This window comes from Limnohabitans sp. 15K, assembly GCF_002778285.1.
GTDB lineage: Bacteria > Pseudomonadota > Gammaproteobacteria > Burkholderiales > Burkholderiaceae_C > Limnohabitans_A.
This window is the reverse complement of sequence record NZ_NESM01000001.1, coordinates 1,127,559-1,182,847: the sequence shown is the minus strand read 5'-3', so window position 1 is coordinate 1,182,847 and position 55,289 is coordinate 1,127,559. Positions and strand designations below refer to the sequence as shown.

At 56.7% G+C, this 55,289-nt stretch carries 59 protein-coding genes and 3 pseudogenes (1 of these 62 only partly in view); 28 read left to right on the top strand and 34 right to left on the bottom strand.

The genetic code is table 11. The features are described 5' to 3' along the window. The 5 genes and pseudogenes from B9Z40_RS05625 to B9Z40_RS05610 form a co-directional block, all read right to left on the bottom strand. Positions 1–67, bottom strand: partial view of a TRAP transporter large permease gene (locus B9Z40_RS05625; RefSeq protein WP_100172267.1) — the beginning only. It extends 1,328 nt beyond the left edge of the window; 67 of the gene's 1,395 nt are visible here — the first part of the coding sequence; its start codon is at positions 65–67; its stop codon lies beyond the left edge, outside the window. 21 nt (positions 68–88) lie between these two features. Then, the gene (locus tag B9Z40_RS05620; protein WP_100172266.1) at positions 89–664 is read right to left on the bottom strand and encodes a TRAP transporter small permease; all 576 of its coding nucleotides are present in this window, start codon (positions 662–664) and stop codon (positions 89–91) included. A gap of 97 nt (positions 665–761) precedes the next feature. Beyond that, positions 762–1,751, bottom strand: a complete 990-nt coding sequence (locus tag B9Z40_RS05615; protein WP_100172265.1) for a sialic acid TRAP transporter substrate-binding protein SiaP — start codon at positions 1,749–1,751, stop codon at positions 762–764. 56 nt (positions 1,752–1,807) lie between these two features. After that, a pseudogene (locus tag B9Z40_RS17425) lies at positions 1,808–1,894 on the bottom strand (hypothetical protein); the annotation flags it as partial. Further along, positions 1,882–2,541 (bottom strand): annotated as a pseudogene (locus B9Z40_RS05610) (FadR/GntR family transcriptional regulator); the annotation flags it as partial. The pseudogenes B9Z40_RS05610 and B9Z40_RS17425, both read right to left, overlap by 13 nt. Before the next feature lie 188 nt (positions 2,542–2,729). Between B9Z40_RS05610 and B9Z40_RS05605 the strand changes: the two are divergent. The 9 genes from B9Z40_RS05605 to B9Z40_RS05565 all read left to right on the top strand — a co-directional run bounded on the left by B9Z40_RS05605 (position 2,730) and on the right by B9Z40_RS05565 (position 10,690). After that, the gene (locus B9Z40_RS05605; protein ID WP_100172263.1) at positions 2,730–3,845 is read left to right on the top strand and encodes a mandelate racemase/muconate lactonizing enzyme family protein; all 1,116 of its coding nucleotides are present in this window, start codon (positions 2,730–2,732) and stop codon (positions 3,843–3,845) included. After that, positions 3,842–4,591 (top strand): SDR family oxidoreductase, encoded by a 750-nt coding sequence (locus B9Z40_RS05600; protein ID WP_100172262.1) that lies wholly within the window; start codon positions 3,842–3,844, stop codon positions 4,589–4,591. The genes B9Z40_RS05605 and B9Z40_RS05600 overlap by 4 nt, the downstream gene beginning before the upstream one ends. Positions 4,592–4,607: 16 nt before the next feature. Next, positions 4,608–5,366, top strand: coding sequence for an SDR family NAD(P)-dependent oxidoreductase (locus B9Z40_RS05595; RefSeq protein ID WP_100172261.1), 759 nt, complete (start codon positions 4,608–4,610; stop codon positions 5,364–5,366). A gap of 26 nt (positions 5,367–5,392) precedes the next feature. Beyond that, on the top strand, positions 5,393–6,256 hold the full coding sequence (locus tag B9Z40_RS05590; protein WP_100172260.1) for a fumarylacetoacetate hydrolase family protein: 864 nt from the start codon (positions 5,393–5,395) through the stop codon (positions 6,254–6,256). Between the two features lie 142 nt (positions 6,257–6,398). Further along, positions 6,399–7,058, top strand: a complete 660-nt coding sequence (locus B9Z40_RS05585; RefSeq protein ID WP_100172259.1) for a TetR/AcrR family transcriptional regulator — start codon at positions 6,399–6,401, stop codon at positions 7,056–7,058. A gap of 46 nt (positions 7,059–7,104) precedes the next feature. Then, positions 7,105–8,916 carry an acyl-CoA dehydrogenase C-terminal domain-containing protein gene (locus B9Z40_RS05580; protein ID WP_100172258.1) on the top strand — a complete coding sequence of 604 codons (1,812 nt, stop codon included), beginning with the start codon at positions 7,105–7,107 and terminating at the stop codon, positions 8,914–8,916. A gap of 19 nt (positions 8,917–8,935) precedes the next feature. Beyond that, positions 8,936–9,379: a DUF2147 domain-containing protein gene (locus B9Z40_RS05575; RefSeq protein WP_100172946.1), complete on the top strand. Its 444-nt coding sequence runs from the start codon at positions 8,936–8,938 to the stop codon at positions 9,377–9,379. Between the two features lie 21 nt (positions 9,380–9,400). Next, positions 9,401–10,162, top strand: coding sequence for an enoyl-CoA hydratase (locus tag B9Z40_RS05570; RefSeq protein WP_100172257.1), 762 nt, complete (start codon positions 9,401–9,403; stop codon positions 10,160–10,162). Between the two features lie 45 nt (positions 10,163–10,207). Then, complete coding sequence (locus tag B9Z40_RS05565; RefSeq protein WP_100172256.1) at positions 10,208–10,690, top strand: thioesterase family protein; 483 nt, start codon at positions 10,208–10,210, stop codon at positions 10,688–10,690. A gap of 30 nt (positions 10,691–10,720) precedes the next feature. On the opposite strand, the gene B9Z40_RS05560 is transcribed toward B9Z40_RS05565, so the two are convergent. After that, complete coding sequence (locus tag B9Z40_RS05560) at positions 10,721–11,131, bottom strand: acyl-CoA thioesterase (RefSeq protein ID WP_100172255.1); 411 nt, start codon at positions 11,129–11,131, stop codon at positions 10,721–10,723. Positions 11,132–11,172: 41 nt separating this feature from the next. Here B9Z40_RS05560 and B9Z40_RS05555 point away from each other — a divergent pair, with 41 nt between their 5' ends. The 10 genes and pseudogenes from B9Z40_RS05555 (at position 11,173) to B9Z40_RS05510 (ending at position 21,802) form a co-directional block, all read left to right on the top strand. Beyond that, positions 11,173–13,005: an ABC transporter ATP-binding protein/permease gene (locus tag B9Z40_RS05555; protein WP_100172254.1), complete on the top strand. Its 1,833-nt coding sequence runs from the start codon at positions 11,173–11,175 to the stop codon at positions 13,003–13,005. 28 nt (positions 13,006–13,033) lie between these two features. Then, positions 13,034–13,297 (top strand): annotated as a pseudogene (locus tag B9Z40_RS05550) (LysR family transcriptional regulator); the annotation flags it as partial. Positions 13,298–13,576: 279 nt separating this feature from the next. Beyond that, positions 13,577–14,605 (top strand): amino acid ABC transporter substrate-binding protein, encoded by a 1,029-nt coding sequence (locus tag B9Z40_RS05545; protein WP_100172253.1) that lies wholly within the window; start codon positions 13,577–13,579, stop codon positions 14,603–14,605. 83 nt (positions 14,606–14,688) lie between these two features. Beyond that, the gene (locus B9Z40_RS05540; RefSeq protein ID WP_233204797.1) at positions 14,689–15,888 is read left to right on the top strand and encodes an amino acid ABC transporter permease; all 1,200 of its coding nucleotides are present in this window, start codon (positions 14,689–14,691) and stop codon (positions 15,886–15,888) included. Position 15,889: 1 nt separating this feature from the next. Then, a complete protein-coding gene (locus B9Z40_RS05535) occupies positions 15,890–16,993 on the top strand; it encodes an amino acid ABC transporter permease (RefSeq protein ID WP_199172496.1) in 1,104 nt (367 codons plus the stop codon). Positions 16,994–17,007: 14 nt separating this feature from the next. After that, positions 17,008–17,763 carry an amino acid ABC transporter ATP-binding protein gene (locus B9Z40_RS05530; RefSeq protein ID WP_100172251.1) on the top strand — a complete coding sequence of 252 codons (756 nt, stop codon included), beginning with the start codon at positions 17,008–17,010 and terminating at the stop codon, positions 17,761–17,763. Positions 17,764–17,920: 157 nt separating this feature from the next. Further along, on the top strand, positions 17,921–18,958 hold the full coding sequence (gene pyrC, locus B9Z40_RS05525; protein ID WP_100172250.1) for a dihydroorotase: 1,038 nt from the start codon (positions 17,921–17,923) through the stop codon (positions 18,956–18,958). A 107-nt stretch (positions 18,959–19,065) separates the two neighbouring features. After that, complete coding sequence (locus B9Z40_RS05520; RefSeq protein WP_233204796.1) at positions 19,066–19,821, top strand: DUF3025 domain-containing protein; 756 nt, start codon at positions 19,066–19,068, stop codon at positions 19,819–19,821. 69 nt (positions 19,822–19,890) lie between these two features. Further along, positions 19,891–20,769 carry a protease HtpX gene (htpX, locus tag B9Z40_RS05515; RefSeq protein WP_100172248.1) on the top strand — a complete coding sequence of 293 codons (879 nt, stop codon included), beginning with the start codon at positions 19,891–19,893 and terminating at the stop codon, positions 20,767–20,769. Between the two features lie 82 nt (positions 20,770–20,851). After that, positions 20,852–21,802: a DMT family transporter gene (locus B9Z40_RS05510; RefSeq protein ID WP_100172247.1), complete on the top strand. Its 951-nt coding sequence runs from the start codon at positions 20,852–20,854 to the stop codon at positions 21,800–21,802. Between the two features lie 13 nt (positions 21,803–21,815). Here the strand turns inward: B9Z40_RS05510 and B9Z40_RS05505 are convergent, their stop codons facing one another. Genes B9Z40_RS05505 through gspG form a run of 12 tightly spaced genes read right to left on the bottom strand, consistent with a single transcriptional unit; the run spans position 21,816 to position 33,042 of the window. Next, positions 21,816–22,715 (bottom strand): 5'-nucleotidase, encoded by a 900-nt coding sequence (locus tag B9Z40_RS05505; protein WP_100172246.1) that lies wholly within the window; start codon positions 22,713–22,715, stop codon positions 21,816–21,818. Positions 22,716–22,730: 15 nt separating this feature from the next. Beyond that, complete coding sequence (gspF, locus tag B9Z40_RS05500) at positions 22,731–23,966, bottom strand: type II secretion system inner membrane protein GspF (protein ID WP_100172245.1); 1,236 nt, start codon at positions 23,964–23,966, stop codon at positions 22,731–22,733. 5 nt (positions 23,967–23,971) lie between these two features. Continuing rightward, positions 23,972–25,378 carry a GspE/PulE family protein gene (locus B9Z40_RS05495; protein WP_100172244.1) on the bottom strand — a complete coding sequence of 469 codons (1,407 nt, stop codon included), beginning with the start codon at positions 25,376–25,378 and terminating at the stop codon, positions 23,972–23,974. An 8-nt stretch (positions 25,379–25,386) separates the two neighbouring features. Beyond that, the gene (gspD, locus tag B9Z40_RS05490) at positions 25,387–27,447 is read right to left on the bottom strand and encodes a type II secretion system secretin GspD (protein ID WP_100172243.1); all 2,061 of its coding nucleotides are present in this window, start codon (positions 27,445–27,447) and stop codon (positions 25,387–25,389) included. A 3-nt stretch (positions 27,448–27,450) separates the two neighbouring features. Continuing rightward, positions 27,451–28,266 carry a type II secretion system protein N gene (gene gspN, locus B9Z40_RS05485; protein ID WP_100172242.1) on the bottom strand — a complete coding sequence of 272 codons (816 nt, stop codon included), beginning with the start codon at positions 28,264–28,266 and terminating at the stop codon, positions 27,451–27,453. 15 nt (positions 28,267–28,281) lie between these two features. After that, complete coding sequence (gspM, locus tag B9Z40_RS05480; RefSeq protein ID WP_158238057.1) at positions 28,282–28,869, bottom strand: type II secretion system protein GspM; 588 nt, start codon at positions 28,867–28,869, stop codon at positions 28,282–28,284. Further along, on the bottom strand, positions 28,866–30,104 hold the full coding sequence (gspL, locus tag B9Z40_RS05475) for a type II secretion system protein GspL (RefSeq protein WP_100172241.1): 1,239 nt from the start codon (positions 30,102–30,104) through the stop codon (positions 28,866–28,868). Before gspL ends, gspM begins: the two co-directional genes overlap by 4 nt. A gap of 12 nt (positions 30,105–30,116) precedes the next feature. Beyond that, positions 30,117–31,073: a type II secretion system minor pseudopilin GspK gene (gspK, locus tag B9Z40_RS05470; protein ID WP_100172240.1), complete on the bottom strand. Its 957-nt coding sequence runs from the start codon at positions 31,071–31,073 to the stop codon at positions 30,117–30,119. Beyond that, positions 31,070–31,777, bottom strand: coding sequence for a type II secretion system protein J (locus tag B9Z40_RS05465; RefSeq protein WP_100172239.1), 708 nt, complete (start codon positions 31,775–31,777; stop codon positions 31,070–31,072). The genes gspK and B9Z40_RS05465 overlap by 4 nt, the downstream gene beginning before the upstream one ends. Continuing rightward, positions 31,777–32,133, bottom strand: a complete 357-nt coding sequence (gene gspI, locus B9Z40_RS05460; protein ID WP_100172238.1) for a type II secretion system minor pseudopilin GspI — start codon at positions 32,131–32,133, stop codon at positions 31,777–31,779. The genes B9Z40_RS05465 and gspI overlap by 1 nt, the downstream gene beginning before the upstream one ends. Before the next feature lie 14 nt (positions 32,134–32,147). Next, complete coding sequence (locus tag B9Z40_RS05455; protein WP_100172237.1) at positions 32,148–32,630, bottom strand: prepilin-type N-terminal cleavage/methylation domain-containing protein; 483 nt, start codon at positions 32,628–32,630, stop codon at positions 32,148–32,150. Continuing rightward, positions 32,605–33,042, bottom strand: a complete 438-nt coding sequence (gspG, locus tag B9Z40_RS05450) for a type II secretion system major pseudopilin GspG (protein ID WP_100172236.1) — start codon at positions 33,040–33,042, stop codon at positions 32,605–32,607. The genes B9Z40_RS05455 and gspG overlap by 26 nt, the downstream gene beginning before the upstream one ends. Positions 33,043–33,063: 21 nt before the next feature. Between gspG and B9Z40_RS05445 the strand changes: the two genes are divergently transcribed. Then, a complete protein-coding gene (locus B9Z40_RS05445; RefSeq protein WP_100172235.1) occupies positions 33,064–33,531 on the top strand; it encodes a general secretion pathway protein C in 468 nt (155 codons plus the stop codon). A gap of 18 nt (positions 33,532–33,549) precedes the next feature. Here the strand turns inward: B9Z40_RS05445 and ilvA are convergent, their stop codons facing one another. The 4 genes from ilvA to B9Z40_RS17070 all read right to left on the bottom strand — a co-directional run bounded on the left by ilvA (position 33,550) and on the right by B9Z40_RS17070 (position 39,485). Beyond that, positions 33,550–35,127 (bottom strand): threonine ammonia-lyase, biosynthetic, encoded by a 1,578-nt coding sequence (gene ilvA / locus B9Z40_RS05440; RefSeq protein ID WP_255408265.1) that lies wholly within the window; start codon positions 35,125–35,127, stop codon positions 33,550–33,552. A 43-nt stretch (positions 35,128–35,170) separates the two neighbouring features. Then, positions 35,171–37,765 carry a TonB-dependent receptor domain-containing protein gene (locus B9Z40_RS05435; RefSeq protein ID WP_143473933.1) on the bottom strand — a complete coding sequence of 865 codons (2,595 nt, stop codon included), beginning with the start codon at positions 37,763–37,765 and terminating at the stop codon, positions 35,171–35,173. A 329-nt stretch (positions 37,766–38,094) separates the two neighbouring features. Then, a complete protein-coding gene (locus B9Z40_RS05430) occupies positions 38,095–38,979 on the bottom strand; it encodes a DUF6279 family lipoprotein (protein ID WP_233204795.1) in 885 nt (294 codons plus the stop codon). Beyond that, positions 38,949–39,485 (bottom strand): proprotein convertase P-domain-containing protein, encoded by a 537-nt coding sequence (locus tag B9Z40_RS17070; RefSeq protein ID WP_143473932.1) that lies wholly within the window; start codon positions 39,483–39,485, stop codon positions 38,949–38,951. Before B9Z40_RS17070 ends, B9Z40_RS05430 begins: the two co-directional genes overlap by 31 nt. Positions 39,486–39,689: 204 nt before the next feature. Between B9Z40_RS17070 and glmU the strand changes: the two genes are divergently transcribed. Continuing rightward, on the top strand, positions 39,690–41,099 hold the full coding sequence (gene glmU, locus B9Z40_RS05420; RefSeq protein WP_100172230.1) for a bifunctional UDP-N-acetylglucosamine diphosphorylase/glucosamine-1-phosphate N-acetyltransferase GlmU: 1,410 nt from the start codon (positions 39,690–39,692) through the stop codon (positions 41,097–41,099). Positions 41,100–41,133: 34 nt separating this feature from the next. Here the strand turns inward: glmU and B9Z40_RS05415 are convergent, their stop codons facing one another. Both B9Z40_RS05415 and B9Z40_RS05410 read right to left on the bottom strand, forming a co-directional pair. Then, positions 41,134–41,946 carry an SDR family oxidoreductase gene (locus B9Z40_RS05415; protein ID WP_100172229.1) on the bottom strand — a complete coding sequence of 271 codons (813 nt, stop codon included), beginning with the start codon at positions 41,944–41,946 and terminating at the stop codon, positions 41,134–41,136. 48 nt (positions 41,947–41,994) lie between these two features. After that, a complete protein-coding gene (locus B9Z40_RS05410) occupies positions 41,995–42,522 on the bottom strand; it encodes an Lrp/AsnC family transcriptional regulator (protein ID WP_100172228.1) in 528 nt (175 codons plus the stop codon). A 138-nt stretch (positions 42,523–42,660) separates the two neighbouring features. Here B9Z40_RS05410 and glmS point away from each other — a divergent pair, with 138 nt between their 5' ends. From glmS to B9Z40_RS17065, 4 genes are all read left to right on the top strand, one after another. Continuing rightward, entirely contained in the window at positions 42,661–44,523 is a 1,863-nt protein-coding gene (glmS, locus tag B9Z40_RS05405; protein WP_100172227.1) for a glutamine--fructose-6-phosphate transaminase (isomerizing), read from the top strand. A gap of 41 nt (positions 44,524–44,564) precedes the next feature. Then, positions 44,565–44,837, top strand: a complete 273-nt coding sequence (locus B9Z40_RS05400; protein WP_100172226.1) for a hypothetical protein — start codon at positions 44,565–44,567, stop codon at positions 44,835–44,837. A gap of 119 nt (positions 44,838–44,956) precedes the next feature. Then, entirely contained in the window at positions 44,957–46,012 is a 1,056-nt protein-coding gene (locus tag B9Z40_RS05395) for a hypothetical protein (RefSeq protein WP_143473931.1), read from the top strand. 12 nt (positions 46,013–46,024) lie between these two features. Next, positions 46,025–46,645 (top strand): hypothetical protein, encoded by a 621-nt coding sequence (locus tag B9Z40_RS17065; RefSeq protein WP_143473930.1) that lies wholly within the window; start codon positions 46,025–46,027, stop codon positions 46,643–46,645. A 461-nt stretch (positions 46,646–47,106) separates the two neighbouring features. Here the strand turns inward: B9Z40_RS17065 and B9Z40_RS05385 are convergent, their stop codons facing one another. Beyond that, a complete protein-coding gene (locus tag B9Z40_RS05385; RefSeq protein ID WP_100172223.1) occupies positions 47,107–47,502 on the bottom strand; it encodes a hypothetical protein in 396 nt (131 codons plus the stop codon). A gap of 60 nt (positions 47,503–47,562) precedes the next feature. On the opposite strand from B9Z40_RS05385, the gene B9Z40_RS17060 reads away from it, so the two are divergent. Continuing rightward, positions 47,563–47,973: a hypothetical protein gene (locus tag B9Z40_RS17060; RefSeq protein WP_143473929.1), complete on the top strand. Its 411-nt coding sequence runs from the start codon at positions 47,563–47,565 to the stop codon at positions 47,971–47,973. An 11-nt stretch (positions 47,974–47,984) separates the two neighbouring features. On the opposite strand, the gene B9Z40_RS05375 is transcribed toward B9Z40_RS17060, so the two are convergent. From B9Z40_RS05375 to B9Z40_RS05360, 5 genes are all read right to left on the bottom strand, one after another. Next, complete coding sequence (locus B9Z40_RS05375; RefSeq protein WP_100172221.1) at positions 47,985–48,335, bottom strand: hypothetical protein; 351 nt, start codon at positions 48,333–48,335, stop codon at positions 47,985–47,987. A 112-nt stretch (positions 48,336–48,447) separates the two neighbouring features. Next, complete coding sequence (locus B9Z40_RS05370; RefSeq protein WP_100172220.1) at positions 48,448–48,894, bottom strand: DUF6641 family protein; 447 nt, start codon at positions 48,892–48,894, stop codon at positions 48,448–48,450. Between the two features lie 281 nt (positions 48,895–49,175). After that, positions 49,176–49,475, bottom strand: a complete 300-nt coding sequence (locus tag B9Z40_RS17055; RefSeq protein WP_233204794.1) for a hypothetical protein — start codon at positions 49,473–49,475, stop codon at positions 49,176–49,178. Positions 49,476–49,674: 199 nt separating this feature from the next. Next, entirely contained in the window at positions 49,675–50,034 is a 360-nt protein-coding gene (locus B9Z40_RS05365; protein WP_100172219.1) for a DUF6876 family protein, read from the bottom strand. Between the two features lie 74 nt (positions 50,035–50,108). Continuing rightward, positions 50,109–50,951: a S9 family peptidase gene (locus B9Z40_RS05360; protein ID WP_143473927.1), complete on the bottom strand. Its 843-nt coding sequence runs from the start codon at positions 50,949–50,951 to the stop codon at positions 50,109–50,111. Positions 50,952–51,364: 413 nt separating this feature from the next. On the opposite strand from B9Z40_RS05360, the gene B9Z40_RS05355 reads away from it, so the two are divergent. Beyond that, positions 51,365–51,967, top strand: a complete 603-nt coding sequence (locus B9Z40_RS05355) for a site-specific integrase (RefSeq protein ID WP_100172217.1) — start codon at positions 51,365–51,367, stop codon at positions 51,965–51,967. A 50-nt stretch (positions 51,968–52,017) separates the two neighbouring features. Here B9Z40_RS05355 and B9Z40_RS05350 read toward each other — a convergent pair whose 3' ends face one another. The 4 genes from B9Z40_RS05350 to B9Z40_RS05335 form a co-directional block, all read right to left on the bottom strand. Further along, complete coding sequence (locus B9Z40_RS05350) at positions 52,018–52,212, bottom strand: hypothetical protein (RefSeq protein WP_100172216.1); 195 nt, start codon at positions 52,210–52,212, stop codon at positions 52,018–52,020. 80 nt (positions 52,213–52,292) lie between these two features. Next, entirely contained in the window at positions 52,293–52,652 is a 360-nt protein-coding gene (locus tag B9Z40_RS05345; protein WP_100172215.1) for a hypothetical protein, read from the bottom strand. Further along, positions 52,642–53,313 carry an AAA family ATPase gene (locus tag B9Z40_RS05340; RefSeq protein ID WP_158238055.1) on the bottom strand — a complete coding sequence of 224 codons (672 nt, stop codon included), beginning with the start codon at positions 53,311–53,313 and terminating at the stop codon, positions 52,642–52,644. The genes B9Z40_RS05345 and B9Z40_RS05340 overlap by 11 nt, the downstream gene beginning before the upstream one ends. Before the next feature lie 57 nt (positions 53,314–53,370). Further along, positions 53,371–54,186 (bottom strand): hypothetical protein, encoded by an 816-nt coding sequence (locus B9Z40_RS05335; RefSeq protein WP_143473926.1) that lies wholly within the window; start codon positions 54,184–54,186, stop codon positions 53,371–53,373. A gap of 123 nt (positions 54,187–54,309) precedes the next feature. Here B9Z40_RS05335 and B9Z40_RS05330 point away from each other — a divergent pair, with 123 nt between their 5' ends. Continuing rightward, positions 54,310–55,212 (top strand): hypothetical protein, encoded by a 903-nt coding sequence (locus tag B9Z40_RS05330; protein WP_143473925.1) that lies wholly within the window; start codon positions 54,310–54,312, stop codon positions 55,210–55,212. Positions 55,213–55,289: the final 77 nt, after the last annotated feature.

The window sequence follows — 55,289 nt, the reverse complement described above, 5'->3', positions numbered from 1 at the left end:
CGCCGGCCATGGCAATGGCCACCGGGATGCCGCCACTCATGAGGATGAGAAAAAGGATCTTCAGCATGGAGAACTTTCTAAAGGCGTTTCAGCGGTCGGTCATTTCAGATTCGGGGCGTTGCAAAACGGTGTAGCCGCGTTGCCAATGGATGCGTGCGACCCACATCGCCCGCAGGCACATGGCTGCAAAACCCGCCATCACCACGCCATAAACCAGGTTCATGGGCAAGTCGATGATGGTCATCTTGTAGCTGCCCAGTTTTTCCATCATCTGGCCCGTGAGGAATGTGGCTGCGGCAAAAAAGGCGATGCGCATCACATCGACCACCACGCCCATGGCCCGGCCCATCCAGTCAGGCATGAAGCGGTAGAAAAAATCGACTTGGATGTGGTTGTTTTTGGCGACACCAATGGTGGCGCCTGTGAAAACCGCAGCGATCAACAAATAGCGGGCAATTTCTTCGGTCCACGAGGCCGAGTTGTTCATCACATAGCGCGTGAAAAATTGGTAAAAAACCGTGAGACCCAAGGCCCAGAAAAAGCCCACTGCAACCCAAGCCTCGATGGGGGTGCCCGACAGGTCCACTTCGTCATCGGTGGCGTGAAACTGCCCATCGTCGCCTATCACTTTGGGCATGGCGTCCAGATCGGGGGTGTTGCTCATGGCTTGTCCTTGAATTCATTCATACAGGGGATAAGCAGCGGGCCTGCTTGAGGGCAGACCCGCCACATCTGGACTGTGCAAAGGCACAGTCAGCCACTCACTTGGCCGCTTGGATCTTGTCGAAGTCAGATTGCGTGAAACCCATGCCTGTCAGGGGTTTGTTTTTCAGGACCGCATCCTGGAAGGACTTGCGGTCGACCTGCACGATCTGCAGACCTTTCTTCTTGAACTCGTCGACCAGTTCTGCTTCACGCGCTTTGATCTTGCCTGTGGCGCGCACAGCAGCTTCTTGTGTCACATCGCTGAAGATTTTCTTTTCGGCGTCGCTCAGCTTGTTCCACAAGTGAGGTGCAATCTGGGTGGTCAGACCATCCACAATGTGGCCCGTCATCATGATCGCCTTTTGCACTTCATAGAACTTCTTCGCTTCGATGGTGGTCAGGGGGTTTTCCTGCGCTTCCACGGTGCCGTTTTGCAGGGCCAGATACACCTCGGCAAAAGCAATCGGGGTGGGGTTGGCACCGCAGGCTTCAGGGGTGGCGCGGTAAGCCGGCACATCGGGCACGCGGATCTTGATGCCTTTCATGCCCGCGCAGTTGGTGAAGGCTTTTTGGGCCGTGGTGTGGCGTGCGCCGTAGTAGGTGTAGGCCGTGACTTGAATGCCGGTTTTGCTGCGGAACTCGTTGACCATTTCCTGGAACACGGGGCTCTTGGAATAAGCGATCAAGTGGTCGCCATCGCGGAAGATGAAGGGGTAGTAGGCGATGCCAAAGCGTGGGTAGGTGCGTGCGGCAAAGGAGGGGCCACTGATGATCATGTCCACGGTGCCCAAGGTCAAGCCTTGGTTGATGTCGGTCTCTTTGCCCAAGGTGGAGGCGGGGAAGACCTGGATGTCAAACTTGCCGTTGCTGCGCTTTTTGATCTCTTCGGCGGCCCACACCGACTCGGTGTGGTACGGCTCAGAGGTCTCGTAGACGTGCGCCCATTTGATTTTTTGCTGGGCCATGGCGCCGGTGCTGACCAGCAGCGTGCCCATGGCCATTGCGCCGACGGCGGCCAGAGTTTTCAGGGTGAATCGTTTGCTCATCGTTGTCTCCTCAGTGGTTTTGAAAAATGCTGACGCGAAAAAAACTGCATACCCCCTTAGCAGCCAGCTAACGGGCGGGAGCGCGGCGCCAGCTCGCGCTGTATCTTTTGTAGGCTTGTTTGATGTGTTTTTGCATGGCGCGACGAGCGCCAGCGCTGTCTCGTGCTTCGATGGCATCCAGTACAGTTTGGTGTTCGGTGATGGCGGCTTGCCAAGAAGCGGGGTGTTCAAAATAGTCGCCCAGGCGTTCAAACAAGGGGCTGTTTCGCGCTTGCCAATAGCGTTGCACCGTGTCCAGCAAAACACTGTTGCCACACGCCTGCGCGATGCCTTCGTGGAAGGCTTCATCGCCCCAGCGGGGCACTTCGTCGCGGGCGGCTTCGAGCTTCATTTTTTGCAAGGCCTTTCGGATGGCTTGCAGGTCTTTCTTTTGGGCATTCTGAGCGGCGAGCGCCGCCACTTCGGACTCCACGATGATGCGTGCACTCATGACCTCGAGTGGGCCCCATTCGGTGGGGGCGTCGCTGGCGGGCGCGCTGTGTTGACGGTTCTGCGATTTTGTACTTTGGACGTAGATGCCTGAACCCGTGCGCACCTCGATCATGCCCTCGACTTCGAGTGCGATGAGCGCTTCCCGTACCGAGGGGCGACTCACGCCCAACTGCAGTGCCAAGTCCCGCTCTGCCGGCAAGCGTGAGCCCACGGCAAATTCGCCTGACGCCATCAGTTGCCGCAGTTGCTCGGCAATTTGGCGGTAAAGGCGCTGCGGTTCCAAGGTTTGGAGAGGCATGGGTGAGATCAGGGATAACGTGAATTGGACAAGTGGTCAGACCAGTTGCACAATCATCACATCAACCTTTGTCAAAGCAACTCCGCACAAACCCGAAGATGGGTGGCCAGGGCGGATATCCCTGGCGACATGCCTGCTTCCAACCTGTGTACAAACGTTTGCCCCTCCTGTGAAGGCCCCAATTGCCTATGTCTTCCGTCTCCATTGACCGCGTGAGCCTTCGGCAAGTCAACTTGCCGCCCAAGGTCTTGCGCACCGACGCCATCCAGTCCTTTGTGACACAAGAAACGCTCTTGCTCACGCTGCACTGCAGCGATGGCATCGAGGCCACGGGCTACGCTTACACGATTGGCACGGGCGGCTCGTCGGTCATCGCTTTGCTCAAAGACCACCTGGTCCCTCGCTTGATCGGTCGTGACCCGGTCATGGTGGAGGCGATCTGGAAAGACCTGTTTTTCCACACCCACGCCACCGCAGTGGGGGCCATGACGAGCTTGGCGCTGGCTTGCGTGGACACGGCTTTGTGGGACTGGCGTGCCCAAAGCCAAGGCTTGCCGCTGTGGCGCTTGCTGGGCGGCGCGCAGGCGCGTGTGCCGCTGTACACCACCGAAGGGGGCTGGTTGCATTTGTCGCCCGAGGCGCTGGTGGACCAAACGCTGGAGGCACAAGCCCAAGGCTTCAAAGGCGCGAAGATCAAGATTGGCCGCCCGCATGTGAGCGAAGACGTGGCGCGCCTCTCTGCGGTGCGCGATGCGGTGGGGCCGGGCTTTGAGTTGATGACCGATGCCAATCAGGGCTTCAATCGCGCCGAGGTGGTGCGCCGCGCGCGGGCTTTCGATGGCTTGGGTTTGGCCTGGATTGAAGAGCCCCTGCCCGCTGAAGACGTGTCGGGGCACCGCCATTTGCGCGAGCACACCACCATTCCTGTTGCGGTCGGTGAGTCGATGTACCACCCGATGCAGTTTCGCGAATATTTGGAGCAGGGCGCTTGCTCGATCGTGCAGCCCGATGTGGCGCGCATTGGTGGCATCACACCTTGGATTAAGACCGCACACTTGGCAGAAACCTTTGACGTGGCGGTGTGCCCGCACTTTTTGATGGAGCTGCACGTCAGTCTTTGTGCGGCCGTGCCCAATGCCACATGGGTGGAGTACATCCCGCAGCTCGACGACATCACCACATCACGCATGCAAGTGAAGGACGGCTTTGCCCATCCACCCGAAACCCCTGGCCTGGGCATTGCCTGGGACTGGGCGGCGATTCAACAACGACAGATGACCCACATGGAGATCAAGGCATCATGAGACTCAAAGGAAAAACCGCGCTGGTGACCGCTGCCGGGCAAGGCATTGGCCAAGCGGCGGCATTGGCCATGGCCGCAGAAGGGGCCACCGTGTATGCGACCGATGTGAACGCCGAACTGCTCAAGAGCTACCAGGGCGTGGCCAATGTGCACACGGCCGTGCTCAATGTGCTCGACAAAAAAGCGATTGAAGCGCAAGTGGCCAGCTTGGACCGCATCGACATCCTCTTCAACTGCGCGGGCTTTGTGCACAACGGCAACATCGAATTGGCGAAAGATGAAGAGTGGGAATTCGCCTTCAACCTGAACGTGCGCTCGCAGTTCTGGATGATCCAGGCGGCCATCCCCAAAATGGTGGCGCAGTTTGAAAAAGACGGGCGCGGCGGCAGCATCATCAACATGGCCAGCGTCTGCTCCAGTGTCAAGGGCTTGCCCAACCGTTTCATTTACGGCACCAGCAAGGCGGCGGTGATTGGCCTGACCAAAAGCGTGGCAGCCGACTACGTGCGCCAGGGCGTGCGCTGCAATGCGATTTGCCCCGGCACGGTGGACACGCCCTCGCTGCAGGACCGCATCAACAGCTATGCCGACCCGGTACAGGCGCGCAAAGACTTCATCAACCGCCAGCCGATGGGGCGCTTGGCTCAAGCGGCAGAAATTGCGCCCATCGTGACCTTTTTGGCCTCCGACGAATCCATCTTCGCCACGGGTAATGCGTACATGGTGGACGGTGGCATGACCATCTGATGACTGAAAGCAACACATGAATTTGCTCGACATGAAAGGCCGCCACGCGGTCATCACCGGTGCAGCGACCGGTTTGGGTTTTGCGATTGCGCAGCGCATGCTGGCATCTGGTGCACGCGTCACCATCTGGGACCGCGATCTGGCAGGCATGGCCCAAGCGGCCGAGCAGCTGCGCAAGGGCCAGTTGGGTGCGGTGGTCAACACCGTGCAGGTCGATGTGATCGATCACGCTTCGGTGGTTCAGGCCACCGCGCAAACGACAGCCTTGGCCGTGGTCGATGTGTTGGTCAACAGTGCCGGCATCACTGGCCCCAACGTCAAAGTCTGGGACTACCCGGTGGACGCTTGGAAGCAGGTGTTCGATGTCAACGTGCATGGCTTGTTCCATTGCTGCCGCGAACTCAGCGCCCACATGAAGGCGAACAACTACGGCCGCATCATCAATATTTCGTCTGTGGCAGGCAAGGATGGCAACCCCAACGCCAGCGCTTACAGCGCGAGCAAGGCCGCAGTGATAGGTCTCACCAAATCGCTGGGCAAAGAGCTGGCCGACACGGGGGTGCGGGTGAACTGTGTCACCCCCGCGGCTGTGAAGACGGCGATTTTTGATCAAATGACGCCCGAGCACATCCAGTTCATGCTCTCTAAAATCCCGATGGCCCGCTTTGGTGAGCCCGAAGAAGTCGCCGCCATGGTGACTTGGTTGAGCACCGAAGAATGTTCCTTCTCCACCGGGGCGGTTTTTGACTTGTCCGGTGGCCGTTCCACTTATTGATTCTGTTCCAGCACTGAAAGGTATTTATGAAACTCGTTCGTTATGGCCAACCCGGCAAAGAAAAACCAGGCCTGATCGATGCCGATGGCCGTTTGCGCGACCTGAGTGGTGTCGTCAAAGACATCTCGCCCGACCAACTCAATGACAAGGCCTTGGCCAAATTGGCCAAGGTCAAGACCGACAAGCTGCCTTTGGTGCGCGGTAAAAAACGGTTTGGCACCCCCATCTCTTACACCAGCAAGTTCATCGCCATTGGCTTGAACTACGCTGACCACGCGGCCGAAGCAGGCATGCCCATCCCCGCCGAGCCGATCGTGTTCACCAAAGCGATCTCTTGCATTCAAGGCGCTGACGACGACGTCATGCTGCCCAAAGGCTCCAAGAAAACCGACTGGGAAGTCGAGCTCGGCATCGTGATCGGCACCCGCACGCGTTATGTCACGCAAAAAGACGCGTTGAACCATGTGGCTGGCTACTGCGTGGTCAACGACGTGAGCGAGCGCGAATACCAGCTCGAGCGCGGTGCCACTTGGGACAAGGGCAAGGGTTGCGACACCTTCGGCCCCGTGGGCCCTTGGCTGGTCACGCGTGACGAAGTGCCCAACCCACAAGCCCTGGGCATGTGGTTGGATGTGAACGGCGTGCGCTTTCAAACCGGCAGCACCAAGACCATGATTTTTGGTGTGGCCAAGTTGGTGAGCTACGTGAGCCAGTTCATGACCCTCGAGCCAGGCGACATCATCACCACCGGCACCCCACCGGGCGTGGGCATGGGCGTCAAGGTCGATGGCAAACCTGCGCCGGTCTACCTCAAGCGAGGCGACGTGATGCGTTTGGGCATCGACGGTTTGGGTGAACAAACCCAAAAGGTTGTTGCTTTCAAGGCTTGAAGTCGGGTGAATGGATGTGGACACCTGGCTGCTGCCCCTAGGGCAGCGACAGGTGCTCCCGATTTACCCTTGGTGGTTCCGGTGTTTTGAATCTCGGACGGTTTTTGGTGCAAAATAGAACGATCGTTCTTTTTTGAAGACCATGACCGTCCATTCTCATTCCGCCAAAGCTGAAAGCTCGCCCGTCCCAGACGCGGGCAAACGTGTGCTGATCAAAGGTCAGCAAACCAAAGCGGTGATCATTGACGCGGCTTTGGGTTTGGCCTCGCAAATCGGCTTGGAAGGCCTGTCCATTGGTGCCGTGGCCGAGGTCACGGGCATGAGCAAGTCAGGCGTTTTTGCGCACTTTGGCTCGCGTGAAGAATTGCAAATTTCGGTGATCCGCGAATACCACGACCGCTTTGAGGCCGAGGTGTTTTACGCGGCCATGCAAAAGCCCCGTGGCGTTCAGCGGCTGCAGGCTATGTTCGACAACTGGATGGTCCAGACCTCGGCAGAGATCGATTCTGGTTGCATCTACATCAGTGGTGCCGTGGAATTCGATGATCGGACGGGTCCGGTGCGCGATGCGCTTGCCCGATCGGTGAGCACTTGGCAAACCGCTTTGCGCCGAGCCGTCGAGTTGACCCAAGCCGAAGGCCAACTCATGCGTGAAGCCGATGCACACCAAATCGCGTTTGAGATCCATGGCCTGATTTTGGCCCTGCACTACGAAGCCAGGTTCTTGCGCAACCCCAATGCCACCGAGCACGCACGGCGCGGTTTTTCACACATTTTGGACCGCTATGCGTCCAAGACTTGAGCTTTCATTGCTTCGATCACGTTAACCCCCCCAATCAGGAGTTCCCATGCCCGTCTACAACCCGCCTCTTCGTGACATGCAGTTTGTCTTGCACGAGTTGCTCAACGTCAGCGCCGAGCTCAAGGCGCTGCCCAAGCACGCCGAGACCGATTCAGACACCATCAACGCGGTGCTGGAAGAAGGTGGCAAGTTCGCCTCTGAGGTGATTTTTCCCATCAACGTGTCTGGCGACACGCAAGGCTGCGAGCTCAACCGCGAGACCCACGCCGTCAAAGCCCCAGATGGCTTCAAAGCCGCGTACGAGCAATACGTCGCCGGTGGTTGGGCCGCCCTGAGCTGCGACCCCGAATATGGCGGGCAGGGCTTGCCGTTTGTGGTGAACCAGTGTTTCTACGAAATGCTCAACTCGGCCAACCAAGCCTGGACCATGTACCCCGGTTTGTCACACGGCGCTTACGAAGCCTTGCATGCGCACGGCACGCCCGAGCAAAAAGCCTTGTACCTGCCCAAGCTCACCAGCGGCGAGTGGACAGGCACCATGTGCCTGACCGAGCCGCATTGTGGCACCGACCTGGGACTCTTGCGTTCCAAGGCCGAGCCCCAAGCCGATGGCACCTACCGCATCACCGGACAAAAGATTTTCATCAGCGCAGGCGAGCACGACTTGGCTCCCAATATCGTTCACCTGGTGTTGGCCCGTTTGCCCGATGCCCCTCCCGGGAACAAAGGCATCAGCTTGTTTTTGGTGCCCAAGTTCAATGTGTCGGCCGATGGCGTCATGGGTGAGCGCAATGGCATTTACTGCGGCGGCCTGGAGCACAAAATGGGCATCCACGGCAACGCCACTTGCCAAATGGTGTTGGACGAAGCCGTGGGCACGATGGTGGGTCAGCCCAACAAGGGCTTGGCTGCGATGTTCGTGATGATGAATGCCGCCCGTTTGGGCGTGGGCAACCAGTCTCTGGGCCTGACCGAAGTGGCTTACCAAAACGCACTCGCTTACGCCAAAGACCGCGTGCAGATGCGCTCGCTCACCGGTGTGAAGGCCCCTGGCAAGCCAGCCGATCCGATCATCGTGCACCCCGATGTGCGCCGCATGCTGATGACGGCCAAGGCCTATGCCGAAGGCGGCCGGGCTCTGGCTTGCTACTGCGCTTTATTGCTCGACAAAGAATTCAACCACCCTGACGAGGCCGTGCGTGCGGAGGCTGCAGAAGTCGTGGCCCTGCTCACGCCCATCGTCAAAGCCTTCACCACCGACAACGCTTGGGAGGCTACGTCGGCCTGTATGCAAGTGTTTGGTGGCCACGGTTACATCAAGGAGTGGGGCATGGAGCAGTATGTGCGCGATGCCCGCATCAACATGATTTACGAAGGCACCAACACCATCCAATCACTGGACTTGTTGGGGCGCAAAGTGTTGGGCAACCAAGGCGCCACACTCAAAAAGTTCGGCAAACTGGTCGAGCAACTCGTCAAGGCCGAAATGGCCAACGAGGCCATGGGCGAATTCATCAAGCCGCTGGCCGATCTGGGCCAAAAGCTCACGCAGCTCACAGGCGAAGTGGGCATGAAAGCCATGAGCAATGCCGACGAAGTGGGTGCTGCCGCTGTGGATTACCTGCGCGTGGTGGGCCATTTGGTGCTGGGCTACTTCTGGGCCCGCTCGGCGCAAATCGCGTTGGCCAAACTGGCCGAGGCAGAAGAAGAGGCACAGCGCCCCGATCCGTTCTACCAAGCCAAGTTGCAGACCGCGCGTTTTTACTTCACCCGCCTGATGCCCGAAACATCGAGCCTGATGCGCCGCATCCGTGCCGGCAGCGATGTGCTGATGGACACCGACGCCGCATTGGCTTGATCAACGTCAAGGCATGAGCATGATCAAACAAACAACCGCACTGACCTTAGGCCTGTTCACCTTGCTGGCGCAGGCTCAAATGAGCCCTGTGGGCCTGTGGCGCAGCATCGACGACGAGACCAAGCAGCCCAAAGCGGAAATCCGCATCACCCAAACGGCCAGTTCGGGCCTCTCGGGTGTGGTGGAGCGGTCGCTGCAAAACAACCCCAACACCGACCCGAATTGCAACCTGTGCACCGACGACCGCAAGGGCCAGCCCAAAATTGGCATGGAAATCATCCGGGGCGGTCAACAAGGTGACGGCAAAGCGGTGTGGGAGGGTGGGAAAATCCTCGATCCCGAGAATGGCAAGAACTACAGCTTGCGTTTGACCCCGATCGACGGCGGTAAGAAGCTGGAAGTGCGCGGCTACATCGGTGCCCCAATGCTTGGGCGTACGCAAACCTGGATTCGGGTTCAGTGAACCCACACCACAAGGAACACCATGTCTGACATCCTGACCCACATCGACGCAGGGGTGATGACCATCACCTTCAACCGTCTGGACAAGAAAAACTCCATCACTTCGGCCATGTACGCGGTCATGGCCGATGCATTGGCCCAAGCGGCCGCTGACGCCAGCGTGCGCGTGGTGCTGTTTCAGGGCCACGAAAGTATCTTCAGTGCGGGCAATGACATTGGCGACTTTCTGAACCAGCCGCCCAGCACGCAAGAGTCGCCGGTGTTCCGCTTTTTGCGCGGCATCGCCACGTTTGAAAAACCTCTGTTGGCCGCTGTGGCCGGACCCGCAGTGGGCATCGGCACCACCATGTTGTTCCATTGTGACTTGGTTTATGCCGGCGACAACGCGGCGTTCTCCATGCCGTTTGTCAATCTGGGCCTGTGCCCGGAGGCGGCTTCGAGCTTGTTGGCGCCCAAAATGTTCGGCTACCACCGCGCCGCTGAGGCCTTGCTCATGGGCGAGGCCTTTTTTGCCGAAGCCGCGCAAGAGGTGGGTTTGGTCAACCGCGTGGTGCCGCCCACCGAAGTCAATGGTTACGCGCAAGCGCAAGCCCGCAAGTTGGCGGGCAAACCGTTGTCGTCTTTGATCGAGACCAAGCGCTTGATGAAAGGCGATACACAAGCTGTGTTGCAAAAGATGGACGAAGAAGGCAAGAGCTTCGGTCGCATGCTGCGTGAGCCTGCTGCCAAAGAGGCCTTTGGGGCTTTCATGGAAAAGCGCAAACCCGATTTTTCCAAGCTGTGAGGGCTAAGGGGCTGCAGTTGTTTGTTCTTCCCTAGAATCAGCAGCATGCCCCATCACCCTGAAATCCCTGTGGTTCTGGAACCCGAGTACATCGAAGGTTTTCGCCAGATCTACGAAGAAAAAATCGTTTTCAACAAAACCTTGGGCCTGAAGCTGGTCAAGGTGACACCCGAAGGTGTGACGGCCCGCATCGACATGCGGCCCGAGTTGGTCGGCCACTTTGCTTACAACCGCATCCACGGCGGCGTCATCAGCGCAGTGCTGGACGCCATCGGCAGCGCAGCCGTGATGGCAGCGTTGGCTGCTAAACACATGGACGAACCGCCCGCCAAGCGCTTGGAGCGCTTTGCCAAGCTGGGCACCATCGATTTGCGGGTGGACTATTTGCGCCCCGGCATTGGCGAGCACTTCACCATCACGGCCAACGCCTTGCGGGTCGGCTCGCGTGTGGGTTCTTCACGCATGGAATTTTGTGGGCCCGACGGGACCTTGATGTCGACGGGTGCAGCCGCTTACATCGTCTCTTGATCTTCTGAGCCTTCGCTCAGACCCTCGGCATTACTCGGCAGGCACCAACCTCGGTTTTCCCTGGTCGTCCACCGCCACATAAGTCAGGTTGGCTTCGGTGACCTTGATGTACTGGCCTTGCAGCTGAAAACGCTCGGCAAAAACCTCCACCTTGACTGTGACCGAGGTGCGGCCCACGCGCACGATGCGTGAGAAAAAAGACAAGATGTCGCCCACTTTGACGGCCTGTTTGAAGATGAATTCGTTCACCGCCACGGTCACCATGCGGCCGCGCACACGCCGGGCGGGCAAGACAGCGCCCGCCAAGTCGACTTGTGCCATGACCCAGCCCCCAAAAATATCGCCGCTGGCATTGCAGTCCGCAGGCATGGGGATGGCCTTGAGCACCAGTTCTTGGTCGGTGGGCAATGCCACGGCGTGGGGGTGTGGGGCGTCAGACATGGGCACAATCGGTGGTTATCAATAAAACCGGATTGTCCCTTATGCGCCACCACGGCGAAACCGCTCCTTCTGCTTCTCCGCCCGGAAAACCTTCAGGTCAGGCCGCACAGCCCGCTGTGGGCGGTGACTGGCAAACCTTGTCACGCCTCTTGCCCTATCTTTGGCAATACAAGTGGCGCGTGGTCATCGCCTTGAGTCTGATGGTGGGCGCCAAGCTCGCCAACGTCAGCGTGCCCTTGCTGCTCAAGGAGTTGGTGGACGCCATGAGCCTCAAGCCTGGCGATCCGCAAGTGGTGCTGGTGGTGCCGGTCGCGCTGTTGGTGGGTTATGGCGCTTTGCGTTTGATGACCTCGGCCTTCACCGAGTTGCGCGAGCTGGTGTTTGCCAAGGCCACACAAGGTGCTTCACGCAGCATCGCCTTGCAAACCTTTGAGCACCTGCACGCCCTGAGTCTGCGTTTTCACCTGGCCCGCCAGACGGGCGGCATGACACGCGACATTGAACGCGGCGTGCGCGGCATCGAGTCGCTGATTTCGTATTCGCTCTACAGCATCATCCCCACGTTGATCGAGGTCGCTTTGGTGCTGACGATTTTGGCTGTGAAGTTTGACGCTTGGTTTGCGGGCATCACTTTGCTGGCCTTGACGCTGTACATCTTTTTCACGGTGCGCATCACCGAGTGGCGTACCCAGTTTCGCAAGCAGGCCAACGAGTTCGACTCGGCCGCGCACACACGGGCCATCGACTCGCTGCTCAACTACGAAACCGTCAAGTACTTTGGCAACGAGGTGTTTGAAGCCGGGCGTTACGACGAAAGCCTGGAGCGCCTGCGGGTCGCGAGGCTCAAGGCGCAAACCACCTTGTCGGTGCTCAACACAGGGCAGCAGCTCATCATCGCGGCGGCGCTGGTGACCATGCTCTGGCGAGCCACCGAAGGGGTGGTGGCCGGTCGCATGACTTTGGGCGACTTGGTCATGATCAACGCCTTCATGATCCAGCTGTACATCCCGCTCAACTTTTTGGGTGTGCTTTACCGCGAGATCAAGCAAAGCCTGACCGATCTGGACAAGATGTTTGTGCTGATGGACCGCGAGCGCGAAGTGGCCGATGCGCCAGGTGCCCAGGCGCTCAGCCTGCAAGGCGCACCCGATGTGGTGTTTGATCGTGTGTCTTTCGCCTACGAGAGCGACCGCCCGATCCTGAAGGACATCAGTTTCACCATTCCGGCGGGCAAAACCGTGGCGGTGGTCGGGCCTTCGGGTTCGGGCAAGTCCACGCTGGCGCGCTTGATGTTCCGCTTTTATGACGTGCAGCAGGGCTTCATCCGCATCGCGGGGCAAGACATTCGGCAGGTCACGCAAACCAGCGTGCGCCAAGCTTTGGGCATCGTGCCGCAAGACACGGTGCTGTTCAACGACAGCGTGGCCTACAACATCGCTTATGGCCGCCCCGGTGCCAGCCAAGCCGAGATTGAAGGCGCAGCGCGTTCGGCCCGCATCCACGACTTCATCGCCTCCACCCCCAAGGGTTACCAAACGTCGGTGGGCGAGCGGGGCCTGAAATTGTCAGGCGGTGAAAAGCAGCGCGTGGCCATTGCCCGTACTTTGCTCAAAGACCCGCCGATTTTGGTTTTTGACGAAGCCACCTCGGCGCTCGACTCGGCCAACGAACGCGCCATCCAGTCCGAGTTGGCCAGTGTGGCGCAAAACAAAACAACCTTGGTGATTGCGCACCGTCTGTCCACTGTGGTCGATGCCCACGAGATTTTGGTGATGGACGCCGGGCAGATCATCGAGCGCGGCAACCACGCGGCCTTGCTGGCCCAAAACGGGCGTTACGCGAGCATGTGGGCTTTGCAACAATCCACCGATTGAACCGCCAAGCGACAGGAGCGAACCGCCGATGGAAACCAAGTGGCTGGAAGATTTTGTGAGCTTGGCTGAAACCCGCAGTTTCAGCCGTTCGGCTCAGCTGCGTCATGTCACTCAGCCTGCGTTTTCTAGGCGCATCCAGTCGCTCGAAGCTTGGGCCGGAACAGATTTGGTGGACCGAAGTTCGTACCCGACCCAACTCACGCCCGCAGGGCAGATCTTGTATGTGCAGGCGTTGGACTTTTTGCAGTCCTTGCAAAACACACGGGCACTGTTGCGAGAACACGCATCGTCTTCCTAAAAGGGTGCGTTTTTTGCGTTGCCATGCTTGAATCATGTCCCTGGGGCAAAGGGTGCAAGGGTTTTGCCGCACAATCGAAGTTCAAAGCGATTCAGGCGCACTTTGTGCTTTGAAGTACAGCAGGTTTGGCCAACGCATCAAGATGGTGCGGCCAATCGGTGTTTTGAGCCCAAGACACCACCTAGGGAAGCTCCTAGGCAGTCCGGGCGCATATTTGGCATTTAATCATCGGGTGGCGTTTTGCCGCTCAAAATTGAAAAGAGGACACAAACCATGAAAAAACATGCACAAACCGTGATCACTGCCGTATTGGCAGCCACCGGCCTGATGGCCGGCACTTCGGCCATGGCTGGCAAAACACTGGACCAGATCAAGCAGCGTGGACAAATCGTTTGCGGCGTCAACACCGGTTTGGCAGGTTTTTCTGCAGCCGACTCCAGTGGCAACTGGTCGGGTCTGGATGTGGACCATTGCCGTGCGCTGGCCGCAGCAGTGCTGAGCGACGCGACCAAAGTCAAATACGTGCCTTTGACGGCACAGCAGCGCTTCACGGCCTTGCAGTCTGGCGAAGTGGATGTGTTGGCCCGCAACACCACCAACACCTTGAACCGCGATGGTTCTTTGGGTCTGCACTTCATCGGTGCCAACTACTATGACGGCCAAGGCTTCATGGTGCCAAAAGGCAAGATCACCAGCGCCAAGCAACTCAAAGGTGCCACTGTCTGCGTGCAATCGGGCACCACCACCGAGAAAAACCTGACCGATTTCTCGCGTGCCAACAAGTTGAACCTCAAGCCCGTGGTGTTTGAGAAAGTGGAAGCTGCCACCGGCGCTTACTTCTCTGGCCGTTGCCAGGCTTACACCACCGACGCATCGGGCCTCGCCTCGGTTCGCGCCAAAGAAGCCAAAGACCCAGCAGCACACGTTGTGTTGGCCGACTTGATTTCCAAAGAGCCTCTGGGCCCAATGGTTCGCCGTGGCGATGACGAGTGGTTCGCCATCAACAAATGGGTGTTGAGCGGTTTGGTCGAAGCCGAAGAGTACGGCATCACCCAAGCCAACGTGGACCAGATGAAGACCAGCGACAACCCACAAGTGGGTCGTTTGTTGGGTTCCACAGAAGATTTGGGCAAGCACCTGGGTCTGGACAAAGAGTGGTTGGCCCGCGCCATCAAGACCACCGGCAACTACGGTGAAATGTTTGAGCGCAACGTCGGCCCCAAGACCGCCATCAACTTGCCACGCGGCCTGAACAACCAGTGGAGCAAAGGCGGCTTGATGTACGCAGCCCCATTGCGTTAATTTTCGGTCTTTCTTAAAGACTCTGGATACGCCCCTTCTTGGGGCGTATCTTTTGTAACCGTGGTTTTCTTCAGGCCCTGTACATGTCCCATTTTTCCATGATCGAGGCCAGGCCATTGCCTGGCAAGAAAAACCGATCCATCTCGTGGCGCAGCCGCGAAGGGCGCTCGGTCATCTACCAGATCGTCGCGATTTTGTCCGCCTTGGCCTTGGTGGGCTTGTTGGTGCGCAACACGCTGACCAATATGCGTCTGCGTGGCATCCAAAGTGGCTATGACTTTTTGCTGCAACCGTTTGGCTTTGACATCAGCGAAACGATGATCGAGTACGCGTCCAACAGCACGTATCTGGTGGCCTTTTTCATTGGCATGCTCAACACGCTCAAAGTGGCCGTGATTGGCATTGTGCTGGCCACCTTGCTGGGTGTGTTGGTGGGTGTGGGGCGCTTTTCGGCCAACTTTCTGGTGCGCAAGGTTTGTTATGGCTACGTTGAGTTCTTTCGCAACGTGCCGGTGTACCTGCAGCTGCTGATTTGGTATTTGGTGTTCACCGAAGCCTTGCCCGATTTCGACAAGGCCTGGAAGCTGGGTGATTTTTACCTGAGCAAAAACGGCGTTTCATTCCCCTGGCCCGAATGGCAGTTGGGACAAACGCTGGCCCTCGTTGGTGCTGCCTTAGGGGGCTTGTTTGCCATTTATTACCGCCGCAAGGCCAAAGCGCATTTTGACCAAACAGGCCATACCCGTCCGGTGTGGGCGGTGTCGTTGGCGGTCACCTGCGCTCTGATGCTCTTGGGCTGGTTGGCGGGAGGTGCACCTGCCGAATGGAATGTCCCCAAAGTAGGCGACTTCCAAATCGAAGATGGGGGTGTCTTCAGCCCCGAGTTCATGGCGCTGCTGTGCGGCTTGGTTTTTTACACCGCTTCTTTCATTGCCGAAGTGGTCCGTTCCGGTATCGCCTCGGTGTCTTTGGGGCAACACGAAGCTTCTGCTTCTTTGGGTCTGAGCAAAAGCCAATCCATGCGCTTGGTGGTGTTGCCGCAAGCCCTGCGGGTGATCATTCCGCCGCTCACCAGCCAATACCTGAACCTGACGAAAAATTCTTCCTTGGCGGTGGCCATCGGCTACCCCGAGCTGGTGTCGATTGCCAACACCACACTGAACCAGACGGGCCGTGCGATTGAGGCCTTGTCCATTGTGATGTTGGTGTATTTGACGCTGTCCCTCATCACGTCGGCTCTTATGAACTGGTTCAACGCCAGTGCCGCCATTCAGGAGCGCTGACATGAGTATTGTTTTTAAATCCTTGGAGGCCAGGCCCATGCCCGGCCGCAGTTCAGGCCCTGTGGCTTGGTTGCGCACCAATCTGTTCTCCAGCTTGGGCAATACCGTCTTGTCGCTGGTGTTGTTGGCCGGTGGCATTCTGGCCTTGTTTTCAACGCTGGATTGGGCGCTGTTCAATGCGGTCTTTGGCAGCCAGTTGCAAGCCTGCAACGACATGCGCGGCGTGGGTGCTTGCTGGGGCGTGATCTCCGAAAAAGGCCGTCTCATCGTGATGGGGCGTTACCCCGAAGTCGAACACTGGCGTCCAGTGATTGCCACCGCCTTGATGTTGGGAGTGGTGGTCATCAGCTGCATGCCCCGCTTTTGGAACAAGGCTTTGCCCTTGGTCTGGATCGTCATGCTGGCCGTGTACTTTGTGCTGATGAAGGGTGGTTTTTTGGGCCTGACTTCGGTGGACACCGACCAGTGGGGTGGCTTACCGCTCACGGTGATGCTCACGGTGATTTCCATGACCTTGGCTTTTCCTTTGGCCATCTTCGTGGCCTTGGGCCGTCGCTCCAACATGCCGGCCATCAAGACTTTGTGCACTTTGTATGTGGAGTTGGTGCGTGGCGTGCCGCTGATCACCGTGTTGTTCATGGCCTCGTTCATGCTGCCTTTGTTCATGCCTGAGGGCGTGAAGATCGACGTGCTGGTGCGCGTGGTGGTGGGCATCACCTTGTTTTCTGGGGCTTACATGGCCGAGGTGATCCGCGGCGGTCTGCAGGCTTTGCCCAAAGGTCAAACCGAAGCGGCAGCCACCTTGGGCCTGACTTACTGGCAGACCCAACGCATGATCGTCTTGCCCCAGGCCCTGGCCACCGTGGTGCCTTCCATCATGAACACCTTCATCGGCTTGTTCAAAGACACCTCCTTGGTGACCATCGTGTCCTTGTATGAGTTGACCGGTGCCTTGGGCCTGGCGCTCAACTCGGATGCCGACTGGCGTCCTTTCAAGATCGAAGCCTACCTCTTCATCACCTTCATTTATTTTGCGTTCTGCTTTGCCATGTCACGTTACAGCCTGTGGATTGAAGACCGCACCGCTGTGAGCAAAGTTCGCTGACCGAAAGACCCCTGATGACCACCAACGCTACCCCCCTGATCGAGTTCAAAGGCGTGAACAAATGGTATGCCAGCAATGGCTACCATGTGCTGCGCGACGTGAACCTGCAATTTGCCAAAGGCGAAAAAGTCGTCATTTGCGGCCCCTCGGGCTCAGGCAAATCCACCCTGATCCGCTGCATCAATGCCCTCGAGGAATACCAAGAAGGCACCCTCACCGTCGATGGCACCTTGCTGGGCGATGACCTCAAAGGCATTGACAAAGTGCGCCGCGAAGTCGGCATGGTGTTCCAGCAGTTCAACCTGTTCCCGCACCTGACCGTCTTGGAAAACCTGATTTTGTCGCCCACTTGGGTGGCCAAGATGCCGCGCAAGGAAGCCGTGGACAAAGCCATGGTGCAGCTCGAGCGTGTGCGCATTTCAGAGCACGCTCACAAGTACCCGCTGCAACTGTCCGGTGGCCAGCAGCAGCGTGTGGCGATTGCCCGAGCACTGTGTTTGACCCCCAAAATCATGCTTTTTGATGAGCCCACCTCAGCGCTCGACCCCGAGATGATCAAGGAAGTGCTGGACGTGATGATCGAGCTGACCGGTCAGGGCATGACCATGCTTTGCGTGACGCACGAGATGGGCTTTGCCAAAGCCGTAGCCGACCGCGTCATCTTCATGGACCAAGGCCAGGTGGTGGAGCAAGCTCCACCCCAGCAGTTCTTTGACTCGCCACAAACCGACCGAGCGCAAGACTTTTTGTCCAAGATCCTGGGGCACTGAGGCAGTTCATTTCTAACCTTCGCACAAGAGGCGGGGCAGTGGGTTGGGGCGACTTGGCGAGCGAAGCGAGTAGGAGCCCCGGCCCACTGCCTCGCCTCTTGTCCCATGAGTTGCCCACCCATCCTGCCAATGCCGCAGGTTTGAGACAATACGGCCCATGACGCAAGAACTTACCCTCATCCGCCCAGACGACTGGCACCTGCATGTGCGCGACGGCGCTGCCCTGAACGTGGTGGTGCCCCACACGGCCGCCCAATTCGGCCGTGCCATTATCATGCCCAACCTCAAGCCCCCGGTGACCACCGCCGAGCAGGCGCTGGCCTACAAGGCGCGCATCCAGGCCGCCGTGCCGAAAGGCATGAGCTTTGAGCCGCTCATGACGCTGTACCTGACCGACAACCTGGCCCCGGCAGAAATTGCCCGCGCCAAGGCCGCAGGTGTGGTGGCGTGCAAGCTTTACCCCGCCGGCGCCACCACCAACAGCGACGCGGGCGTGACCGATCTGCGCAAGATTTACCCCGTGCTCGAAGCCATGCAGCGCGAAGGCGTGCTGCTGCTGGTGCACGGCGAGGTCACCTCGTCTGACATCGACCTGTTTGACCGTGAAGCCGTGTTCATTGAGCAGCAACTCATTCCGCTGCGGCGCGATTTTCCGGGCCTGAAAATTGTGATGGAGCACATCACCACCAAAGAGGCCGCACAGTACGTGGCTGCAGGTGACGCCAACCTGGGTGCGACCATCACGGCGCACCACCTGCTGTACAACCGCAATGCCTTGTTCTTGGGCGGCATGCGCCCACACTACTACTGCCTGCCCGTGCTCAAACGTGAGACGCACCGCTTGGCGTTGGTGCAAGCGGCCACCAGTGGCAACAACCGTTTCTTTCTGGGCACCGACAGCGCACCGCATCCGGCACACCTCAAAGAACACGCCAGCGGTTGCGCAGGTTGCTACACGGCACATGCGGCCATCGAGATGTATGCCGAAGCTTTTGACCAAGCCGGTGCACTCGACAAACTCGAAGGGTTTGCCAGCTTCTTCGGGGCCGACTTTTACGGCCTGCCGCGCAACACCGACCGCATCACCTTGCGCCGCGAGAACTGGACACCGCCCGAGAGCTACGCTTTTGGCGAGGCCCAGCTCAAGCCCTTGCGCTCGGGCGAAAGTCTGCCCTGGCGGATGGTGAGCCTCTGAGCCAAGCGCTGAACCCGAACCGGGCGGGACGCAGGTGTGTCCCAACATCCGCCCTGAGCGTTCCAGACATCGATTGGCAAGCCCCTTGGTTAGCCGACTGGCGTGCTGTGGGCGAACCCATCGCCCAGCAGGTGGCGGCGGGTTGCCCTCAGCCTGAAGCCCTGAATCAAACCCTCATGCAAGCCCCGAGCCTAGCGCACGCGCCAGTGCCCGTGCGTTTTGTGCCGCAAGCCGATTTGCCCGAAGGCCAAGCCTACGAAGACTTCATCTTTGCCCGTGGCCAGGTGCCTACCCGCGAAGGCCTGCACGACTTCTTTAACGCTCTGTGCTGGATGCACTTTCCCTTGGCCAAAAAGCGGTTGAACCAATTACAAGCCAGTGAAATCGCCCGTGCGGGTGTGGGCCAAGTGCGTGGTCCGGTGCGCGATGCAGCCACGGTGTTCGACGAAAACGCTTGGCTCATCCAGCCATCAGACCGGCTTTGGTCCGCGTTGACCGAACACCGCTGGACGGAGGCTTTGGTCGATTTGCGTGCCGAATGGGCGCACACCCGCCTGTGGGCCTTTGGCCATGCCGCGCTTGAAAAAGCGGTTCAGCCCTACAAATCGATCACCGTGCACCTGTGGCGCGTGCCGCAAGGGGTGGCTGCACCAGACCTCGATGCTTGGCTGGCGCAAGACCTGACGCCTGAAAAGCTGGCCGGTAAACCCTTCAGCCCCTTGCCCCTTTTGGGCGTGCCTGGCTGGTGGCCCGATAACGAGAACCCCGCGTTTTATGACGATGCCAGCGTGTTTCGCCCGCGCCGCAGGCCTGCCGCCACTGAAAAACCGTACGCCAATTCGGAAATCTTGCCGCCGGCTTGATTTTGGGGTCCAACCCCCTAATATCCGTTCCAACGTGCCCGCGTCTTTCGGGTGAAAGTGAAACTCCACATGAAACGCATTTTTCTATTCATCGTGACCAACCTGGCCGTGGTGCTGGTGTTGGGCATCGTCGCCAACTTGTTGGGCGTGAACCGCTTTTTGACGTCCAACGGCTTGAACCTGGGTGCTTTGCTCGGCTTTGCGCTGATCATGGGCTTTGGCGGTGCCATCATTTCTTTGCTCATGAGCAAATGGATCGCCAAGATGTCTTCGGGCGTGAAAGTCATTGAGCAACCGGCCAATGCCGACGAAGCCTGGATCGTGGACACCGTGCGCAAGTTGGCCGATAAAGCCGGCATCGGTATGCCCGAGGTGGGCATTTTTGAAGGTGACCCCAACGCCTTTGCCACCGGCGCTTTCCGTGACTCGGCCTTGGTGGCCGTGTCCACAGGCCTGTTGCAAAACATGACGCACCAAGAAATTGAGGCCGTGCTCGCGCACGAAGTGGCGCACATTGCCAACGGTGACATGGTCACCATGACCCTGATCCAGGGCGTGATGAACACCTTTGTGGTCTTCATCTCGCGCGTGGTGGGCTATGCCGTGGACAGCTTCCTGCGCAAAAACGACGAAGAAAACACGGGCCCCGGCATGGGCTACTACATCACCACCATCGTGATGGACATCCTGCTGGGCTTTGTCGCAGCGATCATCGTGGCCTGGTTCAGCCGCCAGCGCGAGTTCCGCGCCGATGCCAGCGCTGCCCAGTTGATGGGCCGCAAACAACCCATGATCAACGCTCTGGCCCGCTTGGGCGGTGTGCACACCGCCGAGTTGCCCAAGAGCATGGCGGCCATGGGCATTGCAGGTGGCATTGGCCAGCTGTTCAGCACCCACCCGCCGATCGAAGAGCGCATTGCGGCCTTGCAAAACAGCGCCGAACGCTAAACGGCGTAACCCAAGCGACCCACCGGGTCGCTGACTGGGCCTAAGATGGCCGGGTGATTGATTCCAAGCTTCCAGGCTGCGCATGAAACCGCGCAAGGCCTTTTTCTCCCTCCCTCGCCCTTGGCGGTTGGCGCAGCACCGCAGCCGCCGGGCCTTCTCTTCTTGGCCCGTTGCTGTTCAAGGCATGGTTTGGATGGTGTTGGGCGGGCTGTTGTTCTCTCTGCTCAACACCATTGCCCGTGAACTGACTTTGCAGCTGGACGTCTACCAGTCGCAGTTCTTGCGCTACGTGTTTGGCCTGTTGGTGATCTTGCCTTGGGTGTTTCGAGATGGCTGGCGTTCTTACATGCCAGTGAACATGGCGGGGCAGTTTTGGCGCGGCGGAGTCCACACGCTGGGCCTGATTTTGTGGTTCACCGCTTTGCCCAAAATCCCTTTGGCCGACATGACCGCCATTGGCTTTACCGGGCCGATTTTCATCATGATCGGCGCAGCTTGGTTTTTGGGCGAACCCATGCGCAAAGACCGTTGGATCGCCGCCATCATCGGTTTTGCCGGGGTTTTGGTCGTGGTCTTGCCCAAGATGTCGGGTGAGGGTGGTTGGTTCAATTTGGTCATGCTGGCATCGTCGCCCGTCTTTGCAGCGTCTTTCCTCATCACCAAAGCGCTGACCCGCTATGAAAAACCGGGTGTCATCGTGCTGTGGCAGGCCATCACGGTCTCCGTGCTCAGCTTGCCCATGGCCTTGCCCCATTGGCAAATGCCCACGCTCTTGCAGTGGCTGGGTTTCGCTGCCACGGGGGTGTTGGGTACGCTGGCTCACTACAGCTTGACGCGGGCGTTCGCACTGTCCGACATTTCGGCCACCCAGTCGCTGCGCTTTCTGGATTTGGTTTGGGCTTCGGTGTTGGGTTGGTTGGTGTTCGGCGATGTGCCCAGCCAATGGACTTGGGCTGGGGCCTTGGTCATCTTGGGCTCCACGGTGTGGATAGCCCGCCGGGAAAGCCGAAGAAAGGTGACGTTGATCGAGTGATCGACAGCCCAGTTCAGTCTGGGTTCGAAACGCCGGACGCCACATGCCCCGAAGGCACATGCCGCGCGGCCGATTCGATGTGCCCGGTCTGATCGTCAAAGAAAAAGTCGGGTTCGAACTCGCGCAAAAACTCACCTTTGGGCAAGCCGCCCAAAAACATGGCTTCGTCCACCTCGATGTTCCAATCCATCAGCGTTCGGATGGCGCGCTCATGCGCCGGGGCGCTGCGTGCGGTGACCAGTGCCGTGCGGATGCGCATGGCAGGTGTCCCCTCTTGCTGAAGACGCTGCAGGGCTGCGAGCAAAGGTTTGAAAGGCCCGGCCAGCAGGGGCTGCCCTGCCTTGTCGCGCTCATGCGCTTGAAACGCCGTCAGGCCCTCGGCCTGAAACACCCGCTCGGCCTCGTCTGAGAACAGCACCGCATCGCCGTCAAAAGCGATGCGCACTTCGTGAGGGTGGGCTTCGGAAGCCAAGGCCGAATGGGGATACACCTGCGCAGCCGGTACGCCAGCGCCCAAAGCCGCACGCACATCCGACAAATGGGTGGACAAAAACAAGTTGGCGTTCAGCGGCTTGAGGTAGCGCCAAGGGGGCTGGCCTCGGGTGAAACTGCCGCGCTGGATGGACAAGCCGTAATGCTGTGCCGAGCGAAACACCCGCATGCCCGAGACCGGGTCGTTGCGCGACAAGATGACCACCTCGACCCGCTGCGCATCGGCGTCGTTGAAAGCCAGCAGCTTGCGCACCAAAGAAAAGGCCACGCCCGGTTTGGCAGGTGCTTCCAGGCGATCGAGCTGCAGCTTCATGTAAGCCCGGTCGTCGCCTTGCTCGAAAACTTGGTTCTCTTCTTCAAAGTCGAACAAAGCGCGAGAAGAGATCGCGACGACGAGTTGGCCTTCAAGGGAAGCGGGCATGTGGGCTCCTCGGGCTTACTTCACCCATTGGTTGAGTTCCATGATCGGCATCAAAACGGCGAGCACGATCAACATGACCATACCGCCCATGCCCACGATCAACAAGGGCTCGAGCACGGTGGCCAAAGCCATGGCGCGGCGCTGCACTTCAGATGACAGCTGTGTCGCGGCCCGTTGCAGCATCACAGGCAGTTGGCCGGTTTGTTCGCCCAAGCGTGCAAACATGGACAGCAAACCCGGAAAACGGGCGTTTTGGGCCAGCGCGGTGCCCAAGGGGGCACCTTCGCGCACACGCACCAAAGCTTCGAGGGCGTCAGCACGCAGTGCTTGGTTGGACAAGGTGTCGGCAGCGGCCTGCAAAGCTTTGAGGATGGGCACGCCCGCGGCAGTCAGCATGGCCAATGTGGAGGCAAAGCGGGCGCTGTTGTAGCCACGGGCCAGCCGGCCGATCAAGGGCAAGCGCAACCACGCGGCGTCAAACCTCAAACGAAAAGCGGTTTGTTTCAAGGCCAAACGCAAGCCGAACGCGCCGGCTGCCATGGCCAGCAAGACCAACCAACCCCAAGCGCGCACAAAGTCGCTGAGGGCCAACATGGCCACCGTGAGAAAAGGCAGTTGCCGCTTGGTGCCTGCAAAAACACCGGCCACCTGTGGCACCACCGAGGTGACCAAAAAAATCACAATGGCCAAAGCCACCAGACTGACAATGGCCGGGTACAGCGATGCCGATAACAATTTGGAGCGCAAGAGTTGCTGGTCTTCCAGGTCGTTGGCCAGTTGGTTCAGCACATCGCCCAGATGCCCACTTTCTTCGCCTGCGGCGATCACGGCCCGATCAATCGCCGGAAACTCACCGGGGTGCAGGCCCAGTGCGCGACCCAAGCTGCTGCCCGAATTGACTTCGGCGCGGATGGCGGCCATGAGTTGGCCCTGTTTGTCATGCTCGGACTCTTCGGCCAAGGCCGAGAGCGCACGTTCGATCGGCAAGCCGCTGCTGACCAAGCCGGCCAGTTGGCGTGTCCAGACCGCGCGTTGGCTGGTGTTGAAGGCGCGGCTTGTGCCCACCGGGCGCTGCCACCAAGGCAAATTGGCTTGAGCGTCCGCCGTGCCCGCTGCGATGACTTCGACCACCAAGGGCACCAGCGACTGCGAACGCAGTTGGGTGCGGGCCGACTTCAGGCTGTCGGCCTCCACCACGCCTTTGCGCAGGGCACCGTCGGCTTGCAGGGCTTCAAAACGGTAAGCAGGCATGGGTGTCAGTCGCGCGTCACGCGCAGCAGTTCTTCAGCGCTGGTGACGCCAGCGTCCACCAGGCGTTGCCCGTCGTCACGCATCAGCACCATGCCTTGTGCCAAGCCCGTGGCCCGCAATTCGGATTCGGCAGCCCGGTTGTGGATCTGGGCGCGGATTTCGTCGCTGGCCACCAGCAGTTCAAAAATACCCGTGCGCCCCGCGTAGCCAGTGTGGCCGCATTGTTCGCACCCTGCGCCACCGCAGTGGGTGCAGCGCTTGCGCACCAAGCGCTGCGCCAAAACACCCAAGAGCGACGAACTCAGCAAAAACGGCTCCACGCCCATGTCGGTCAAGCGGGTCACGGCGCTGGCCGCGTCGTTGGTGTGCAGCGTGGCCAGCACCAAGTGGCCCGTGAGCGAGGCCTGAATGGCAATTTGCGCGGTCTCGAAGTCGCGGATCTCACCGATCATGATCACGTCCGGGTCTTGCCGCAAGATGGCGCGCAACGCTTTGGCAAAGGTGAGATCGATCTTGGCGTTCACCTGGGTTTGGCCCACGCCTGAGAGCTCGTATTCGATCGGGTCTTCCACCGTCATGATGTTGTTGCGCGTCGCATCCAGCCGCTGCAGCGCCGCATACAGGCTGGTGGTTTTGCCTGAACCCGTGGGGCCGGTCACCAACAAAATGCCGTGGGGTTGACTGATCAATTGATCAACTTGCTGCAACACGCGGCCTTGCATGCCCACGGCCTCCAAGGTCAAGCGCGCTTCACTTTTGTCCAGCAGACGCAACACGGCGCGTTCGCCATGCGCGCTGGGCAGGGTGGACACCCGCACATCGACCGCACGCGTGCCCAAGCGCAAGCTGATGCGCCCGTCTTGCGGCAGGCGTTTTTCAGCGATGTCGAGTTCGGCCATGATCTTCAGGCGCGAAATCAGCGCGGCGTGCAGGGCGCGGTTGGGTTGAACCACCTCACGCAGCGTTCCGTCCACCCGAAAGCGCACGCTGCTGTGGCGCTCGTAGGGCTCGATATGGATGTCGCTGGCCCCGTCGCGCGCCGCTTGCGTGAGCAAGGCGTTGAGCATGCGGATGATGGGCGCGTCGTCGCTGGCTTCCAGCAAGTCTTCCACCGCAGGCAGCTCTTGCATCATGCGCGACAGGTCGGCTTCGGACTCGACCTCGCTGACCACGGCAGCAGCGCTCGATGTGCTGTTGGCCTGCCCGCCCGAATAGGCTTGGTTGATCCGTTGCGCCAAGTCGCCCGAGGCGCTGTGCTGCAGTTGAAGCCCTTGGGCCGCAAACTTGCGCGTGACTTCGGATTGGGCCGAGCGGTCGCTCTCGTCGCACCAGCACAAAGTCAGGCGTTCACCATCGTCTTCCAGCAGCAGGCGGCTGGCGCGGGCAAAGGCGTAGGGCAGGGGATGGCGCATGGTCAGGATCAGGGCTTGCTGTTGGTGGGTGCAGCCAAGTCGGGAAGAACGGCTGAGCCATTCAAGGGCAAGGCACCCGTGGCCGTGGGCTGGAAGCCCTGTTGGTTCAGGCGCATTTGCTCATACCGACCCATGGACAAAGCCTCGGTGGCTGCACCGTCGCGCACGACCACCGGGCGCAAGAACACCATGAGGTTGGTTTTCTTGCGGCTGCGCGCTTCTGATTTGAACAAGTTGCCAAAAATGGGCAAGTCACCCAAGCCCGGCACCTTTTCTTGGCTGTTGGTGGTGTCATCTTGCAACAGTCCACCCAGCACCACGATGGAGCCGTCGTCGACCAACACACTCGACTCGATGGAGCGTTTGTTGGTGATCAGGCCCGCAGTGCTGGAGCTTTTGCTGTCGATGCTGCTGACCTCTTGGAAGATTTGCAGTTTGACGGTGCCGCTTTCGCTGATCTGTGGTTTGACTTTCAGGGTCAGGCCCACGTCTTTGCGCTCAATGGTCTGGAAGGGGTTGACTGCGCCATTGTTGCTGTTGTTGGCGGTGTATTGCCCCGTTACAAAAGGCACGTTTTGGCCGATCACGATTTTGGCTTCTTCGTTGTCCAGGGTCAGCAAATTGGGCGTAGAGAGCACGTTGGCATCGCCATTGGACTGTAAAAACCGGGCCAGTGCACCCAAGGCCAAGACGCCGTTGCGCTGTTGTCCGATGGCGAAGTTCAGTCCGGTCGATGGGGTGATTTTTCCAGAAGTCGCGCCTGCAGCCAAGCTGAACAAGTTGGTGCCGCCCACCGAGAAGTTGGTGCCCAACAAACCCACCGTGTTGCTGCCTGTGCCTGTTCCGCTCATCCACTGCACGCCAAATTCAGCCACTTTGTCAGCGCTGACTTCGGCGATCAGGCTCTCTACAAAAACTTGGGCACGGCGTTGGTCCAGCATGTCGATCACGCTGCGCAGCTGGCGGTACTGAGGCTCGGGTGCGGTGATGATGAGCGCGTTGGTGGCCGGGTCGGCCTGAACTTGACCGCCAGTGGCGGGAGCCGACGTGTTCGCAACGGTGCTGTTGCCGGCAGTCGCCATGGGTGTGGGTGATGTGCTGTTCGCCAGGTTGGTGGCACCGCCTTGGCCGGTCATGGCGGCACGCAAAGTCACGGCCAGTTTGGTGGCGTCTGCGTTTTTCAAATAGACCACATGGATGTTGCCACTGGCCGCACCCGCGCCCGTGGCGTTGGGCTGGTCGAGTTGCTCTGCCAGTGCGCGCGTCAGGGCCAAACGGGCCGGATTGGCCGCACGCACGATCAGCGAATTGGTGCGCACTTCGGCCAGCACCGTGGTTTTGAACCCGTTGTCGGTTTGACCCTGGGCCGCGGGTGCCCCGGCAGCGGCACCCGAGTCGATCAGGCGTTGCAGCATGGGTGCCAAATCGCCCGCGATGCCGTGCTTCAGGCGAATGATCTCCACGCCAGTGGCATTGGCCACATCGAGCGCCGCGATGATGCGGCCCAGCCTTTGCAGGTTGTCGCCGTAATCGGTGATGACCAGCGCGTTCGTGCCAGGGTTCACGTTGATGGTGTTGTTGGGGCTGATCAGGGGGCGCAGCACGGGCACCAGGTTGTTCGCGTTTTCGTGGTTGAGCTTGAAAATTTGCGTCACGATTTGGCCGCTGCTGGCAGGCACGGCGCCAGCAGACACCGCACTGCTTTGCAGCTTGGCTTCGGCTTCTGGCAATACGGTGTACAGACCGGCCGACTCGACCAGTGCAAAACCTTGGGTTCTCAGTTGTGAGGCAAACAAGCGCAGTGCTTGCGCGGGGGGCACCGCCACGGTGCTGGACAAACTCATGGTGCCTTTGACACGAGGATCGACCACCACGTTGTGGCCCGACAGGGTGGCCAAGGTGCGTGCCACGGCGTCAATTTCTGCGTTGACGAAATTCAGCGTGATGGGTTCTTTGGACGTGCTGGTTTTGGCACCACCAGTTTGGGCCAAGGCTGCGGGGCCGCAGCAGGCCAAGACCAAGGCCAAGGCTGATAGGCGAGAAGCGGTCAAAAAGTGAGGCGTGTGCATGGCTTATCCCAAAGAAAGCAGGCTTTTGCCGCCTTGACGGCGGCCGATGATGTTGAGCAAATTGGTCAAGGCGCTTTCGCTGCCCTCGTCGGCGCTGGCTTCGCCCGTGAAACGCAAGCGGGCCCCAACCCATTGGCCTTGGCCAGTGAGCTGCAAGGGCCCTTGGGTGGTGCTGAGCAGCAACTCTGGCGTGGGGCTGCCCTCGGACGTGCCACGCAAAACGATGCGGTAACTGCCCATGGGTTTGAGCGTGCTCAGCCGTGAGGCCATTTGTGCCGCTTGAAGTTCGATTTGACCTTGCAACAACAGGCGGCCAGCACTCCATTGAAGGGCCAGCGCTTCGGTTTTTAAAGTCAGTTGGCCGGTCGCTTGCAGGCTGTTCCACGGTGCACCCAAGCCACTGAGCAAAACGGCGGGCCATTGTGAGCGGTGGTCGGCCGTGCTCAAGCGCAGGGAGTTGCCATCGGCGCTGACCGCCCAATGGGTGGGCTCGGTCATGCAGCAATCGGCATTCAAGCTCAGCTTGGCCTTCAGCCAGCCGGGCTGGATTTTCCAATGCACACGTCCGGGCAGCGCTTGGGCATCGCGACTGCCCTCACCACCACTGAGCAACAGTTGGGCCGAGCCGTTCCAGACGCTGCCTCTGACCGATTGCAGCACCACTTGCTGTTGGCTGGCCTGTGTCACGCCCCAGGCCAACCAGGTCGCAGGTGCCCAAACCAGCAAAGCCAAAAGCAAACCCACACACGCACCCAGACCCGCCCAGCCCCAAGGTGCTGGGTGGTGTGGTCGTGCGGGGTTCGCGGGTGTGCGGGGCATGGTCGGGTGTGATGCTCAGGGCAGGCTCAACAGCAAACTGCCGTTCCAGCGGACAGCTTGGCCGGAGGCGTCTGGCTTGCTGGCAGGGCTGGACATTTTTGTCGAAGAAGTTGCGCCAGAAGATTCAGTGCTCGCTTGTTGCAGTTGGGCTTGCACGGGCAGCGCTTGGGCGCGTTCACGCGCTTGTCTCAGCCAGGAGGCGAGTTGTTCTGGCGAGGTGCCTGACAACTGGACACTCAAGCGCTCGCCTTGCAATTGCCAACGGGTTTCAGTGCCCAGCTGGGTGGGGATGTTGTCTTCCAACCAGCGCAGCGCCTCTGCCCGGGTCACGGCCTGGGGTTTTTTGAAGGCCTGGGCTTGCGCTTGCAGTTGCTGCATTTGGTTCGATGTGGCGTCCAGTGCGGCTTGGCGTGTGGGGGCTTCATGCCAGGTGCGCACAGCGGGTGCGATGGCCCAACTCCAAAGCGCAGAGATGACCAAAACCCAGGCGGCAACTTGCATCAGCTGACGTTCACGCGGTGTGCGTTGTTGCCAAGCTTGGCTCAAGGCGGCGCGAAGGGCTGTGAGCGAGCTGACGCGTGGCTCCGTCGTTTGCGTACTCATGGGGTTCCCTCTTGGGGTCGCATGACCCAAGCTGTGCCATCGGCGCGCCATTGGTAACCCAGCTTGTTCAGGGCCTGGGTGATGGCGTTTTGCTGGCTGGCGCTGGCCTTGAAGTCTTGGATGAACAGTTGTCCTGTTTGATAACGCCAGGCCGTTGGGGCGGGCATGTCGGGGGGCAAGACTTGGCCCCATGCCGCCAACATGGCTTCGAGGTCTTGTGGCGCCAATTGGCCAGAGCCTTGCCGCAAGCGTGCCACTTCTTTGGCCATTTGCACGGGGGCATCCACCACCACGAGGGTTTGTGGGAAATTGTCTTTTAGCAGTTGGCTCCAACTTTGTTGTTGGTTTTGCCAATTGGCCCGCGTTTTCCAGGCCCACGCATTCAGGCCCACGATTTGGGTGGCCAGCAGCAGCCACAGTCCCCAACGCACAGGTCGCCATGTGGGGTGGTTCAAAAAATGGCTGGCAACCCGTTGCACTTGCTTGAAGCGGCGATTTTGCGCATCGGTTTGAAAGTCAAATTGCGCCAAATCCCAGCCATTGGCCAGGGCGCTCAGCCAATGTTGGCTGGGGGCCATGAGGCGGGCTTGCAGCCCTAAGCGTTGCGACACCAAAGCAACCACGGCAGGTTCGGCTTGCACATCGGCTGCCAAGCGTTCGTCGTCTTGGGCCCACAAGCCTTGTCCATCAAGGCCCAGGGTGCTCAAGGGCAGGCCCCAGACGCCCCGCTCGCCGTGGCTGCACCACAGCCAGCCTTGTTCGGCATCACCCAAGGCATGCAGCTGAAGGTTCTCGGACGTGGGGGCGAATTCGGGCACGATGCGGTGCACGGTGAGCCCCACCGATTCCAGGGCTTGCAAATGGGCGCTCAGCCATTCACGGTCGCACACGGCCACCCACGGCTGTGCGCTGCGTTGCCAATCGGGCGCCAAGGCCATGTGCAAGGTGGTGGGGTCGTCCAACAGGCGGTCTTCCAGCAAACCTTGTAAGGCGGCTTGGCGTCGTGCGGTTGGCTTGTTCAGCCCGGCGGGCAGGGTCACGCGGTGCCAAGACAGGGCCTGGGCAGGCACCAGGGCCACCACATCGGTTTGCTGATCGGCTGTGGGCAGCAAAGCGGCTGCAGCCCACTTCAAGGCCAAGGCCTGCGCAGGCGTGTCTGTTTGCACCTCGGCATACGGATAAACCGTGCTGGGTGAGGGGGTGCCCAAGGGCAGCTGAACAATCAAAGTACGCATGGAAGATTCATTTTAGGGCTCGCGCGTGACAAGTACCGGCCTGCGCACGCGCCACACCATGTTGACCTGGTTGCCTTCCCGTTTGACCAGCAGTTGCTCGACTTGCACCACGTCGTCGATGCGCATGCGACCGGTCACTTCAAAATACCGGCTTTGCACATCGTGTTGCCCGGCTTGTAAATTTTGGCCTGCCGCTCCCAGCGCTTGCCGGGCGGCATCCAGTGAAGCCCAATGCCCTCGCTCACGCAAGGCCACCGATTGACGGGCTTGCGCCAAGTCAAGCCCCGGTAGACTGGCCATCAGCACCTCGGCCGGGGCGGTGTTCAAGTTCACGGGTGTGGCCTCGGGCAACACGGTGATGAAGTTCTCCAGCGCCGCCAAGGTGCTAGGGCTCAGTCCCAACCAGGCCAGCTGACTTGTTTGCTGCGGCATCAAGGGGGCCGATGATGGCGACCCCCCGGCTGACTTGGCGGCGGCTGCCGCTGCCTGAAGCTGGCGAGACAAGGTTTGCAATTCTTGCAAAGGCAAGTTCAGCCGCTCAAACAAACGCCCAAAGCGCTGAAGGGCTGGCACAGAGATTTGGCCGTTGTCCAGCAGGTTCATCACGTTCAGTCGCGACTGGGCGTCGGTGATTTGACCCGACAAAAAGACTTCCGCATCGCCTTCGCGCCATTGTTGGTCTTGCGACAAGAAAGTGGACAGCTTGGACTCTTGGACCGGCAAGGCCCAGGGTTCACCCAAATGGTCGACCCCAGCGCCTTGGGCGGAGATCGCGTCTTCGCGCAGGATCAAACGGGTCCAATCCAGCGCGCCCGTCATCATCCAGGTGGTTTGGCTGCGGCCCCGTTCGGCGGTTTCGATCTCGACTTGCCGCCATTGTTGCCAAAGTGCGGCTGAGGCGATGGTGGCCACCAGGGTCACCGTCAGCATGGCCGTCAGCAGTGCTGCGCCTCGTTCTGAACGCCTCATGATTTGGGCCCCGAAAACGTGGGCCTGACCCAGTCGAGCGTGATGGGGCCACCCGCACTTGCACCCGTACCAGAGACCAAAGGCGAAGAGGCGGGCAAGTCCAAGACCAAACGCACCCCGTCTGGAATGCCCCCAGGCGCGAAATTGCCGGGTTTCTGTGCCGCATTGGGCGTGACGACGTCGCTGGACAAGGGGTTGGTCCAGCTGCCGCCCCGGTGGACAAAAATTTGCCAACCCTTCAAAGGGTGGATCTGGGCTTGCCCAGCCTGCGTGCTGTCGTCGGGTGTTTGCCCCCATTGGGCGGCCAATTGCCAAGCGGTTTGCCAGTCGTTGACTTTGTTCAGAGGCAAGGATTGCCAGCGTTGCCACTGACCACCGTCAACACTGCCGGGGTTGTTGCGCCAAGTCCAAGCGACCACTTGCACATCCTTGCCCGTGGCGCTGCGCCGGGTCAGGCGCAGCACTTGCCCATTCCAGTCCCAGCTGGGGGTGCCGGTCAGTTCGGTCAACTGGTCCAGGTCGACTTGCCATTGGGCCAAACCCGACTGCAAGGTGCGAATTTGGTCGCTGCGTTGTTGCAAGCCGGTTTGGGTGCGCAGCATGCCATCGATGCCGCGCCAGGCCATGAGGGTCATCAAGGCCATCACACCGATGGCCACCAGCACTTCGATCAAAGTGAAGCCGCGGCTTCGCGAGCTTGGCATCAGTTGCGCCCCATCACGGTCGACAGTTGCAACACATAGTCGCCTTGGCTCAATACCCGCGCATCGACGCGCCTGAAATTCGGGTTGGGCGTGGGGCGCACCGACAGGTCGACTTGCAGGGTTTGGCCCGCCTGAACACACGTCACCAAGGTGTTGCCGCTGTCGGGCAATTGCCGCAACAGGCGCAAGCGGATCAGTTCGTTCTCGGCGCAAATTTGTCCCAAGAGGCTGGTGCTTTGCCTTTCGGCATTGCGGCTCAGAGACCCGGTGGCTTTGAGGCCTGCGAGCAAAGCCACTGCCGTGATGCTCAAGGCCACCAGCACCTCGATCAAGGTGAAGCCACGCGAGCCGACCATGGCGCTGTGCCGTCTCAAGGTTGCAAACCCACTGCGGTGGCTTGGTTTTGTACGGTGAAGGGTCGCAGACCATCGGTCGCTACCCATAAACGTGCGGTGGGGCTTGGGGCATGGTTGGGCGCCAGGCTCAAGGCCACGGTTTGAGGGCCGATCATGGGCTCTGGCCCCAAAACAATCGGTGCATTGACCGATGCACGCGTGCCGTTGCTCAACCATTGCGAGGGCAGTGTCTGACGGGGCAAGCCGCTGAATTCAAAGCCTGAAGGCGTGGGCTGCCATTGGGCGGCTACGCCACTGGCTCTGGCTTGGGCTCTGGCGGTTTCCAGCAGGCTGGCCAGACGTTGGGCATCGCGTGCCAGAGCGCTTTCGGCACTGTCACGCAATGACAAACTCACGCCTGCTGTGGCTACCGCGATCAAGGCCACCACGACCAGCAGCTCCAGCAACGTGAAACCAGAGTCCAGCAGTCGTTTACTGCCAGCTGCCAACGTCCGCATTGTTGCCCTCGCCGCCGGCTTGTCCGTCAGCACCAAAGGACAACACATCCACTTCGCCTTTGATGCCGGGGTTCATGTATTGGTAAGGACGGCCCCAAGGATCATTGGGCAGTTTGTCCAAATAAGGCTTCCAGTTGCCGGGCACGGGTTCGGTCGTTGGCTTGAGGATGAGGGCATTCAGTCCTTGCGCACCGCTGGGAAAGCGCTGGTTGTCTAATTTGTAGAGCTTGAGCGCTTGCATGAGGTTGCCCACATCGGTGCGTGCCGCAGTGGTGCGCGCATCGTCCGCGCGGCCCAGCACGTTGGGCACGATCATGGCGGCCAATACGCCAATGATGGCCAACACCACCATGAGCTCGATCAGGGTGAAACCGCGTTGGCGGCGAGGGGGATGGAATTCATTTTGATGCATGCCTTACATCATAATCTGCGCATGTTGCACATTCCATCTTCTTCTGGCCCTTCGCATTGGGCAGTCAAATGGCTCACGGGACTGGTGTGGTTTTTGGCCGCGGGTGGTGCCGTGGTTTGGGCCCTGAAGTTCCCAGTTTTGACCGCTGGGACGAGCGTGCCGGTGGTGCAGGAACCTGCTGCCCAGTCTGACGCCCAGTTTTCCGTCGGCGTCGCTCGGTCATTGGGCCATCGGGCTGCCAGCCCCAGTGCCGCGGTGGCTGCCGATCTGCGGTTTCAGCTGCTGGGTGTGATCGCGGGTGGTTCTGGCTCAGGCAGCGCGCTGATCTCGGTCGGTGGCCTGCCCCCTAAGGCCTTCAGGGTAGGCCAGACCGTGACCGATGGCGTGGTGCTGCAGCGGCTGCAGGCAAGGCGGGCCGAATTGGGTGCCAGCTCAAGCGGGCCAGCGCAGTGGACCCTGGAGTTGCCAGCGGCCGCAGAGGGCGGCTAGTCTCTCAGGGGCCAAGCCTCAGGCCCTTAAAAATAAACGGTAAACCGGGTTGTCTGTCTCTTCCGCGTACGGATAACCCAGGGTTTGCAAGAACTTGTCAAAAGCCTTGTCGTCTTTGGGCGGCACCTGGATGCCCACCAAAATACGACCGTAGTCAGCCCCCTGGTTGCGGTAATGGAACAAGCTGATGTTCCAGCCTGGGCGCATCAGGCTCAAAAACTTGAGCAAAGCACCCGGACGTTCGGGAAACTCAAAACGCAGGAGGCGTTCGTCTTGTGACAAGGCCGAGTGCCCGCCCACCATGTGGCGGATGTGCTCTTTGGCCAGTTCGTCGTGCGAAAGGTCCAGCGCCTTGAATTTTTGCTTGTTGAAGTTGGCTGTGATCTTGGTGCTTTCGCCTTTGCCATGGGTGCTCAAGCCCAAAAAGACATGGGCTTTGTCCGAATCGCTCATGCGGTAGTTGAACTCGGTGACGTTGCGCGGGCCGCCTGGCAAGCTGCCGATCAGCTCTAAAAAACGCTTGAAGCTGCCGCGCTCTTCGGGAATGGTGACCGCAAACAGCGCTTCTTTTTCTTCGCCCACGTCGGCGCGTTCGGCCACAAAACGCAGGCGGTCGAAATTCATGTTCGCGCCACACAAAATGGCAGCGTAGGTCTGGCCTTTGGTTTTGTGCGTGGCCACGTACTGTTTGATGGCGGCCACCGCCAAGGCCCCTGCGGGCTCCACGATCGAGCGGGTGTCCACAAACACATCCTTGATGGCCGCACAGACCGCGTCGGTGTCCACCGTCATGTAGTCGTCGACCAAGTTGCGCGCCACGCGAAATGTTTCTTCGCCCACCAACTTGACGGCAGTGCCATCCGAGAACAAACCCACATCGGGCAAGGTCAGGCGTTTTTTGGCGGCCACCGACTGCATCATGGCATTCGAGTCGTTCATCTGCACGCCAATCACCTTCACATCGGGGCGCACCGCTTTGATGTAATTGGCCACGCCTGAAATCAGACCGCCGCCGCCAATGGCGACAAACACCGCATCCAGCGGGCCTTGGTGCTGGCGCAGCATTTCCATGGCAATCGTGCCTTGGCCTGCGATCACATCGGGGTCGTCAAACGGGTGCACAAAAGTCAGGCCCTGCTTTTTTTGCAGGGTGAGTGCGTGGTTGTAGGCGTCGGAATAGCTGTCGCCAAACAGCACCACCTCACCCCCAAAGCCCTTGACCGCGTCGATCTTGACCTGTGGCGTGGTGGTGGGCATCACGATCACGGCGCGGGTGCCCAGCTTGCTGGCGCTCAGCGCCACGCCTTGTGCGTGGTTGCCCGCCGAGGCGCAGATCACACCTTTTTTGAGCTGCTCGGGCGTCAGGTGCGACATCTTGTTGTAAGCGCCGCGCAGCTTGAAGCTGTGCACGGGTTGCTGGTCTTCGCGCTTCAACAACACCTGGTTGCCCAGGCGGCGAGACAGGTTTTGGGCTGGCTCCAAGGCCGACTCGGTGGCCACGTCATAAACGCGGGCATTGAGGATCTTGATCAGGTAGTCGGCGGGGCGGAGTTTGGAGGTGGTCATGTCGGCGTTCTGGCGGGCCTGCGAGGGCAGCGGAATATGTTTTGATCATATCGCGCAGACCACGCGCCTTTTTTCAGAACTTCACGTCCATGGCGATCCGCACAGTGCGGCCGTAATAATCGTCGTAACGGGTGTCTGCCAAGGTGGAGCCAAGATAGGGGCTGTTGTAGCGCACTGGCGGTATCCGATTGGTCAAATTGGCAATGTGAGCCCGCAAGCTGATACCCGGTTTTAACTTGTAGGTCCCCGAAAGATCCAGTGTCCAGTGGCCAGGAACTCGGTGCTGAAATCGCGGCGCAGCGTCAAGTCCTTGGCTGTCGATCAACGCTTGCATGACCTCGTTGTTGCCAGAGTGGTAATTGACAAGCGCGGTGATGCCGAAATGATTGGATTCGAGAGACGATGTGATGCGGATCAGGTTGCGGGCTGTGACCGTCCCGGTGGCGGTGTCGTAGTTGGCCAAATTGGAGACAGGGGCCTGACCCGGAAATGTGCTGCGCCTGGATTCGAGGTTGTAAGTGCCTTCAAGCCCAAGCCACACCCGCCCCCAGTTGACTGGCCAGCGCTGACGCAACTGGTAATCGATGCCTGATTTGGCCATGGTGCCCTGATTCAAGGGCGTGATGATGTTGCGATTCTTTCCAGCCCCGTTGTAATTGGTCGTGTAATAAAGGGCTTTGAGGGCAGGGTCGTTGAATATCTGGGTGGTTGTCCAAGTGCCAAAGACGTCGCGGACATCCAGTGCCCAGTAATCCAGGCTCACGCTGAACTGCGGCGTGGGTTGCGACAGCAAACCCAAGCTCCATTGGCGGGATTTCTCGGGTTCTAAGTTCGCGTTGCCAACGGAATAGTTATCGGTCGTTGAGGTGCTGCTGAACAAGGCGTAGTTGCTGGGGCTGGTCTGCGCCAGTGTGGGGGCGCGAAAGCCTGTGCCTTGGCTGATGCGCAAATGGGTGTTGCTTGCAACTTCCCATTTGGCGCCCAGTTTGCCTGTCAAGACGTTGCCAAAGTCACTGTAGCGTTCTGTTCGCAAACTCGACACCAGTTCTAATCGGTCCAACAATGGCAACTGCAGTTCCAGTGCCGCACCATGGTTGCTGCGCTTGAACGGATAGTCTTCCAGGTTGACAGCCCGCGCATTGACCAACTGAGATTGGGTGCTGAACAGTACGGTGCCCAGCTTGATCTCTCCCCAATCGGTTTCGCCGATGGTCCGCGAGGCCTGCAATTGTGTTTCTTGCAAGCGTGTCCGGAATTCTTGAGATGTTGCGGGTTCGGCAAACCGCGCTCTGATTTTTGCCCAAGTGGCGTCGGAATATGTGGCCGGGTCTAGTTGACGCTCGGCTGCGGTCAGGAGGGTTCCCCAATCGCTGCCATTGGTGAAGCCCCCTGTGTTGATGGTTTGGAAATGATTTTCTGCACGGGTATGACTCAAGGTGTACTGCCAGTTGCGCCAATCACCGCGCAAGCCAATCACTGCGCGGTGGTTGTTTTGTCTTTCTTCGGCAAATCCGGGGTTGAATGATTCTGCATCGTAGAGAATGCTGGCGTTGCTTGGTCTTCCGTTGACGATGCGGCGGTAAGCGCTCAGTTGCTGCTGGTAGCCCACTTCAGAAAATACGGCCAGCGAGGCGTCGATTTGCTTTTCAAAGGCCATCCACAAGTTGGTGTTGTCGTAAGCAGGGTAGAGGTAGGTCTCACGCAACTGGCTTTTTTGACACTGGTAGGGTGTTGGCCATGTCGCAGCCCTGCGTGTGATGCTGTAGTCGAATCCCTCAGGGCATAGCGCAGAGTTGGTGCTGTTGCTCAGCAGTTGTGCAGGCGCGTTGTGAGGAAACATGTTTTGGGGCACGAAATACACCGGATTGCCCTGAGAGTCTTGTCCGTAAAGCTGCGTTCGCAGATCGGTGTAAGCGCGGTCACGCATGCGCACGGGGTCGGTGTGTGACTTTTCCAAATGCATGGACACGGCATAGCCGTCTAAATCCAACTTGCCTTGGCCCCAGCTGATGCCTGCACTGTGGCCATCCCCCGCACCTGGCGTGCTGAGCTTTTCAGCGCTCAGACTCAGTCCAGGGGCTTGTTTCAGGGTGATCAGGTTGACAACACCTGCTATCGCATCGCTGCCGTAAATGGAAGAGGCACCATCGGTCAAGATTTCGACCCGCTCAATGGCGCGCAGGGGCACCATCGATAAATCCACCGCTGTGCGGTCCACTTGAGGACGTTGTTTGGCAAATGAAGGCGCTCTGCGGCCATTGATCAAAACCAGTGTGCCCGCTTCATAGCCGTGGATGGCGGCCGAGCGGTAGCCTCCTTGGCCAGAAATATTGGTGCCGCCCGCTTCGGTGAACGAATGCATGGAGGACAGCCCCTGGATCAACTCGGGCACCGACTGCACGCCCATGCGCTCGATTTCCTTGCGGTCAATGACACGCACCGGCAAGGCTTCTCGGCTGCGTGGATTGATCACACTGGAGCCTGTGATCTCGACCCGATCGAATTGTCGGTATTCCGGTGCTTTGTCTGAAATGGTGATCTGGTATTGAGCCCAAAGTGGACCGCCGAAAAGCAAACCCACCCCCGCTGTAAAAAACGACACCCACGGCCGTCTTTCAACTTGGTGAGGGGAAAAGCTGACGTCACAGGTGTTGGTCGGAGGGGACACAAATTTCTCCTTGGCTGACTTTGGGCGTGCGCAGATAAAGTAACTACAAAGGATTAAAACACCATTGCTTGAAAGCCTTCAAGAAAATTCAGGCCAAAAAAAATGCCCCCAGCCTTGCGGCTGGGGGCAAATCCACCTTTTCAGAGGGTGGAGGAGACAAACGGTGCATGCAAAAAAGCACGCCTGTTCGGAATTCTACGTGAATTTTGCTGCGATGCAACAAGAAACGCAGATCTGAATTGCAAAAATCAACAATACCGATTTATTTGCAAAACTGATGACATGGCTGCTTGTGCAGCGCATGGTTGCGTGCTTGGCATGGCGCCTGATCAGGGCTTGGCTTTCACCAAGTCTTTGACGTCTTTCTCATACGCCCGCAGTCGGCGCGTGGCCTGCTGCCGCTGCTCAGGTGTGGCGGTGTTGTGCAACTGGGCCAAGTTCTCGCAGGCCCGTTGCGACAAGCTTTGCATCACAGCGCGTTGCCCTGCTTCTGGCGGTTTCATCCAGCGTTGCCAGACCCCCCAAAGTTGCGCTTCTGCTTCGGTTGGCGACAGTTTTTTTTGGCTGATGCCTTGCAAGGTGGACAGCAAATCTTGTTGTCTGCGCTGGCGGTCTTGCCTGCCCCACTCAGCGGTCCAAGGCGACTGGGCCAATTGCGTCTTGACCAAGGTAACTTGGGCAGGCGTCAACTCGCCATAAAAGGATCGGTAACGCTCCAAGGTTTTGTCCAGTCGCCGCTCAAGGCGCTCGCTGGCGCTGCCCAACAACCATTCTTTTTCCCAATCTTCGTTTTGACTTTCCCAGCGCCGTGCCATGTGGCTCAGTTGCCTTGGCCCCAGCGCCATGGCCACGGGTGCGGCCTGCACCACCGCCTCGCGCATCACGGTGTCCAATCGGGTTTGAACATCTGCCCAGACACGGCAGACTTGTTCGGTTTGTATGGGGCCTGCAGACAAAACTTGAGCGCGCTGAAGCAGTTCGGCATAAGCCGGCAACTCCTCGCTTCGGTGCCATTGGTACAGGTTTTCTAGGGCCTGTTTGGCGCTCGGTGTTTGAGCGCTGCTGAACGACACGGTGCTGTCCAACCACCAATAAGACAAGGTGGGCAGTTGCTGGTAACCCAGCTTGATGGCGCTGCAGCCTTGCAGAAGAAGCAGCGCGAGGACCGTGAGCCATGCCCGCGTCATGTGTTGCCCACGATGAGGATGCGCCATTGAATCAAGGTGCCCGTGTCGCCCAATCTCCGATCCTTGACATTGAGCGTCCAATTGCCACGGGTGGCAGTCGGTGTCAACAAGGTCAAAAGATCAATGCGCTGAAGCTTGCCTTGGCCTGAATCGCAGGATGAACCACTGGTGTTCCAGTCGGCTGGAGGCGTGAGTGTCAGAGGAGCGCTGTAAGCCGGTGGGCTGATGGTCCAGCTCAAATCCGAAGTTTTGGGGTGGCTCAAGCAGACTTCCAGCGTAGTTGACGTGACGGTGCGCAAAGTGCAGTTCTGGTTGTCCCAGCTCACCGATATACCCGTGCTGTCGTTGTCCGGTATAGCCCTGCCGGATGTAGCAGGGTGTGCGGCCCACAAGGTGGTGGAGTCGCAGCTGGTAGGGCTGGGTTGAGTCGCGGTTGTCGTTAGGGATGTGTTGCCACCGCCACCGCCGCCGCCACAGCTGGCCAACAATGCGGTCATGTTGAGCAATATGCCGGTCCAGAGGGTTGATCGCATGCAAGGGTTCTCAGAGTGGGGTTGCCAATGCCCGGTCATGGGTTGAGGTGCGGGTCGGGCAAGCCCGATGGTGTGCCATTGTGTACCGTTTGCCAAAACCGTCCGATCATCCCGCCCATCGGTGACGGGCTTCAGTGCAGAGTCTGGTGATAATTCAGCCTTGTGTGCTCACCCCGAACATGGGGCGGCCTGAGAAAGAGACCCATGAGTTTGAACGCCCTGTTTCCCGTCGATGTTGTGGTGATGGCCGCTGGCAAAGGCACCCGCATGAAAAGCCGTTTGCCCAAAGTGTTGCAGCGTCTGGCGGGGGTGCCGCTGGTGCAACATGTGCTGAACACCGCTGCACAACTGAACGCCCGCTCGGCCGTGGTCATCACCGGGCACGGTGCCGACCAGGTGGAGCCCCTGTTGCTGGCCCCCGGGCAAGCGCTGGCGGTGCAATGTGTGCGCCAAGAGCCGCAGCTGGGCACCGGTCACGCTGTGCAGCAGGCCGTGCCCGCGCTGGCCGACGATGGGGTCGTGGTGATTTTGTCGGGCGATGTGCCCCTGACCCAGGCGGGCACTTTGCAAGCCCTGATCGTGCAGTGCGGTGGTGACAAGTTGGCACTGCTGACCCTCGACATGGCCGACCCCACGGGCTACGGCCGCATCGTGCGCGAGGGAGATGCCGTCAAGGCCATCGTCGAGCACAAAGACGCGACCGACGCGCAGCGCCAGATCCAAGAGGTGTACAGCGGCATCATGGCCGTGCCCGCCAAACAGCTCAAAGGCTGGCTGAGCCGCATTGACAACCAAAACGCCCAGGGGGAGTACTACCTGACCGATGTGGTCAAGCTGGCCGTGGCCGACGGTTTGCCTGTGGTGGCGCACAAAATCATAGATGCGCTGCAAGTGGCGGGTGTGAACAGTCCGGTGCAATTGGTCGAGTTGGAACGTGCCCACCAGCTGCGCCAAGCCAACCGACTCATGGAACAAGGCGTGCGCCTGAAAGACCCCGCCCGCTTTGACCTGCGTGGCCAACTCGACTGCGCACAAGACGTTGAGATCGATGTGAACTGCGTTTTTGAAGGTCAAGTCTCATTGGGCGAAGGCGTGAAGATCGGCGCCAACTGCGTGATCGCTAACTGCACCATCGCGGCGGGGGCGGTGATCCATCCCTTCACCCACATCGACGGCGAAAAACTCGGCGTGTCGGTGGGCGAGGGCGCCTTGATCGGTCCCTTTGCCCGTCTGCGCCCCGGTGCGCAGCTAGGGGCCGAGGTGCACATTGGCAACTTTGTCGAAGTGAAGAACTCAACGATGGCCAAAGGCGCCAAGGCCAATCATCTGGCTTATTTGGGGGACGCCACCGTGGGCGAGCGGGTCAACTACGGCGCGGGCAGCATCACCGCCAATTACGACGGGGCCAACAAGCACCGCACCGTGATCGAGGCGGATGTGCACATTGGCAGCAACTGCGTGTTGGTGGCTCCGATCACCATTGGTGCGGGTGGCACGGTGGGCGGCGGCTCGACATTGACCAAGAGCACCGAACCGGGCTCGCTCAGCGTGGCCCGCGGCAAGCAGGTCAGCATCGCCAACTGGGCACGCCCCCAGAAAAAACCCAAAACCTGAACTGGCCCGCTCAGCGTTCTGCTCAGAGTTCAGCTCAGCGGCTTGTGTCGGATTTTTTCAGGGCAGCCGAGGCCAAGCGATCGACCAGCGACGGCGCGATCAGCTTGAGCCAGCGGCCCACATGTCCCAGTGGGCTCATGATCACATCCCGCTGGCGGCGTTCGACGCCCTGCAAGATTTTGCGGGCGCACACGTCCACGGGCATGGCTTTGTCTTCGCTCAGGCCGCTGGTGCCTGCAGGCTGGCCTTGGGCGTTGTAGCCCCGGCGGCGGATGTCGGTGGCCACCACGCCCGGGTAGGCGAGGGTGACCGACACCCCATCGGCCAACAGCTCGGTGCGCAGCGCTTCCAGAAAACCGTTCATCGCAAATTTGGTGGCGCAGTAGGCCGTGCGGCCCGGCACCCCAGCCAGGCCTGCGAGCGACGAGACGCCCACCAGCCGTCCGCGTGAGGCCTTGAGGTGAGGCAGCGCCGCGTGTGTGCACCAAACGGTGCCCCACAGGTTCACGCGCATCAGGTCTTCGTACCAGCCCAGGTGTTCGGCCTTCACGTCCTGCAGCAGGGCATGGGCCGACACGCCCGCGTTGTTGATCAGGGTGTCGATGCGGCCGAACTGTTGCACAGCGCGGTCGATCAAAGCCTGGCAATCGGCTTGCACGCCCACGTCGGTGGGCACGCACAGCACCTGCGCGCCGTGCTGTCGGCAAGCTTCGGCCACCGATTCCAGCTTGCTGGCTTGGCGGGCCGCCAGCACCAGCGCCACGGCAGAGCCCTGGTTGTGGGCGAGCTGTGTGGCCATTTCGGCCCCAATGCCTTCGGATGCGCCTGTGATGACGATCACTTCCATGTCAGTTCTCCTGGTGTTGGTTTTGCCGAAAATGCACACACTCGGCTGTCACGGTGATTCTTTCATGCCTGGGTTGTTCATTCCGAACGCTTGCGGCAGCACTGGCCACGTCGTTGTGAACTTGGCCCGCTTGGTCGAAAAGAAGGCTTTCACATTGCGCACATTGGCGTCTTGCGTGAACAGCACCTGGCTGATGGCCAGGTAGTGCGGCATATCGCGGGCCTGCACCACCAGCATGAAGTCGGGCCCGGGCGACACGCGCCAGCACTGCTGCACCGCATCGAGCGCCACGGCGCGGGCTTCAAAGGCGTCCAGGTGTTCGCTGCCCTGTTTGTCCAGCGACACCTCGACCAGCGCTGTGAGGCCATGGCCCAGCGTGGCGGCGAGCCGGTCGGTGCTGAGCACGGCCACCTGCCGCTCGACCCAGCCGCCCTCCACCAAGCGCTTGACGCGGCGCAGGCAAGTAGGGGGCGAGACATTGACCTTCTCGGCCAACGCCACATTGCTCAAGCTGGCGTCGCGCTGCAGGCTGTCGAGCAGCTGCAGGTCGATGGCATCAAGTTCATTGGATTCCATAAATGCCATTTTAATGAAATTAAATTCCATGATCAATGATTGATGAAATAAAAAACCAAAATAAACTGAAAATTGATCTGATATTTTTATTGAGCGTGCCTACCATCGAACCCATCCCCTCTCTTTTGGAGTCCCTCCATGTGTGGCATCGTCGGCGCAGTTTCTTCCCGCAACATCGTTCCCATCCTCGTTCAGGGCCTCCAACGGCTTGAGTACCGGGGCTATGACTCCTGCGGTGTGGCCGTGCACGCGGCCAGCCTGAGCGGCGGCACGGGGGGCTTGCAACGCGCCCGCAGCACCTCGCGCGTGGCCGAGCTGATGGACCAGGTGAGCGCCGACCACATCGAAGGCGGCACGGGCATTGCCCACACCCGCTGGGCCACGCACGGCGCGCCTTCGGTGCACAACGCACACCCGCACTTCAGCCACGGCACAGGCGCGTCAGACGCCAAGCCGGGCAAGGTGGCCTTGGTGCACAACGGCATCATCGAAAACCACGAAGAACTGCGCGCCACCTTGCAAGCCAAGGGCTATGTGTTTTTGAGCCAAACCGACACCGAAGTCATCGCCCACTTGGTGGACAGCGTGTACGACGGCGATATTTTTGAAGCCGTCAAAACCGCCATCCGCCAGCTGCATGGCGCGTATGCCATTGCCGTGTTCCACAAAGATGAACCGCAGCGCGTGATCGGTGCGCGTGCGGGCTCGCCGCTTATCTTGGGCGTGGGCCAAGGCGAAACCTTCTTGGCCAGCGACGCGATGGCGCTGGCGGGCGTGACCGACCAGATCGTCTATCTGGAAGAGGGCGATGTGGTCGACATTCAACTGGGCAAATACTGGGTGGTGGACCGCGACCACAAGGCCGTGACCCGCGCCGTGAAAACCGTGCACGCCCACAGCGGCGCGGCCGAACTGGGCCCTTATCGCCACTACATGCAAAAGGAAATTTTCGAGCAGCCGCGTGCGATTGCCGACACGCTCGAAGGCGTGGAGGGCATCACGCCCGAGCTGTTTGGTGACGGCGCATATTCCACCTTCAAAGCGATTGACAACGTGCTGATCCTGGCCTGTGGCACCAGCTACTACAGCGGCTGCGTGGCCAAGTACTGGATCGAGGCGATCGCCAAAGTGCCCTGCCAGGTCGAGATCGCCAGCGAATACCGCTACCGCGAATCGGTGCCCAACCCCAACACACTGATCGTCACCATCACCCAAAGCGGCGAGACCGCCGACACCCTGGCCGCACTGCGCCACGCGCAGAGCCTCGGCATGACGCACACGCTCACCATCTGCAACGTGTCCACCAGCGCCATGGTGCGCGAATGCAAACACGCCTACGTGACCCGCGCCGGGGCCGAGATCGGCGTGGCCTCCACCAAGGCCTTCACCACCCAACTGGCCGGGCTGTTTTTGTTGACGCTGGCGCTGGCGCAGACCAAAGGGCGCCTCAGCGACGAAGAGGAAGCCGCGCACATCAAAGCCATGCGCCACCTGCCCGCCGCGCTGCAAGCCGTGCTGGCGCTGGAGCCGCAAATCATCAGCTGGGCCGAAGAATTCGCCAGCAAAGAAAATGCCTTGTTCTTGGGCAGGGGCACGCACTACCCCATCGCCCTCGAAGGCGCACTCAAGCTCAAAGAGATCACTTACATCCATGCCGAGGCCTACGCCGCAGGTGAGCTGAAACACGGCCCACTGGCGCTTGTGACCAGCGCCATGCCTGTTGTCACCGTGGCACCCAACGACCAGCTGCTCGAAAAGCTCAAGAGCAATATGCAGGAAGTCCGCGCCCGAGGCGGTGTGCTCTATGTGCTGGCCGATGGCGACACAAAAATTGAAAGCAGTGAAGGCGTCAACGTGATTCGCATGCCTGAACACTACGGCGTGCTCTCGCCCATCTTGCATGTCGTGCCCTTGCAATTGCTGAGTTATCACACGGCGTGTGCAAGGGGCACGGATGTGGATAAGCCTAGGAATTTGGCCAAGTCAGTCACCGTGGAATAGTTCAGCTAGTGAGTAATTTTGACGATCAGACAAGAGTGGTCATGGTCGTCAAACTGAAAAGCAAGGAAATCTACAAGAAACACTACTCAAACTGTCAGCAACGGCTGTTTGACAGAGTCTTTTTGTTACGTGAGCGTGAAGAACTGACGTTTGAGGCAATTGCAAGGCTTTTGACGAAGTCAGGTACACGCTCAGTCAACGGCTGCTTGCTGGGTGCTGAGCATGTGTTTTCTATCTACAAGAAAGGCAAGCTCAGGCAAGAAAGACTCACATTGAAGGTGGCACCAGAGTTGGTGGACTTGTGGTTTGAATGATGCCCAATTACAGTGACATCAGCGACCTGTTACGAGACGATCAGTTTGTCTTTCGCAAAGACAACTCAAAGAGTGATGTAGTTTCACGGCTAAGACTTATAAAGTCCAGAAAACGAGAAATGCACATATGGGACTTGGCAACCTATGCAGTAAATGATGTAATTCCAATAAGGGTTTGGAATGGTCTAAGCTCCATAGGTCAAAAAGGGAATATCGTGAAAATCAATAATAGAACTGTCAATTTCTTCGAGCTTCAAGTTAGTACAAATTCTCTTGATGAAAGAATACCAATTCCACCTCAAGTTAGTCTGTGGAAAATTGTTGAAAAAATAATTCCATATATAAAGTCTGGAATTGAAATACAGTGCGGAAAAACTCCGATCGAAGTAACTCAGGTGACGTCAGATAAAACTGCGCGGGAGCTTGTGCTATTACTTAATAAACCTGATCCTGATCGTTCAGATGTCGCTTATAGGAGAAGAGGCTCAAAGACAAGACGTCTTGGAAATAAAGCAGTTGATGAAGATATTGAAGTCTCAGCGCACGTGCTGATTAAATTCAATGAATCATCAATTTCTGGGAAAATGTTGATGACAACAGGGGCTGGCATTTATCCTCAAAAAATTGTATCTTTGTTAAATAATGTTTATAAACAGGTGAAAAAGTCGGGTGGTCTTGTTGGGTTTGATGAAATTCCTCTGCCAACAAATATTTTAGATGATGATGGTAAAAAGAAAAAATATAAAGTTAAACATGCTTTTTCATTCTCAGCATTGCCTAATGGGGCTCTAACTGAAATAATTAACAAAGGCAGAATTGTTGGTGTCGATTTAATTGATAAAGGGCATCAATCGTTTGATTCAACTGTGCCGGTGGAGATAGATAGAATGGAAATGCATGTTAATTTGAAAAGTGTTAAGCCTGATATACCCTACCTTAAAAAATTGCTAAAGACTGCATTTGATAATAGGAAGTTTGATGCGGATACTATACGGATTGAATATAAAGAACGAGATGTGGATGATGTGCAAATTAAGAAAAAATTATTTAATGCACATCGACTTGAAGATGCTTTTACGCGATCAGAAATTATTGAGTTAGACAATCCACATTTTGACCATCAAACTAAAATTTCCGAAGAAATTATTTTGAAGATGAAAGATTTAATAGATTGAATTGGAGTTGCTGTGTTTAAAGTGTTGCTTAGACCCTTTTCTTATTTGACTATAAGTCATCCAGATAGAGTGCATTTTTGGGTGAACTGGGGTTTTCCAATTGCAGTGGCTGTCGTGACAGGGGGCGCATGGCTTTTGCCTAGTTTGTTAGACTATCTTGGATATATTAAGCCCAATCCTACTGATATCTGGAGTGGTAGTGGGTTTATAAGCAAAATACAAAGTTTCGTTCAAAATCTTCCTGGATTTTATACGGCGGCTCTAGCGGCTGTCGCAACATTTGGTGGCAAAGAGATGCTTAGACCAATGTCAGGCAATCCTCCGAAAATGAGATTTCTTATTGAAGGGGCTTTAACTGATAAGTTGGAATTAAATCGTAGATTATTTTTGGCGGTAATGTTTGCCTATCTGACAATGCTTAGTTTTTTGTTGACAATTGGTGCGGCATTAGCGCTTACATTAGCGCCAGCCATCAAAGCTGCACTTATACCTGCTTTGATTCCCTGGTTTAGTGCTTTGGCAACATCTATTTATATTCTATTTTTTGTTCAACTTCTTACCGTTACTGCGTGGGGCTTATATTATCTTGGCGAGAAAATGCATTTGAGTGATGGAGCTGACGCTACAGGGTGAATTTTATTTCATAATTAATTTTTAGCAGCAGCGGAATTCCGTCTCTCTTTCGCGCTTTTAACTCCATCAGCCCTTTGTTAATACACGATTACTGATTGAGTCGTTTGGCTTTGTCAACGAGAGACTTTACTTACCGGTCGTAGGACTGAGCATCTTCTTGCCTAAGGTCCAAAAGACGAACGAAAGCCGGTCAGTATTTATTGTTTGCAAGAGACATGTTTGTCTAGCTTGAAAAACTTTTTGTCTTTTAATCTGAAAGCCATGAAGAGGCTTTTTGAAAGCATCGTTGCATGCTTGAGTCAGTACAAACAGTTGATTTATGCTCTATGACGATCAAGCGTGCAGTGATAGGACGCTGAACCAGTCAATCTGTCTCGGAACTACGAAAGCCAGTTTTGAGCGACTCTTTTGTGGGGTTGATGTCAGATGTAAGTGGAGTGGATTGATAGCTCTGTGCTGGATCAGACGCTGGAGCCAGCGCTAACTGATAGTGTTAGATGTGATGACCGGTAATTGCTGAGCACAACCTGCTCATATTCTGCCAGCTTATCTGTCAGTCGTTGAGATGCAACAACGAGACGAAAACGCTTATCTTTCTCGCTTCCAACAATTTCGCACCAGCCTCCGTCAACGAACTGATCCAACACGTAACGAACGCCACGTTCACTGTACTTGAGTGAGTTGAACAATTCCTTTAGCGTCATAGGCTGTTCAATTTGGCTGCTCTGAGCAATGAGCATGAACAGATCAAAAGCAATGCGACTCTGACTCAGAGGCAGATGCGCATCTTCCCACGTGCGAATGTGACGCACGCACTGGGAAAAGATGAAACGGCTCTGACAGACTTCTTGACTCATTGACTGTGATTGACAGCAATGAGCCTATTCCCACGATTGAAAAATTCCTACAGTTATTGCATGCAATTTTTGCAGACGATATTTTTGATAATTTCTTGTTGGACTGCAACAATTCACAAAAAACTCACCGTTGTAAAAATGAAAAGAAAATTACTGATTGCTATCGGGTTGGCAATATCAATGCCATCGATTGCATCATCTGTGTCGATATCAATCAACCAAAAATGGTCAAGTACATGGCGAGAATATGTGCAGTATGCTGATGTTCAATCAACAACAGATGAAATCGAAATTCACAATTTAGAACTTAATAGAGGTAATTGCGAATATTACAAACAAATAGCGTTGCCTAAAAAATTAAAATATGGTCAAACACTATCGTTCATGATTGGTACAAAAGGTCGGATTTGCAATGTTCTGGAGGCTAGTGTTACGACTAACAAAGGTGTGGAGAAATTTCGATTTAAATAAGCATGAAATTTTTACAAGACATTGGCTGATATATCTTGCGCCCGTTTGCGAGCCTTCTCTAGTGACTGCCGTGCCTTCGTCTCTTTCGCTTGTTGATTGAGTTGCTTGGCACGGTCAGTCAGTGACTTGACCTGCAACTCAGATGCCGTGAGCGTCTTCGTGCCCTCTGTCACTTCCTCATCCATAAGAGCTTGAACTGAAAAGACATTGCCCTCGCCATACAAGTGCATGAGCAACATTCGAGCTTGATTGGTGCCATCAGCGATGACGTGCGTTTTCGCCATGGTCGTGCCATTGCGCAAGACGACACGCACAGTGGCAACGTAGGTATTGAGATTGGTGGTGAATTCGTTGATCTTCATGCATGTATTTATGACTGCATGAAGTCTGGTGCCAGCGCTAGCTGGAAGATGTCCTTTCAAAGGACATGTGAGCGTCCCGTCACTGGACGCTCACGATCTGCCAGTGCCATGCTTACTTCGCAAAGCGCGCCTTCACCGAATCCGCTGCCTGTTCGATTTGAGCATCTAGCGATCCATCAAGCACAGCCTCTTGCAACTTCGACAGCACAGCGATCAGTTCATCGCAGTTCGCAACTTCCACGGCATTCTTACCCTTCGCTAGATCGATGACCTTGTTGCCATAGAAGATTTGAACGGCAACCTTCTTGGTGTCATTGTTCGTGAACCACCAAGCCTTGAGTCGCTTGCTGACCTCAACCACTGCAGTCAAACCAGTCACATCGTCACGCACATTCCGCATGCGCTTGACAGTGAATTTCTCGCCTTTGTTCATTGCCTGTGCCATAGCGATCTGAACCTTCAATTTTTCATTCAGTTTGTTCCGACGAAAGACAACAGGGTCAATCGAATTCACCCGCTTTGCGTTGACCAATTTCAGACTCGAAAGAATCGTACTCATTGAAATCTCCTTGTGTTGATGAGTGAGATTGAGCCTATTGCCGTGTCCGTTTCTTTCCTAGTCCGTGCCGTTTGGTTTCGTCAAGAAAATATTTGGTTATGGCTGGATTGGCATAAATAAAGATGACAAAACTGAATGACAAGCAAGCACCGCTTCAAAGTGTGCCGACAATCCGTTCTTATTGATGGTGTGACGGTAGATCGTGTGATGTTCAGCACACGCTTTGTGAGACTATCCCCGCAAGGACGCCTTAAATGACTGATGAATCATCGGAACATTTCTCACATCGAAACGGTAATCGGCTTGGTGACAAGCTGAACAAGAAGAGCAACTTGATCAAAGTCCGCCATAGCATCAAAAACACCTGAGAGATGCTTTAAAAATCGCTGTTGGTAACGGTAAGGAGCAGAGCCAAGAGCGGACGAAAAATGCCCATAAACATATTCACATTGAAACGCACGAATTGCCGTGTAGAGACAATGCTCATTGAGCATCCCTTGTGAATCCAACTGGTTGTCACGTGGCGACGGACAAAACGAAAGTAACCGCCCCTTCGCTTTAGAAGGGTGGTTATGGCTCAAGTACAGAGATGAATTCAGAAGTCCAAAAGACCACTTCATGTGATCTGAATATTTCCCATCAAATCAATCCGAACTGAAGTGCTGAGCGATACGAATGAGCGAAGCGAAATGAGTGGCGAAAGCACTTAGTGAACCGAAGGTTCGCTGTCAGTGACAGGACATGTGAATCATGTCAATAGAAATGACATGGTCTGGGATTTCAGTATTCACGTGGAAGCATGATCATCCAGTGATCCCCATCAAAGCAGCAATACAGCTTCACTTCGGGCAATGGGAAATCTGTGAATTCAATGGATTGCTTGGCGAAGACATTTACGTTTCCATCACCGAGTGTGAGCACGGCACCATTGCCCACAACACTTAGCTTGGCAACTGCGAAGTGGTCATCGATCTTCCCAATTAGATGTGATGCCACAGCAATCATCAGCCAATAGCACTTCGCATGTTCAGCGAGGTACATGGTGCCATCAGTCAACAAATGGCGTGTGGTCAATCGGTACAGCTTTTCTGTGCCAGTGAATTGCGCCAGTTCAAATTCGAGGTGTGGGTTCGTGTTCATGAATTGAACTTTGAACCCACGCCCATTTCATTCCTAGCCTTGATGTGACTCCGTTGTATGAGGAAGACGGAAAATCATTCGTTGATGAATTTGAGCAAATCCTCTTTCACTTTTGCAGTGACTTCAGGATTTGCTTGATTGGTGTTGTTGCAGCCCTTACCTTTGCAAGCACCTTTTTCGAAAAAGGTGGCGGTCTTCTGGTCCCACCCATGAGTCGCTTTGTACACGTTCACAGAAGATAGAGAACGTTGGGTTGCATCTGGAATTACGTCAATGAAGTTCTGACAAGTTTTCGGATCTTTGTCATCGTAATTGTCTTCCGACCCAGCAAAGAATTTCAATGGAACCTGCGTCCATTTGTCATACATGTCGACGGGATAAAACTTATTTTGCAACGAGCCCAGTTCTTTCTTGGCACCTCGTTCGAGAAGCCAGCAGACCGCATACAGTGGGGCAATCTTGTTGTACTTCAATTTGCCATCAGTGAATTTTTGACTTGCCCATTCTGTGCCTGCATAAGCAGCAATCCAGCTGCCAAAAGACAACCCCATCAATGAAATCTTGTCTTTGTTAACGCCAGGTTGAGCTGCCAAATAAGTCAACCCGCCCATAGCTTGCGACAGGTGCTCAGCGCTGTTTTTCATCTGTGAGCGCATGTTGAACATGCGAGGTTCAAGTGTCGTATATCCATTGGCAGAGAACATCTCTGCGTATTGACTGGTCGTTCCTTCTGACCATCCACCAGCATGATGAAGAATCACGATTGCTTTGTTATTGGATGCACCTGTTGGCTTTCGCAGAGTTGCTTCAACGGATTGAACTTTTCCTTCGTGATTTGTGTACTCATAGTTCACGACTTCTTGTGCATTGGTGGCTGTAATCAGACACGATGCGAGCAACAGTAGGTATTTTTTCACTTTGTCTCCAAATTAAACGGTTATCAATTCTAGAGCAGTATCGATCGATTGAGAGAGTTGAAATTGAACTTGATTAGTAGCTAAAAATGCGGTACCAGCGCTAGCAGTCAACAAGCATGAGCTGGTTAGCTAGCGCAGTGGCACGCGGGAAGTCATGCTTACGCACACGAACGCATCAGATCCAAGTACAAGCGAATATTTCTGATCCGTCGACACAAAGCATGTGTGGGCGCGTCAGACGCTCAGATCCACGACACGTCAGAAAACCAAAACAAATTCATATTTCATTTGGTCCTGTCGTAAGTGCTTGAAATCATTGACGTTCCAATATTTCGCCAAAAGGCTTGTCCGACCGAATCAAAGGGAAGAGACTAAATACACGTTAATCATTTGATATGTAAGGAAAGTCTGAAATGTCCCAAGCAAAAGTTCTCTCAGAAAAAGAGGTTCGCAAAGTCCTGCTGTACATCGCAAGTCGCAAACACAGCACGCGCAATCGCGCCATGTTCGTCGTGCTCAATGCAACAGGAATGCGCGTGGGCGAACTTGCTGCACTGCGTCTGTGTGACGTGCTCACCCCGACTGGTGAGATCGTTGAAGAAATTCGACTGTCGGCAGATCAGACGAAGGGATCACGGGGCAGGACCGTTATCTTGTCTGCGAAAGCGCAGGAAGAAATTAAGAATTACTTGCAGACCCGCTTCAAGTTGAAAGACTTGAAGGCTGTGACCATGACGGACACTACCCGTGCATTGTTCACGACACAGAAAAACCCCAATCGCGGGTTCACAGCGTCAACATTAGCACAGCATTTTCATTACTTGTACAAGGGCGCTGGTATCACTGGCGGCTCATCCCACAGCTCCAGAAGAACTTTTATCACAAAGCTCAGTGAGATGGGCGTATCGGTTCGCGTGTTGATGGATTTGGCAGGACACCGCAGCATGGCAGTCACCCAGAAATACATTGAGAGCAATCCCAAGCTTATGCGTTCGGCAGTGGAATTACTGGCGTGATCGTCCTGCTAAAGGACAACAAAAAAGCCAGCTCAAGGCTGGCAATTAGTTTATTTTTCTTCGTAAATTCGGCATGATGATTCACCAGTTTCATATAAATGAAACTCCCAGTCCTCGAAAATCTCGTTATCAAGAATATGGTTGGCATACTCCGCTGCGGATTCGCGATCAGATAAATACACTTCTTTAATATAAACAAGTTCCGCTCTGACTTTTACTTGAAAACGAAATTTTTTCTGTTCCATAATTTTACCTCAAAGTTGAATTGACTGGCATTCCTGCACAAGGCTGGATTTTTATCAGGCTGATGTGTTGCTAACATTGGCTAAATCATTGCTAAAGCATCTGTCGCAATTTTTAGTTTTTCAATCGGAATTCGGTGATTATTCAGAAATTGATTCTGACAATACAACTTCAATTCTTCATCAATGCGGAGCAGGCGACTTAGTTCAATTGATGAGGTTGGATTGATCTCATCTACATCAAGGAACAGGGCAAGATCAATAATGCAAAGGCAAGTGCTTGCTGCAAAATCATTTTCGGATTTCGGTGAGAAAAGCGTGCAATACTCTAATATGAGTGACTTCATACTCCAATACTCACGCGAAATGTATTCTTGATCACAGTAAAGACAGACATCTAATTTGCTTCTAATCAGATCGAAGCGTTCGTCTTCAGAGCACATTAGAGCCTCCTGTTTGAATTGACTGGATTGCAACTTCGACAGCGGCACTACAGATGTCACGGGCAGACCCGTTGCACGCCCCGATCACTGGAATCAATGACGCATCAGGCGGTAAAGGTGCACCGCAAGCTGTAATCACTCGCTTGACCAATGGCAGCCAGTCATGCGGTTTCGCTGCCATCATGTGAATCACGTGACTGCGGTTCACGACCCCCTTGTCCACAGCCGTGATGTCGTTTGTGGTCATGATGAAAATACCGTGCAGTCCCGTCATGATTGCCTTGAGTGATGCTTGGGCAGCTACGGTCATGTTGTCCACCTCATCCAAGATGGAATAGTGAAGACCGCTGCCATTCAGACTGACGTACTGAGTCGCTGTCTGAATTTGACTTACCAATGTCACGCCATTCATGCCCTGCGCACATTGATAAAAATCGGAGTGAGCATTGCACCCGCCGCGCGCTTTCTCCATCAAATCGGGGATCAGTTTCCCCAGCGTTGTCTTTCCGGTTCCGTACGGTCCGTGAAGGATGATTCCGCATTTTCCAAAAGCGGGAAATGGGATCACTTTGTTGACGATCTTCGTCAACATGTCCTTTGAAAGGACATCAGAAATCACAATCTCATCAAGAGATATGGGCAAAAATTCTTTGTCGTTCATCATTTGAATTCCTTTACTGGTTAGTGAGTGCGGGAAAGGTCCCGCACTCGATTTCGTTCAGGCGGCAAGTTCCGTCTGTGCATCGTTGGCGGCTGATACCGCGTTCGCAATTAATTGGGCTTTTTCAGCCTCGGCGGCTTGCGCTTTTTGTTGCTCTTGAAGCCCGACCAAGACTTCTTTGTTGGCGGAGAAATACCCCGCCAGTGCTGCATTGACTGCGGTTGCGCTTCGGACTACACAGTGAACGCTGTAAGTACCATCGCTGTTTAGAGTCATAACTGCGACAGCGGTCTCTGCTTCATGTTCCTTGTTGAACTGCTTGAAAATTGCATCACTGCTCAGCGTAGCAATTGACTGATTCATCAGTGAGGCACGAGCAGCATTTGCTTTGTCTTTTGCAGACATGCCACCGGGCTTTCGCATGGAGATTTCCTGCACGCCGCCGCAATCGGCAATATTTTTTGCAACATCGCTCACTGCCCATTTATCGGCAATTGCAGCAAGCAGGACGGTGTGATACGTCGACAGGCGGCGACGGTCACGATCACCGAACACACAGCGGATGACTTTCAAGGAAAGTGGCGAGCTTTCTTTGAAAACATACCCTTTCGTCTTGATGAAGTTTTCCAGCCCTTGCTTCTTCAATTTGATGTCTGTACCGCTTGTCAAATCGAGGTACAGGTTGAGACACTCTGCAATCACGCCATAAAGAGCTTGATTGGAGCGGTTGTACTCAGTGGTCTCCCACGCTTCGCGGCGAATCGCCAGATCGCTGATGCGTCGCATCATCGTGGTGCTGATGCTTGCGCCGGTGGACTGAGTTGGAATTGCTGCGGAATTTTTAGCAGCGGCTGCGACGTTCTTTTTGCTCATAGGTATCTCCTTTAGTTGAGCGGTATCAACATCAAACTTGGGCTGAATTGCTTTCGTCTTGTCGATGTATGAACTGTATTTCGCTATCAAATAAAATTATCAATATGAATTAAACTGATAACCGTGAACGAAAAAAATACACTCTTTTTTAAGGGCATAAGTGGCTTTACAGCCCGTAGCCATTTCGAAATACTTGAGCGGGCGGCTGTAAGTCCCTACCGATGGTGGTTTGAGGCTTTGCGCTGTAGCAAGGATTACTGGTGGGTGTGCAAGCAGAAGGGAAAGACGCTTGATCCAGATCTAAAACAGGTCTGGCAGGCTTTTGGTGATGTCCTTTCAAAGGACTTCGCTGGATGGTGGATCGACACTGGATTCGCACTATTTCAAGAGCAGATGACACCGCCGAAGATAGAACGTGTGGATGAGATGTCGTTGCATGAGCATCTTCGGAATTCAGAACGCATGTTGCTAAGCATTCCGACGAACATTTCGGAGAAGACGCTAAAACGTCAGTTCTTAGAGCTCATTCGTGAAATTGAGGATCGCAAGATCAGGAAAGGCGATGCTCAGTTCCGATTGCTGAAGGTCAAGGGCATCCGAATGAAAGTTCTTGAATCGGCTGTTCGTGTCTGGCACATGCGATCAATGCTTGACTATGAAATGACACATCCATCAACTGGTGATAAGCCAATCAAGATGGACCTGTATGACATCGGTGCGGAACTTGGGATTTCGCCTCTGCATAAGAGGCGTGCAGGCGAGCCACTGAAAGACAGAATTCTCAAGGAGAGGGTTATGCGTGTTGCTGTCATTCGTATGACTAATCGAGCCGAAGCATTGATTGCTAATGCCGAAATTGGTCAGTTCCCGTCTTATGAGGCTGTCAAATCACGCAAGCGATGGACAAATGAACAAAAGAAGGCGATGGACAAAGCAGTCGATGAAGGGAAATGGAGTCCTCCTGGCATCAGCGAAATCAACTGGAACAGATTGCGTCAGCGGTATGTGCGTGGAGCGATCTGGTGATTCAAGCGTCCCGTTACTAGACGCTTGATTAATTCAAAATTGGCATATTTTGCTGGTGTTTTCCAATGACGTGTAGG

Bases quoted from the DNA above. Each gene is read 5' to 3' on its own strand.
- B9Z40_RS05620 (WP_100172266.1), bottom strand. From the start codon at position 664: ATGAGCAACACCCCCGATCTGGACGCCATGCCCAAAGTGATAGGCGAC.
- B9Z40_RS05615 (WP_100172265.1), bottom strand. From the start codon at position 1,751: ATGAGCAAACGATTCACCCTGAAAACTCTGGCCGCCGTCGGCGCAATG.
- B9Z40_RS05605 (WP_100172263.1), top strand. From the start codon at position 2,730: ATGTCTTCCGTCTCCATTGACCGCGTGAGCCTTCGGCAAGTCAACTTG.
- B9Z40_RS05600 (WP_100172262.1), top strand. From the start codon at position 3,842: ATGAGACTCAAAGGAAAAACCGCGCTGGTGACCGCTGCCGGGCAAGGC.
- B9Z40_RS05595 (WP_100172261.1), top strand. From the start codon at position 4,608: ATGAATTTGCTCGACATGAAAGGCCGCCACGCGGTCATCACCGGTGCA.
- B9Z40_RS05590 (WP_100172260.1), top strand. From the start codon at position 5,393: ATGAAACTCGTTCGTTATGGCCAACCCGGCAAAGAAAAACCAGGCCTG.
- B9Z40_RS05585 (WP_100172259.1), top strand. From the start codon at position 6,399: ATGACCGTCCATTCTCATTCCGCCAAAGCTGAAAGCTCGCCCGTCCCA.
- B9Z40_RS05580 (WP_100172258.1), top strand. From the start codon at position 7,105: ATGCCCGTCTACAACCCGCCTCTTCGTGACATGCAGTTTGTCTTGCAC.
- B9Z40_RS05575 (WP_100172946.1), top strand. From the start codon at position 8,936: ATGATCAAACAAACAACCGCACTGACCTTAGGCCTGTTCACCTTGCTG.
- B9Z40_RS05570 (WP_100172257.1), top strand. From the start codon at position 9,401: ATGTCTGACATCCTGACCCACATCGACGCAGGGGTGATGACCATCACC.
- B9Z40_RS05565 (WP_100172256.1), top strand. From the start codon at position 10,208: ATGCCCCATCACCCTGAAATCCCTGTGGTTCTGGAACCCGAGTACATC.
- B9Z40_RS05560 (WP_100172255.1), bottom strand. From the start codon at position 11,131: ATGTCTGACGCCCCACACCCCCACGCCGTGGCATTGCCCACCGACCAA.
- B9Z40_RS05555 (WP_100172254.1), top strand. From the start codon at position 11,173: ATGCGCCACCACGGCGAAACCGCTCCTTCTGCTTCTCCGCCCGGAAAA.
- B9Z40_RS05545 (WP_100172253.1), top strand. From the start codon at position 13,577: ATGAAAAAACATGCACAAACCGTGATCACTGCCGTATTGGCAGCCACC.
- B9Z40_RS05540 (WP_233204797.1), top strand. From the start codon at position 14,689: ATGTCCCATTTTTCCATGATCGAGGCCAGGCCATTGCCTGGCAAGAAA.
- B9Z40_RS05535 (WP_199172496.1), top strand. From the start codon at position 15,890: ATGAGTATTGTTTTTAAATCCTTGGAGGCCAGGCCCATGCCCGGCCGC.
- B9Z40_RS05530 (WP_100172251.1), top strand. From the start codon at position 17,008: ATGACCACCAACGCTACCCCCCTGATCGAGTTCAAAGGCGTGAACAAA.
- pyrC (WP_100172250.1), top strand. From the start codon at position 17,921: ATGACGCAAGAACTTACCCTCATCCGCCCAGACGACTGGCACCTGCAT.
- htpX (WP_100172248.1), top strand. From the start codon at position 19,891: ATGAAACGCATTTTTCTATTCATCGTGACCAACCTGGCCGTGGTGCTG.
- B9Z40_RS05510 (WP_100172247.1), top strand. From the start codon at position 20,852: ATGAAACCGCGCAAGGCCTTTTTCTCCCTCCCTCGCCCTTGGCGGTTG.
- B9Z40_RS05505 (WP_100172246.1), bottom strand. From the start codon at position 22,715: ATGCCCGCTTCCCTTGAAGGCCAACTCGTCGTCGCGATCTCTTCTCGC.
- gspF (WP_100172245.1), bottom strand. From the start codon at position 23,966: ATGCCTGCTTACCGTTTTGAAGCCCTGCAAGCCGACGGTGCCCTGCGC.
- B9Z40_RS05495 (WP_100172244.1), bottom strand. From the start codon at position 25,378: ATGCGCCATCCCCTGCCCTACGCCTTTGCCCGCGCCAGCCGCCTGCTG.
- gspD (WP_100172243.1), bottom strand. From the start codon at position 27,447: ATGCACACGCCTCACTTTTTGACCGCTTCTCGCCTATCAGCCTTGGCC.
- gspN (WP_100172242.1), bottom strand. From the start codon at position 28,266: ATGCCCCGCACACCCGCGAACCCCGCACGACCACACCACCCAGCACCT.
- gspM (WP_158238057.1), bottom strand. From the start codon at position 28,869: ATGAGTACGCAAACGACGGAGCCACGCGTCAGCTCGCTCACAGCCCTT.
- gspL (WP_100172241.1), bottom strand. From the start codon at position 30,104: ATGCGTACTTTGATTGTTCAGCTGCCCTTGGGCACCCCCTCACCCAGC.
- gspK (WP_100172240.1), bottom strand. From the start codon at position 31,073: ATGAGGCGTTCAGAACGAGGCGCAGCACTGCTGACGGCCATGCTGACG.
- B9Z40_RS05465 (WP_100172239.1), bottom strand. From the start codon at position 31,777: ATGCCAAGCTCGCGAAGCCGCGGCTTCACTTTGATCGAAGTGCTGGTG.
- gspI (WP_100172238.1), bottom strand. From the start codon at position 32,133: ATGGTCGGCTCGCGTGGCTTCACCTTGATCGAGGTGCTGGTGGCCTTG.
- B9Z40_RS05455 (WP_100172237.1), bottom strand. From the start codon at position 32,630: ATGCGGACGTTGGCAGCTGGCAGTAAACGACTGCTGGACTCTGGTTTC.
- gspG (WP_100172236.1), bottom strand. From the start codon at position 33,042: ATGCATCAAAATGAATTCCATCCCCCTCGCCGCCAACGCGGTTTCACC.
- B9Z40_RS05445 (WP_100172235.1), top strand. From the start codon at position 33,064: ATGTTGCACATTCCATCTTCTTCTGGCCCTTCGCATTGGGCAGTCAAA.
- B9Z40_RS05430 (WP_233204795.1), bottom strand. From the start codon at position 38,979: ATGGCGCATCCTCATCGTGGGCAACACATGACGCGGGCATGGCTCACG.
- B9Z40_RS17070 (WP_143473932.1), bottom strand. From the start codon at position 39,485: ATGCGATCAACCCTCTGGACCGGCATATTGCTCAACATGACCGCATTG.
- glmU (WP_100172230.1), top strand. From the start codon at position 39,690: ATGAGTTTGAACGCCCTGTTTCCCGTCGATGTTGTGGTGATGGCCGCT.
- B9Z40_RS05415 (WP_100172229.1), bottom strand. From the start codon at position 41,946: ATGGAAGTGATCGTCATCACAGGCGCATCCGAAGGCATTGGGGCCGAA.
- B9Z40_RS05410 (WP_100172228.1), bottom strand. From the start codon at position 42,522: ATGGAATCCAATGAACTTGATGCCATCGACCTGCAGCTGCTCGACAGC.
- glmS (WP_100172227.1), top strand. From the start codon at position 42,661: ATGTGTGGCATCGTCGGCGCAGTTTCTTCCCGCAACATCGTTCCCATC.
- B9Z40_RS05400 (WP_100172226.1), top strand. From the start codon at position 44,565: ATGGTCGTCAAACTGAAAAGCAAGGAAATCTACAAGAAACACTACTCA.
- B9Z40_RS05395 (WP_143473931.1), top strand. From the start codon at position 44,957: ATGCACATATGGGACTTGGCAACCTATGCAGTAAATGATGTAATTCCA.
- B9Z40_RS05385 (WP_100172223.1), bottom strand. From the start codon at position 47,502: ATGAGTCAAGAAGTCTGTCAGAGCCGTTTCATCTTTTCCCAGTGCGTG.
- B9Z40_RS17060 (WP_143473929.1), top strand. From the start codon at position 47,563: ATGCAATTTTTGCAGACGATATTTTTGATAATTTCTTGTTGGACTGCA.
- B9Z40_RS05375 (WP_100172221.1), bottom strand. From the start codon at position 48,335: ATGAAGATCAACGAATTCACCACCAATCTCAATACCTACGTTGCCACT.
- B9Z40_RS05370 (WP_100172220.1), bottom strand. From the start codon at position 48,894: ATGAGTACGATTCTTTCGAGTCTGAAATTGGTCAACGCAAAGCGGGTG.
- B9Z40_RS05365 (WP_100172219.1), bottom strand. From the start codon at position 50,034: ATGAACACGAACCCACACCTCGAATTTGAACTGGCGCAATTCACTGGC.
- B9Z40_RS05355 (WP_100172217.1), top strand. From the start codon at position 51,365: ATGTCCCAAGCAAAAGTTCTCTCAGAAAAAGAGGTTCGCAAAGTCCTG.
- B9Z40_RS05350 (WP_100172216.1), bottom strand. From the start codon at position 52,212: ATGGAACAGAAAAAATTTCGTTTTCAAGTAAAAGTCAGAGCGGAACTT.
- B9Z40_RS05345 (WP_100172215.1), bottom strand. From the start codon at position 52,652: ATGTGCTCTGAAGACGAACGCTTCGATCTGATTAGAAGCAAATTAGAT.
- B9Z40_RS05340 (WP_158238055.1), bottom strand. From the start codon at position 53,313: ATGAACGACAAAGAATTTTTGCCCATATCTCTTGATGAGATTGTGATT.
- B9Z40_RS05335 (WP_143473926.1), bottom strand. From the start codon at position 54,186: ATGAGCAAAAAGAACGTCGCAGCCGCTGCTAAAAATTCCGCAGCAATT.